This window comes from Citrobacter sp. H12-3-2, assembly GCF_009649895.1.
Taxonomy (GTDB): domain Bacteria; phylum Pseudomonadota; class Gammaproteobacteria; order Enterobacterales; family Enterobacteriaceae; genus Citrobacter; species Citrobacter portucalensis.
Genome location: NZ_CP045837.1, coordinates 1497475 through 1554901, shown reverse-complemented (window position 1 = coordinate 1554901; position 57427 = coordinate 1497475). Strand labels below are relative to the sequence as shown.

Below are 57427 nucleotides of genomic sequence, written 5' to 3'. Positions count from 1 at the left end.
GACGGTCAACATCATGGCCTCCTCATTCACTGAGGGCGCACGAATGATGATTGCCCCTGCCCTGCTGGTTGGTTTTGCCAAAGGCATTTTACTGCTGGTCGGTAATGGAGAGGCGGGTGAAGCCAGCGTGTTAAACACTCTGCTGCACAGCATTGCCAATGGCATCAGCGGGCTGGATAACGCCATCGCGGCGTGGTTTATGCTGTTGTTCCAGGCAGTTTTTAATTTCTTCGTCACTTCCGGCTCTGGTCAGGCTGCGTTAACCATGCCGCTACTGGCACCGCTGGGCGATCTGGTTGGCGTAAACCGTCAGGTCACAGTCCTGGCCTTCCAGTTTGGCGACGGATTCAGTCATATTATCTATCCGACGTCAGCATCTCTGATGGCTACGTTAGGCGTTTGTCGGGTGGATTTTCGTAACTGGCTGAAGGTAGGTGCTACGCTGTTGGGACTGCTGTTTATTATGTCCAGCGTGGTGGTGATTGGCGCGCAGATGATGGGTTACCATTAAAAAGTGTGCGTCCGGCCTACTCGATTTCTCGACGCAGTAGGCCGGATGAACAGAGTTTACTCAGCTTCTTCCTGCTTTTCGGCTTTCGCCCCTTCATTCTTGGCGTTGCGGGTCATCCACAGCGCCAGGGCTTTCAGGGAGTCCGGTGTAAATTCGTCGCAGCGCGCGGTAATTTCTTCCGGCGTCAACCAGCAAACTTCACTGACCTCATCTTCCTGAAGCGCAAACGGTCCGTGGGAAACGCAGCTAAACAACCCACCCCATACGCGACAGTTCTGGTCTTCAAAGTAAAACTGACCATGCTCGGCAAACGGCACGCCCGCAATCCCCAGTTCCTCTTCTGCTTCACGACGCGCTGATTCCAGCATCTGCTCGTCAGCCTGAACCACACCGCCTGCGGTGGCATCCAGCATGCCGGGCAAAAAATCTTTTGTCTCAGTGCGGCGTTGAACCAGAATTTTGCCCATACCATCATGCACAACGATATACGTTGCACGATGGCGTAAGCGTTGCGCCCGCATTTGTTCCCGGCTGGACTGTGCAATGACTTCATTGTCTTCATTCACAATATCCACCCATTCAGTACTTGCCAAACGACGCTGTTCCACCATCAGGAAACCTTCTTTTTTCTGGCGCTCTTACGGCGCGTTTATGTTTGTGGGGTAAATTACGGATTAATCTCGACCTGTGCAATAACACTTTGATCATTGAGTGCCATTACGCTGAGAACATTATCATCCAGAATCCCGTAACTTGCCGCAAAGCCCCCTTTCGGGATGCTTACCGAGCCGGGATTGAAATGATAGATACCCTCGCGCCGCTCAGCAACCGGCAGATGAGTATGCCCATAAACCAGAACATCGCCCGCATTGAGCGCCGGCAAATTTTGCGGGCCAAAAAGATGTCCGTGCGTCAAAAAGAGTCGCTGGTTTTCTGTCAGAATTTGCTGCCACGGCGCAGTCATCGGAAAATGCAGGAGCATCTGATCCACTTCGCTGTCGCAATTACCACGCACCGCAATAATTCGCGATGCCAGCTCATTCAGCCGTTCAGCAACCTGCGCAGGTGCATAGCCTTCTGGAAGCGCATTACGCGGCCCGTGGTTTAAAACATCACCCAATATCACCAGCCATTGCGCGCCGCTTGCAGCAAACCGCTCGAGTACGCGTTCCGTGGCTGGCAACGAACCATGAATGTCCGATGCGAACATCAGTTTCATCACTCACTCCTCGCTGAAAATTACCTTGTAATGATACTGGATTACGGCCCGTTTTTCAGCAGGAACGCTTCGCTGAAAGCGCGATAAAACGCTGTACTGAAGCGCGCTGCCACTGGAAGGTGGCGTATTCCGCAAGCGCTTCTGGAACCTCATCGCCGTTAAGGACCAGGCGATTAAGCATTAGCGCTAAATCACAGTCAGCGATACACCATTCGCCAAATAAATTCTGCTTACCGTGGCTCAGTAAACTGCTCGCAGTAGCGAACAGTTTTTCCGCACTGGCTTTTCCCGCTTCGCTTAACGGTCCTTTCTTCACGCCAGCAAAAACGACATCTGTTGATCGTTCCTCACGGATAGGCATTAAATCGCTGCGGATCCACGCCTGAACCTGGCGCGCCCGAGCGCGCTTTTGTACATCGTGTGGGTAGATACGCTCCCACTGTGGCGGTGCAAAGCTCTCTTCCAGGAATTCTGTAATCGCTGATGATTCGCTCAGTTCAAAACCATCGATCTCAAGAACCGGTACGCGGCGCGTCAAGGCGTAACCTTGCCATGAAGGATGCAAGTGTTCACCACTATTGAGATCAACGGTTTTCAGCGTAAAAGGTAGCCCTTTCTCTTGCAGAGCAACATAAACAGACAGCACGTAAGGGGAGAAAAAATTGGCATCTGACCACAGCGTAATTGCAGATTTGCTCATAATGTCCTCTGAAGTGTATTGGCTTGCTTTCAAAATATAGAGTCTTTCTCTCGCTGTCACTTGATGAAAACTCACGCACGCCAACAGGCTCTATACTTGTAATGACCCGGTTCATGACAAAACGGATGCTGAAAATGATCGATCTCTATTACACGCCATCGCCAAACGGTCACAAAATCACGCTGTTTCTTGAAGAGGCACAGCTGCAATATCGTCTGATTCATGTCGATATCAGCAAAGGTAGCCAGTTTCGCCCCGATTTTCTGCTGATCTCGCCGAACAATAAAATCCCGGCCATTATCGATCATGCGCCGGAAGATGGCGGAAGGCCCATCAGCTTGTTTGAGTCCGGAGAAATTTTACTCTATCTGGCGGAGAAGAGCGGTAAGCTGCTTAGCGGTGAATTACGCGAACGCCACACCACACTGCAGTGGCTGTTCTGGCAGGTCAGCGGTCTGGGTCCCATGCTGGGGCAGAATCATCATTTCAGTCATTACGCTCCGCAAACGATCCCTTACGCTATTGAAAGATACCAGGTTGAAACCCAGCGCCTGTACAACGTGATGAATAAACGTCTGGAAACATCACCCTGGCTGGGAGGCGATCACTACAGCATTGCTGACATTGCCTGCTGGCCGTGGATCCACGCCCATCAGCGTCAGCGCATCGACCTCGACAATTACCCGGCGGTCAATAACTGGCACGAACGCATCCGTACGCGTCCCGCCACGGAACGCGCCATGCAGCAAGCACTGAGTGAGAAGCGGTGACGCAATTCGGTTCTCGTGTATCATGCAGAGGTTCATACATGGAGGAAACCTGCAATGTCACAACCTGACGCCATTATTCGTATAAAAAACCTTCGTCTGCGCACCTTTATCGGCATTAAAGAAGAGGAGATCCTTAACCGACAGGATATCGTCATCAACATTGCCATTCACTATCCGGCAGACAAAGCGCGTACCAGCGAAGATATCAACGACGCGCTGAATTACCGCACTATAACCAAAAGCATCATTGCCCACGTGGAGGGTAACCGCTTCTCATTGTTAGAAAAATTAACTCAAGATGTGCTCGATATCGCACGCGAACATCACTGGGTCACTTATGCTGAAGTCGAGATAGATAAACTTCACGCATTGCGTTACGCCGACTCAGTATCAATGACGCTGAGCTGGCAGCGCTAAAACGTAACCCGGGAGGCGACATGCAGATTCTGATTACCGGCGGTACTGGCCTGATTGGACGTCATCTGATCCCCTGCCTGCTGGAACTGGGGCATCAGATAATCGTAGTGACACGTACCCCTGATAAGGCTCGTCAGATTCTCGACTCTCGGGTCACGTTATGGAAAGGACTGGAAGAGCGGCAACATCTCAATAATATTGATGCCGTGATTAACCTTGCCGGAGAGCCTATTGCAGATAAGCGCTGGAGCGCACAGCAAAAGGAACGCTTGTGCCAGAGCCGTTGGGGCATTACGCAGAAACTGGTCGATTTAATCAATGCGAGCGAGACGCCGCCCTCAGTGTTAATCTCCGGTTCCGCTACCGGTTACTACGGCGATTTGGGCGAAGTTGTGGTTACGGAAGAAGAGCCACCGCATAACGAATTTACCCACAAGCTGTGCGCCCGCTGGGAGCAAATTGCCAGCACTGCGCAAAGCGACAAAACCCGCGTGTGTATGCTGCGTACCGGCGTGGTACTGGCCTCAGCAGGCGGCATTCTGGCAAAAATGGTCCCGCCGTTTCGTCTTGGCTTAGGCGGCCCGATCGGTAACGGACGCCAGTATATGGCCTGGATCCATGTTGATGATATGGTCAACGGAATTATCTGGCTGCTGAATAACGATCTACGTGGTCCCTTCAATATGGTTTCGCCATACCCGGTGCACAATGAGCAGTTTGCCCACGCGCTGGGTCACGCTCTGAACCGCCCTGCAATTCTGCGCGTTCCCGCCACCGCTATGCGACTGCTGATGGGGGAATCGTCAGTACTGGTCCTTGGTGGACAACGCGCATTGCCCAAACGCCTGGAAGCTTCCGGTTTTACGTTTCGCTGGTACGATTTAGAAGAAGCGCTGGCGGATGTCATCCGATAATCCCTATGCACTATTCACAGTCGCCGTTGTGGTGGTAAGGTTATAGACCAGATTTCCGCAATGGCGACGTTATGGCGATAATATCGACTCCCCGACTTACCCTCTCTTTGTTTCAATTTTCTGACTGGTCATTTTTCCAGAAACTCCGTGAATGTCCTGAAGTCATGCGCTATATGGGCAACATCGCCCCGGCGAAAGATACGCGGCTGTTATTCGCCAGACGTCTGGCCGCACAGCACACTTTCGTCATCCGCGAACATAACAGCCCGACGCCACTTGGCGATATTGGTCTGCAAATCAGCCATCTTTACCCGCAGGAAGCCGACCTCGGCTACGCCATCATGCCACAGGCTCAGGGGAAAGGTATTGCCAGCGAAGCCGTGCGCGCGGTGTGCCAGTATGCCTTCGAGCATGCAGGTGTGACGGCGATAAACGCATACGCGCTGGCGGATAACAAGGGTTCAATCCGTATTCTGGAAAAGACAGGCTTTGTACGTACGCAGGTACTGGAAAAGGCGTATGAGATTGACGGCATCGCCTACGACGACTGGGTGTTTCGGCTGGAGCGCGACGCGCTAAAATTGTAAGCCCGGAAAGCGTAACGCCTCCGGGCTGTTGACTTATTTCAGCGATCCTTTAAGAAACTGCTGCAAACGCGGGCTTTGCGGATTACCAAATACCTGCTCCGGGTCACCCTCTTCCTCAATTTTCCCCTGATGCAGGAAAATCACGTGCGTGGAAACATGACGGGCAAACCCCATTTCGTGGGTCACCACCACCATGGTTTTCCCCTCTTCAGCCAGCTGTTGCATAATGCGCAGCACTTCACCCACCAGCTCAGGATCAAGCGCTGACGTAGGTTCATCAAACAATAACACTTCCGGTTCCATCGCCAGTGCACGGGCAATGGAAACACGCTGCTGCTGACCACCGGACAGGTGCACCGGATATTTGCCCTGTGCGCGCTCATCAATGCCCACTTTAGCCAGATACTTCACCGCACGGTCGCGAGCTTCCTGCTTGCTCAGCCCCAACACCTGAATCGGCGCTTCCATGACGTTTTCCAGCACTGTCATGTGGCTCCACAGATTAAAGTGCTGAAAGACCATCGTCAGACGCGTACGCAGCAGGCGTAGCTGATTTTTGTCCGCAACTTTCAACTGGCCGTCTTTGTCGCGCACCAGACCAATGTTCTGACCGCTGACGACAATCGACCCGGCACTCGGTTTCTCAAGAAAGTTAATGCAGCGCAGGAAGGTACTTTTACCGGAACCTGACGAGCCAATAATGCTGATAACATCACCCGCGTTGGCCTGCAGCGATACCCCTTTCAGCACTTCATGTTCGCCGTAGTGCTTATGTAAATCGATAACGTTTAATTTATTTTCAGACATCGTGTTACTCGAATCATTTAGAGGATACATGCTGCAACCAGCGTTTTTCCGCTTTACGGAACAGACTGATCAGGACATACGAAATAATCAAATACAGCACAGCGGCAATACCGAAGGCGGTAAACGGCTGATATGTTGCCGAGTTGATATCGCGAGCGATTTTCAACAAATCAGGTACCGTTGCAGTAAATGCCAGCGCCGTGGAGTGCAGCATTAAAATGACTTCATTGCTGTATGCCGGCAGCGCAATACGCAGCGCGGAAGGTAAAATAATGCAGCGATACAGTTTGAATGACGAGAAACCGTATGCGCGCGCAGCCTCAATCTCACCGTGAGGCACGGAACGAATAGCCCCGGCGAAAATCTCCGTGGTATAGGCGCAGGTATTCAGCGTCAGCGCCAGCACGGTGCAATTCAGCCCGCTGCGGAAAAACGCGTTGAGGAAGTCCGTGCCTTTAACTATCTCCAGCGTATACATCCCGGAATAAAACACCAGTAGCTGAACGTACAGCGGCGTCCCACGAAAAATATAGGTGAACAGCCAGATGGGAAACTGGATAAATTTATTACTGGAAACGCGACCAATCGCCAAAAAGAGTGCCAGTATTCCGCCCATCACTACTGACGAAATCAAAAGCCACAGGGTGATAGCGACGCCAGTATAGCGATATCCGTCGGTCCACAGCAGGGACTTCCAGTATTCCTGAATAATCTCGATCACAGGTCAGCCCTCTTCACACCCACGGAATAGCGGCGCTCAAGGTACAGCAGCACACCATTAGAAACAGTGGTAAACACCAGATAGATGACCCCGCACACGACGGCAAAATAGAACGGCTCCCAGGTACTCTTCCCGGCAAGCTGAGTCGCTTTCACCACGTCTTCAAGTCCAAGCAACGATACCAGCGCCGTAGCCTTAAGAATAACCTGCCAGTTATTGCCGATTCCCGGTAAGGCATAACGCATCATCGCCGGGAACATAATGCGACGAAATATTTGTGAGCTGGTAAAGCCAAACGCCGTCGCGGCTTCAATATGGCCTTTTGGTACAGCCATAAACGCACCGCGAAAAGTTTCGGTAAAGTAGGCGCCGTAGATGAATCCAAGGGTGATAATGCCCGCAACCATCGGATCAATATCAATCTGGCCGATACCGATGGCATCGGTAATGGTATTCAGCGCGATTTGTAATCCGTAGAAGATGAGCAGCATTAAGACCAGATCGGGCACGCCGCGGATTAGCGTTGTGTACCCTTCGAAAATAAGTCCCATTGCCCGGCTTTGCGACAGCTTTGCTGCTGCGCCGACAAGACCTATCAGAACCGCCAGTACCACCGAGCTGAGTGCCAGCTCCAGCGTAACAATTGCGCCCTGTAAAATAACACCTGAAAAGCCATACAACATGCTGCCTGTCCTGTCGTGTGTGGTGGAGTAGTAAGCCTCTTTTGATTTCAGACTAACCGTTAAATGCCGGATGGCGGCCTTGCCTTATCCGGCCTACAAAATCACCGTAGGCCGGATAAGCGCGGTGCCATCGGGCATAAATTCAACGCGTCAAAAATCTACGGGCTTTATCAGCACCTGCGGTAATTAACCGCCGTAAACATCAAAATCGAAGTACTTTTTCGCCAGCTTCTCGTAAGTACCGTCAGCTCGCATTTCGGCAAAGGCTTTATTCAGCGCTTCGCGCAGTTCATTATCGTCTTTGCGCAGCCCCATACCGGTACCCACGCCGAACAACTTCTCGTCTTTCACAGACGGGCCGCCGAATTTGTAATCTTTACCGACTGGCTGTTTCAGGAAGCCTTCGCTGGCCGCAACTTCATCCTGGAACGCGGCGTCAATACGCCCGGCAGTCAGGTCAGAATAGATATTGTCCTGCCCCTGATAAGAGACAATCTCAATACCTTTTGGTGCCCAGTGTTCGTTGCCGAACGTTTCCTGGGTAGTGCCCTGCAGCACACCAACACGTTTGCCTTTCAGCGACTCAATGGTCGGCTGAATAGCAGAATCTTTAGCGACAACCAGACGCGAATCGGCTGCATAAAGCTTGTCAGTAAATGCGATTTCCTGCTGACGTTTTTCAGTAATGGAAAGCGAGGACATGATGGCATCGATTTTCTTCGCTTTTAGCGAAGGGATCAGCGCGTCCAGCGGGTTTTCCACGAAGGTACATTGCGTATTGATACGTTTGCACAGCTCTTTAGCCAGATCGATATCAAAACCGACTAATTCACCCTGCGCATTCTTCGATTCGAACGGCGCATAAGTAGGATCGGTACCGATACGAATTTTTTGCGGAATGGCTGCAAATGCTGCGGTAGCACTGGAGAAAGCCAGAACCAGAGAAAGAGACAACACCAGTTTTTTCATAACTATCCTCAACAGACTGTCTTTTATAGGGGATCTTTACAGGACCAGGTGCAGTTATCGTGCCATTAATCAGGCCGACAAGGCAAAGCATTCTACCCTGTCGGCGGTATTTATTTGCATGAAAAGCGCTTAAGTATGCACTCATGCTTATTAAGTCAGCGATAAAAGCACCAAAACAGTGCACTGAATTTATTATGCACCGAAATGGTTACCCGCAATGGTGCAGTCAATTCCCCACGCCGCTGTATTAATCGCCGTAGACATTAAAATTAAAATATTTGCTCGCCATTTTGTCGTAGGTGCCGTCTTTACGCAGTTCGCCCAGCGCTTTGTCGAAAGCGGCTTTCAGCTCTGCATCATCTTTGCGCAAGCCAATCCCGGTTCCGTCACCAAAGTATTTTTTATCTTTCACCGACGGACCGGCAAAAGCGTAATCCTTACCAGCAGGCTGCTTCAGGAAGCCTTCGCTGGCCGCGACTTCATCTTGCAATGCCGCGTCCAGACGGCCTGCCGTCAGGTCAGAATAGATGAGGTCCTGGTTCGCATAGGCCACCACGTCAACGCCTTTGCTGCGCCAGTTGTCATTGGCATAGGCTTCCTGAGTAGAGCCTTGCAGGACGCCAACGTGTTTACCTTTGAGGGAATCCAGAGTCGGCTGAATTGGGGAGCCTTTCGCGGCGATCAGACGTGAGTCTGCAGCGTAAAGTTTGTCTGAGAACGCAATCTCTTGCTGACGCTTTTCGGTGATAGAAAGCGAGGAGATGATGGCATCAATTTTTTTCGCTTTCAGCGATGGGATCAGCGCATCAAAGTCACTGGCAACCCAGGTGCATTTGATCTGCATGCGCTTACACATCTCATTTCCCAGATCGATATCGAAGCCGACAAAGTCGCCTTTGGCATCTTTAGAGGAAAAAGGAGCGTACGTTGTATCTGTACCAATACGAACCGTCTGCGGAAGTGCTGCGTAGCTGGCCGCGGTGGCGGAGAGTCCTACCAGCAAAGACAAAGCAAGAACCGTCTTCTTCATACATAACCCTCAAGTGGCGTAATTTTATTATGTTTTACGTTGTGTTGTGTGTTTGCAGACTTTTTCATGCATGTCTTATGCCATTTTCACGTCGATGAGGATATTCGACGTTAAATATGTTAATAAAACGTTGCAATAATGTCCTGATTTTGAAGATAGCAGGTCTGGCGGTTGAACCGCAGCGTTTCGTTGAGTTTTAACGAATTAAATGTTGAGGATATGATCGCGGTTACAAAATTGCCCTGAAACAGGGCAACGGATGATTCTTTGCACGCTGATGGAACGGCTTACGCCCCTTGCCAGCGGGTGAACAGGTCCTGCGGAAGGGTAATATCAAACTGGTCAAGCACGCGATTAACCGTTTGATTAATCACATCATCGAGCGTTTGCGGACGATGATAAAACGCCGGGACAGGTGGCATAATTACCGCCCCAATTTCTGCCGCCTGCGTCATCAATCGCAAATGCCCCAGATGCAGCGGCGTTTCGCGTACACACAGCACCAGCGGACGACGTTCTTTCAACACCACATCTGCCGCACGGGTAAGCAACCCATCGGTGTAACTGTGGACGATGCCAGAAAGCGTTTTGATTGAACAAGGCAGAATAACCATTCCGGCGGTCTGAAAAGAGCCGGAGGAGATACTGGCGGCGATATCACGGCTATCATGATTCACATTTGCCAGCGCCTGCACGTCGCGCACAGAGAGGTCCGTTTCCAGCGCCAGCGTCTGCCGGGCAGCGGCACTCATCACCAGGTGGGTTTCCACATCAGTGACGTCACGCAATACCTGCAACAGGCGCACGCCGTAAATTGCCCCGCTTGCACCAGAAATACCAATGATGAGTCGTTTCATGTGTAATCGCCCTTACTTGCTCAGGGCCGACTTTGCAGGAAATTACGGTGAGTTGCAAGCAAGGGCGCAGGTTGCGCCCTTGCTTGCGAGCAAACATTAACCTTCGTTGTGCATCTCAAGGTTTTCCGCTTCGTTCTGACGCAACACCGCTTTGGCATCGTCATTACGCAGGGAGTCGAGGAAATCGAGATATTGCTGGTCGACGTCTTTGGTAACGTACACGCCGTTAAACACTGAACATTCAAACTGCTGAATATCCGGGTTCTCAGCACGGACAGCTTCAATCAGATCGTTCAGATCCTGGAAGATCAGGCCATCTGCGCCGATTATCTGGCGAATCTCGTCCACTTCACGACCATGCGCAATCAGCTCCGTCGCCGTAGGCATATCGATGCCATAAACGTTCGGGAAGCGAATTTCCGGGGCGGCAGAGGCCAGATACACCTTCTTCGCGCCAGCTTCACGCGCCATCTCGATAATCTGCTCAGAAGTGGTGCCACGCACGATGGAGTCATCCACCAGCAGCACGTTTTTATCACGGAATTCCGCACGGTTAGCGTTCAGCTTACGGCGCACAGATTTACGACGCAACTGCTGGCCCGGCATGATAAAGGTACGGCCCACATAGCGGTTTTTCACAAACCCCTGGCGGTACGGCTTACCGAGAATACGAGCAATTTCCAGCGCGATATCACAGGAGGTTTCCGGGATTGGGATTACTACGTCGATGTCCAGATCTTCCCACTCACGGGCAATTTTTTCGCCAAGCTTAGTCCCCATATTCACACGGGCGCTGTAGACGGAAATCTTGTCGATAAAGGAGTCAGGACGTGCGAAGTAAACGTATTCAAACAGACATGGATTGCTCACCGGGTTATCGGCACACTGACGGGTAAACAGCTGGCCTTTTTCGGTGATGTACACCGCTTCGCCAGGTGCTACGTCGCGCAGGAATTCAAAGCCCAGCGTATCCAGCGCTACGCTCTCAGACGCCACCATGTACTCGGTACGGCCATCGCCAATATCGCGTTTGCCCATCACCAGCGGACGGATACCGTTAGGGTCGCGGAAGGCAACCATACCGTGACCGATAATCATCGCCACGCAGGCATAGGCGCCGCGAATCTGGCGGTTGGTTGCCGCAATGGCAGCAAAAATATTGTCGGCTTCCAGCGGGTAATGGCGGAAGTTATCCAGCTCGCTGGCGAAAATATTCAGCAGAATTTCAGAATCTGAAGTGGTATTGATGTGGCGGCGCTTTTCTTCAAACAGCTTTTTACGCAACTCATGCGCGTTGGTCAGGTTGCCATTGTGGGCAAGCGTAATGCCATACGGTGAGTTGACGTAAAAAGGTTGAGCTTCGGAGGCGCTGGAGCTGCCAGCCGTTGGGTAACGCACATGACCGATGCCCATATTGCCCTGCAAACGCTGCATATGGCGCGCTTCAAAAATATCGCTCACCATTCCGTTTGCTTTACGCAAGCGGAAGCAGTTGTTGGCATCAATGGTGATGATGCCCGCAGCATCCTGACCACGATGCTGGAGCACCGTTAACGCGTCATAAATCGACTGGTTTACCGGCATAACACCGGCGATACCGACAATACCGCACATACGTCTTTTCCTCGTTCAGCAACGACCCAAAGTTTATACTTTGGGCAAGAAACTTGACGAGCTTTGCAGATAGTCAAAGAACCATCTGATGATGAAACTGAACTGCGGAATCAGCTGTGACTTACCCCAGTCTTCACTTTTCGACAGACCGGTAAAGGTATCGAGAAAGAACAGTATGGCGGCGACGATCAACGCTCCACGCAAAGCACCGAAGCAGATCCCCAACACCCTATCGGTACCCGACAGTCCTGTTTTCTCTACCAGTTGGCCTATCACAAAGTTAACGATAGCGCCGACGATAAGTGTCGCGATGAACAGTATCGCGATAGCAATCCCATTTCGAACCAGTTCGTCTTCAAAGCCCGTAAACCAGACAGACAGGTAAGTGTAGTAATGGCTGGCGACAAAGAAAGCACAACCCCAAGTCACCAACGATAATGCTTCACGAACAAAGCCACGGATCAGGCTAACCAGACAGGAAAAACCAATCACCGCGATAATGGCGTAATCAATCCAGACCATATGTGTCCCACGATTTTACGCCCTGTCGTCCTGTTCGGGGCGCATTCTAACAGAAAAAGAAAACGTTTGCGTAGGGATTTCCTTTCCACGCGTAAATAAAAATGGCGCTGAAAAAATCTTCAACGCCATACGATTTTATGCCTCTTCGGGCACTGCCGGATGGCGGTGTAAACACCTTGTCCGGCCTACATCAGAGCAACGTAACGCAATCCCTTAGTTAGGGGTATACCCCATCACCACCCCGCTCAAACCAGAGATCTTCTGCAGCTCGCCCAGCGAGTTCTTCAGCTTATCTTTGGAGGCGTCAGGTCCTACGAGAATGCGGGTTATTTTACCCTGCACCGGCGTTGACGGGGAAGTATATACCCGGAAGCCCGCGCCACGAAGTTTACCCACGATCTCATTGACCTTATCCGCGTTTTTCAATGCACCGAGCTGTACAACGTACGCTTTGCCGGTTGGGGCTGGCGCTTCCTCAGCGGCCGGTTTCGGCGCTGGAGTCGGTGCCGGCATTGGCGTCGGGGCGACAGCAACAGGCTGCGGCTTCGGTTTAGGTTTCGGTGGTTCCACAGGCGCAGGGACAGGATCTAACTCCGCACTGTTTGCCGTCGTCAAACGTGATGGATCCAACGATGGCGCGGCAGCATCACCCGCACGCACCTCTTCTGCCGCCCCTTCCGGCGGCTGAGTCGGCAGCGCCTGCGTTGCTGCTGGCATCATGTCTGGTTCATCGCGATCGCCGGGTTTAGGTACCAGTGGGATCGCTGCAAATTCATCCTGATAATGCTTTTTCTGGCCGTCAAGCAGCCCGGGAAGCACAATCACCCCGAGCGCGACCAGCACAATTGTGCCGACTAATCGGTTCTGAAACTTACTCGCCACCGCTTCTCCCCACGTCTATTACTTCCATGACATGTGCGACAGTGTGAAACGATCCACACACCAACACGGTATCTTCTGGCTTCGCCTCAGCAAGTGCCGCAGCCCATGCCTGCGCCACGCTGTCATAAGCGTTGCCTTTGCCCAGGTGCTCCAGCAGCTGTTCTGCCGTTGCACCACGCGGCCCTTCCAGGGGCGCACAGTACCAGTCGTCAACCACACTTTTCAGCCAGGCCAACGTACCTGCAATATCTTTATCATGTAGCATACCGATAACCGCAAGTACACGCCCGCTTTTCACTAACTTTTTCAGACGTCCGGTCAGATACTCCGCCGCATGCGGGTTATGGGCAACATCAAAAATCACCCGCGGTGACTCGCTCACAATCTGGAAGCGTCCCGGTAAAATCGCTTGTTCGATACCGTCACGAATGGCCTGCTCGCTGACGTTAAGGCCGCTTGCGCGCAGTGCGGCCAGTGCGGTTGCAGCATTAGGTTGTGGCACCTGCGGCAACGGCAGGTGCGCCAGCGTTCCATGAGCATCAGTAAACGACCAGTCGTTCTCCGTGACCGCATAGCGCCAGTCCACACCGCAACGTTGCAAAATCGCCCCGCACTCCTGAGCGACATCCGCGATGGTGTAAGGCATTTCCGGTTCGCCGACGATGGCCGGTTTCTCTGCGCGGAAAATCCCTGCCTTCTCACGACCAATACTTTCGCGATCCGGGCCCAGCCAGTCAGTATGGTCAAGCGCAATACTGGTGACTACTGCGACATCGGCATCGACGATATTGGTGGCGTCAAGGCGGCCGCCTAACCCCACTTCCAGAATAACAACATCCAGTTGGGCCTGTTTAAACAGCCAGAGTGCCGATAACGTACCGTATTCAAAGTAAGTCAGGGAAATGTCACCACGTGCGTCTTCAATCTCAGCAAACGAGGCGGTATGAGCTGATTCCGGCAGTTCACGCCCCTGCACACGTACGCGTTCCGTGTAGCGCACCAGATGAGGCGAACTGTACACCCCAACTTTATAGCCTGCCGCAGTCAGCACAGATTCCAGCGTACGACAGGTTGTGCCTTTCCCATTGGTTCCTGCCACCGTAAAAACAAATGGCGCAGGTTTCAACACACCCAGTTTACGCGCCACCTGGCTGACGCGTTCAAGGCCCAGATCGATGGTTTTACTGTGCAGGTTTTCAAGATAAGAAAGCCACGACGCCAGGGGCGACGCGGCTTGAGGGATACGTTTATTGTCCATGATGCCTGTAGATTCTTTACGTTGAGAAAAGCAAAAGGGCAGCGCCAACCGGCCTGCCCTTTTTTACACGTCGTTTTCCACGTTGCAGATGTGTTGGCTGTACTCGCACTCCCGAATCACTTAACGGTGTAAGTTCATCGGGATTAACACTCTTGTCGCCTGCCTGCAACCCGAAACCCATAGCGTAAACTATCAGGCCTCTGGTTCCTGATCGGGAACCGGAGGTACCACTTCGCCTTCACGCGGCTCATCCGGATTCGGCGCGGGAAGATTCATCAGCTTCGCCAGGATGCTTGCCAGTTTCAGGCGCATTTCCGGACGGCGGACGATCATATCGATAGCGCCCTTTTCAATCAGGAACTCGCTGCGCTGGAATCCCGGCGGCAGTTTCTCACGTACGGTTTGCTCGATAACACGCGGACCAGCGAAGCCGATCAGTGCTTTCGGTTCTGCAATGTTGAGATCGCCCAGCATCGCGAAGCTTGCGGAAACACCACCCATTGTTGGGTCGGTCAGTACAGAAATATACGGTAAACCGCGTTCCTGCATTTTCGCCAGCGCAGCAGAGGTTTTCGCCATCTGCATCAAAGACATCAGCGCTTCCTGCATACGCGCCCCGCCAGAAGCGGAGAAGCAGATCAGCGGACAGTTGTCTTCCAGCGCCTGCTCAACGGCACGGACAAAACGCGCGCCGACCACAGAGCCCATGGAGCCGCCCATAAACGCGAACTCGAATGCCGCAGCAACGACCGGCATACCGTGAAGTGTGCCTTTCATCACCACCAGCGCATCTTTCTCGCCAGTTTCTTTCTGCGCAGAAGCCAGTCTGTCTTTGTATTTTTTGGAGTCACGAAACTTCAGCACGTCTTTCGGCTCAAGCTCGCTACCCAGTTCCACAAGAGAACCTTCATCTAACAGGCTATGCAGGCGATTGCGCGCCGACATGCGCATATGATGGTCACACTTCGGACAGACCTCAAGATTACGTTCCAGCTCAGCACGGTATAAAACCTGACCGCAGCTATCACACTTGGTCCACACCCCTTCAGGAATGCTTGCCTTGCGGGTGGGAGTAATGTTGCTTTTAATTCGTTCAATCCAGCTCATTGGTGACCTTTCTGCCTGAACCCTAGTCAGCTTTGTTATAAGGGGCGCATAATGCCATTTTTGCCCCTAACAGACCATGAATGTTGCACATTAAAACATAACAGCCCGAAACTTTGGATAAAAAAGTGGTCGAACCGCTGAGTTACTTTCTATTTTGCAGCCCGTGACGCAGCACGCTTATGGCGAATTACTTCAATCACCCCCGGCAATACGGAAAGGACGATAATCGCCACAATCAATAATTTCAGGTTTTCCTGGACGATCGGCAAATCGCCGAACAGGTAGCCTGCGTAGGTGAACAACAATACCCACAGCAATGCACCTACGACGTTATACATCGCAAAGTGACGGTAGGACATATGTCCCATACCGGCAACAAACGGCGCAAATGTACGCACGATAGGCACGAAACGCGCCAGGATAATCGTCTTACCGCCATGACGCTCGTAGAACGCATGGGTTTTATCCAGGTAGCTGCGGCGGAAAATTTTGGAGTTCGGGTTACTGAAAAGTTTTTCCCCGAACAATCGGCCAATCGTGTAGTTCACCGCATCGCCCACAATCGCCGCCACAATCATCAGTGCCACCATCAGATGAACATTAAGATCGTTGGTTGGCAGCGCAGAAAGCGCACCCGCAACAAACAACAGCGAATCCCCTGGCAGGAATGGTGTCACCACCAGCCCGGTTTCACAGAACAGGATCAGAAACAGAATGGCGTATACCCAGATACCGTATTCCGCAACCAGCTCCGCCAGGTGCACATCAATGTGCAGGATAAAATCGATAAGAAAGTAAATCAGGTCCATAGTTTTGCCTTTATACGACTCAAATTAGTCCGCCAGAAATAGCGGGCCCATAGGCGGTTTTGGCAGGTCGAACCGGTCCGGGTAATCTACCGCAACCAGATACAGTCCTTCCGCTTTCGCCGTTGCCGCTGCCAGCGTTCTGTCCTTTGCCGCTAACAGTTCTGCTATCCAGCTCTCCGGCTGGTTGTTGGCGCCAACTTCCATCAGGCTGCCGACAATATTCCTGACCATATGATGTACAAAGGCATTCGCTTTAATATCCACCACCACATATGCACCGAAACGTTCGACGTTAATGTGCATCACGTTTCGCCACGGCGTGCGCGACTGACACTGCACCGCTCGAAACGAGGTAAAATCATTTTCGCCAATCAGACACTGGGCCGCACGATGCATACGCTCAGCGTCCAGCGGTTCATAGTAATGGGTTACCCCTTTACCCAAAACAGCAGGGCGCAACCGATGATTGTAGATGATGTAGCGATAACGGCGAGCCGTGGCGCTAAATCGGGCATGAAAATCATCGGGTACAGCTTTAACCCAGCGCACGGCGATGTCACCAGGTAAATTCGCATTTACCCCCAGTGTCCAGGCCGCATCTTTACGCTGGGCAGTGGTTTCAAAATGCACGACCTGCCCAGTGCCATGAACGCCCGCATCCGTGCGTCCTGCACAAAAAACATTGATGCGTTCATTCGCCACCTGAGAGAGCGCTTTTTCCAGTTTTTCCTGAACGCTACGCACTTCGTTCTGGCGCTGCCAGCCATAATATTTGCTGCCGTCATACTCAATGCCCAGCGCAATTTTATGGGTTGACGGCTGTTGCTGGTCAGACATTAGTACAGGTACTCCTGCACCAGTTTTTCCGCAATTTTCACCGCCATTAACGCGCCGCCAAAGCGTACGTTGTCCGCCACAGACCAGAACTGAACCTGCTCTGGCATACCGTAATCATTATGCACGCAGCCAATAGAAAGGTGCGGCGTGCCCGATGCATCGCCAACCTGGGTCGGGAAATCGGTCTCTTCCGACAACACCACGTCTTCACCGCGTGAAAACGCATCGCGCGCTTCTTCCGCCGCCAACGGGCGCAGGGCCTCAAAATTAACCATCTGCGCGTGGCCATAAAATACCGGGGACTGCACGATGCTGGCAGAGATGAGCAGACCATCATCCTGCATAATTTTGCGCACTTCATCAACGATACGACGTTCTTCACGCACGCTACCTTCACGATCGGGCAGCAGCGGCAGCATGTTGAATGCCGACTGACGGCCAAAGAAATCATCTTCGTCAATCGGGATGCCGTTAAGCAGTTTTGCACTCTGTCCGGCCAGCGCATCCACCGCTTTTTTGCCATGAGCGGAAGCTGAGATAATATTGGTCACCGTAATACGCGAAAGCCCACCGTCATCAATCAACGGTTTCAGCGCAGACAGCAGTTGGCTGGTCAGACTGTTAGGCACTGCAATCACATTGCGGTTACGGTAATCCGCCAGCACGAACGGGTTAACGTCCGGAACCACCAGCGGAACGTCTGGCTCAAGCGCGAACAGACCGCTGCTGTCGATCACCAGGCAACCCGCATTAGTGGCTTCTTCTACCCATGCGGCGGTGGCTTCAGCGCCCGCAACAAAAAATGCCAACTGTGCCTGCGTCCAGTCAAAGTCTGCAACGTCCTGTACTATGACCGATTTACCGTTAAAACGCAGATGTTCACCGGCGCTTTCATTACGCGCCAGCGCATAAATTTCACCGACCGGGAACTGGCGTTCAGCCAGCGTATCGAGCAGGGCTTCGCCTACGGCGCCCGTTGCGCCCAGAATGGCAATATTCCAGCCTTCAGACATGGTGATTTACTCCAAGAAATACGTAAGCGTCCCTGTCGCATTATTCGACAGGGAGCATTAAGAAGACATTAATGTGCCGGATGATGAACAGCGTTAAAACCCAGCTTACACAATAAGGCAGCAGCCGTTGCGTCGTCACACATCACATATAAAGACGACCATTCACGACGCTCAAGGTAATTTTTACGCAGTTTATCAAACTCACCCGGAATTCCAGCGACTTTACGCAGCGGCGCATCATCGCGGCGCACATCATACACTAAATGCACCAGCCTTTTCAGCGTTGGCTGATCTAACGGGCCGTGCAGGGTGATACGACCAAATTCCGGCGCGGGTAACAGGGTACTGAGCGCAACGTGCTGCTCGTGACCAATAAACTTACTATAGGCCTCAAAGACCTGCGTGGTGCCACGCGCTTTTCCTTCGAGGGTATACCCGGCAATGTGCGCCGTGCCGATATCGGCTTTCTCCAGCAACGCCACATTGAGATCCGGCTCTCCTTCCCAGACATCCAGCACAACGCTCAGCGACTGACCGGCATTCAATCGGTTCAGCAATGCCGTATTGTCGATGACCGGCCCACGGCAGGCGTTGATCAAAATAGTGCCCGGCTTCAACCGGCTAATCAGCGCGTCATCCGCCATGTGCAGCGTTTTGTACGGCCCGTCTTTAAACAGTGGGGTATGGAAAGTCAGCACATCGGCTTGCTCAACCAGTTCATCCAGCGAGCAGAAATTGCCTTCGTCACCGCGATCGGCTCGCGGTGGATCGCACAGCAGCGTGCGGATCCCCAGCGCTTCCAGACGCGTCTGCAAACGCCCGCCCACGTTACCCACACCCACAATGCCTACGGTGCGAGCGCGTAACGCAAACCCGTCGCGCTCCGCCAGCATCAGTAACGCTGAAAAAACATATTCTACGACCGCTATTGCGTTACAACCGGGCGCGGCGGAAAAACCGATCCCCGCCTGCGCAAGCCAGGCGTCATCCACATGGTCTGTGCCAGCGGTTGCCGTACCGACAAATTTAACCGGTTTTCCGCCAAGCAGTGATTCATTTACTTTCGTCACCGAGCGCACCATTAAAGCATCCGCATCATCCAGTTCAGCAACGGGAATCGGACGACCGGGAACCGCTTTGACCTCCCCCAAACGACTGAACAGTTCGCGGGCATAGGGCATATTTTCATCAACGAGGATTTTCACGTCTTTCGCACCTGTTTGAGAACGAGAGTTAACCGGGCAAGTGTGCCATAATCTCGCCGCCAGGCATACTGCGAGACCTGGTCAGCACAGATTTAAGGAACAGAGATGATGCAGCCCATTTCAGGTACGCCCGCACGCCCTCCCGGCGAAGGCCAAAATGCCCCTTCCGCTGCGGGTGAACAACCGTTATCCACGCAACAACGTACTGTGCTGGAACGGCTAATTACCCGTTTGATTTCACTCACCCAGCAGCAAAGCGCTGAGGTGTGGGCCGGAATGAAGCACGATCTGGGCGTCAAAAGTGATACGCCACTGCAGTCACGTCACTTTCCTGCCGCTGAGCAAAACCTTAACCAACGACTGGGGGTTGCTCAGCAAAATCATGTTAATCGTCAGGTGCTTTCGCAGCTCACTGAATTACTGAGCCAGGGAAATAATCGCCAGGCGGTTAGTGATTTTATCCGTCAGCAGTATGGGCAAACGGCGCTCAGCCAGCTCACGCCTGAGCAGTTGAAGAACGTGCTCACGCTACTGCAACAAGGACAGCTGTCGATACCGCAGCCGCAGCAGCGCCCGGCTACCGATCGCCCGTTGCTCCCCGCAGAGCACAATACGCTGAACCAGTTAGTTACCAAACTGGCGGCGGCCACGGGAGAATCCGGGAAGATGATCTGGCAGTCGATGCTGGAGTTGTCTGGCGTAAAAAGCGGTGAGCTGATCCCTGCCAAACAGTTTACGCACCTGGTCACCTGGCTGCAGGCGCGCCAGACGCTCAGCCTGCAAAGCGCACCAACGCTACAAACGCTCCAGGCGGCGCTGAAGCTGCCATTAGAGCCGAATGAGCTGACAGCGATAAAAGAATACGCGCAGCAGACGTATCAGATCCAACCACAATCGATTCTGACCACGGTGCAGGTGCAGGACTTGCTCAATCAAATTTTCCTGCGTCGCGTGGAACGAGAACGTGAGCTCAGCGATCCGCGTCATCTGCAGCCCATTTACAGCCCGTTCGCGCCGATGATTGAAACGGTTAAATCTCTGTCGGCACGACCGGGACTGCTGTTTGTTGCGTTGATGATTGCGTTAGCCATTTTCTGGCTGGTCGCTTAACCTTTACGCAGCGTAAGCAACGTTACAATAATCCCCACCACGGCGGATATCGCCCCGGCAAGGAACACTGAGGGATAACCGTACGCGGTGGCCAGCACCCCGGCTACCGGACCGCTTATACCGTAGGAGATATCCTGAAACGCGGCGTAACCGCCCAGCGCCGTACCACGAACCTGCGCGGGCACTCGCTTCACCACCTCGACGCCCAATGCCGGGAAGATAAGCGAACACCCGGCCCCGGTTAATGCCGCCCCGAGCAGCGCAATCCAGGCCGATGGGGCCTGCCACAGCAGAATCAGCCCCGCAGTTTCCACCAGCAAAGAGACAACGGCGACCTTCACGCCGCCAAAACGGTCCGGCATCCAGCCAAACAGAATGCGCATCAGCACAAATGCCCCGCCAAACGCAGTCAGGGTGAACCCCGCCATCGTCCAGCCGTTGCTGACAAAATAGAGTGAAATAAAGGTACCGATCACCGCAAAGCCAACGCCCTGCAGCGCCAGGCCCAGGCCCGGTTTCCAGATAAGCCCGACTACGCTCCATAACGAAGGACGTTCTCCTGCATGCGCAGGCACTTTGCGCACGGTGCCGTTGAATGCCCATGCCAGCAGCGGTAATACCATCGTCGTTCCCGCCAGCGCCGCGAAGCCAAAGTGGCTGTGGATCAACAGGCCCAACGGTGCACCGGCGGCCAGCGCGCCGTAAATCGCCATTCCGTTCCACGACATCACCTTACCGGAGCGTGTTGGACCGACCAGCCCCAACCCCCAGGTCAGCGTACCGGTGAGCAGTTGGCTTTCGCCAAAACCGAGGATCAAACGCCCGACGATTAACAACGCAAATTTTACAGGGACAGAAACAGGTAATAGCGCGGCTAAAAGCCACGCCGCGCCCGCCAGCCCACAGGCAAACATCCCCTGTAGCGCCGAGCGTTTAGCACCATATTGATCGGCTAAGCGCCCGGCGTAGCCGCGCGTTAATACCGTTGCCAGAAACTGTACGCCTACGGCGATACCGACCATGGTATTGCCATAGCCCAGTTCCTGATGCACAAACAGAGGAATCACGGGCAAAGGGAGACCGACCGTCATATAGGTCAGGAAAACTGCAAAAGCGATACGAAACAGCGAAAAGTTCGCCGAAGGTGTTTTTTCTTGTTGGGTTACAGCTGTCATGCGTTACTCCAAAATGCAGAGTAAGGCGAGGAATGTCCACGCCCCCTCTACCTGACTATCAGGATTAAGGTGCGTTGGATAACGTTAAACGCTTACGCATTATCAAGAGGATAATGTTGAAGCTGGAGTCTGCCTGTAAACCCGATCGATTGTCAACGATATAAAAAAGGGAGCCTGACGGCTCCCTTTACTGTACAGCATGAGCCGGATATAAGATCCGGCACACTGTCTTATGCTTTCAGCTTACGCATAACCAGAGTTGCGTTAGTGCCGCCAAAGCCGAAGCTGTTGGACATCACAGTAGTCAGCGCCTGCTCGGTCGGTTTAGTCACGATGTTCAGACCTGCCGCCTGCTCATCCAGCTCTTCAATGTTGATGCTCGGCGCGATAAAGCCGTGTTCCAGCATCAGCAGAGAGTAGATAGCTTCCTGTACGCCAGCTGCGCCCAGGGAGTGGCCGGTCATGGCTTTAGTCGCAGAGATTGCCGGGCTGTTGTCGCCAAACACTTCACGAATTGCCCCCAGCTCTTTCACGTCGCCTACCGGGGTAGAGGTACCGTGAGAGTTCAGGTAGTCGATCGGGGTGTCTACACCGTGCATCGCCATTTGCATGCAACGTACTGCGCCTTCGCCAGACGGAGCAACCATGTCTGCGCCATCGGACGTTGCGCCGTAACCGACGATTTCCGCGTAGATATGCGCGCCACGTGCCAGCGCGTGTTCCAGCTCTTCAACCACGACCATACCGCCGCCGCCTGCAATAACGAAACCATCGCGGTTTGCGTCATAGGTACGGGAAGCTTTGGACGGATCGTCGTTGTATTTGGTAGACAGCGCGCCCATGGCGTCGAATTCACACGCCATTTCCCAGCACAGCTCTTCGCCGCCGCCTGCAAAAACGATGTCCTGTTTGCCCAGCTGAATTTGTTCTACCGCGTTACCGATACAGTGCGCAGATGTCGCACAGGCAGAGCTGATAGAGTAGTTTACGCCGTGGATTTTGAACGGCGTTGCGAGGCAGGCAGAAACGCCGGACGCCATCGCTTTGGTGACCACATACGGGCCAACCGCTTTCAGACCACGCGGGCTACGCATTGCGTCAGCACCGAACACCTGAAAACGCGGGGAGCCGCCGCCGGAACCTGCAATCAGGCCAACGCGCGGGTTGTTCTGGTAATCTTCTGCTGCAAGGCCGGCATCAGCCACTGCCTGTTCCATAGAAAGGAATGCATAGATGGATGCGTCGCTCATAAAGCGCACTACTTTGCGGTCAATGAGGCCAGTGGTATCCAGTTTTACGTTGCCCCAAACGTGGCTACGCATGCCGGAGTCCTTCAGCTCCTGAGAGAAAGTGATCCCTGAACGTCCTTCACGCAGAGATGCCAGGACTTCCTGCTGGTTATTACCGATGCTGGAAACGATGCCCAAGCCAGTAATCACTGCACGTTTCATTCAATACCTCTGTAAGTCGCACTATTTTAAAGTTTCGAGTGGCACAATAGCGTACACTTGTACGCCGAACAAGTCCGATCAGCCATTTAATGTGGAAATTTGCGCAGCCAGGCACTCATCGCTAAGATCGGGGCACAGCCTGCCAGACGAGTAACTTACGTGAAACAATACGCTATACAACCTGCAAACCTTGAATTCAACGCTGAGGGTACACCTGTTTCCCGAGATTTTGACGATGTCTATTTTTCTAATGATAACGGGCTGGAAGAGACACGTTACGTCTTTCTCGGCGGGAATCATCTCGCCCAGCGATTCCCTGCGCATTCACGTCCCCTCTTCGTGGTGGCAGAAAGCGGGTTTGGCACCGGACTTAACTTCCTGACGCTCTGGCAGGCATTTACCGATTTTCGCGATACCCATCCTGAAGCTACCCTGGAAAGATTACATTTCATCAGTTTTGAAAAATATCCGCTAACGCGTGAAGATCTCACCTTAGCTCATCAGCACTGGCCAGAACTTGCCCCATGGGCCACGGCGCTGCAAGAGCAATGGCCGCTGCCACTGGCGGGATGCCATCGCCTGCTCCTTGATGAAGGACGCGTCACGCTGGATCTGTGGTTTGGCGATATTAACGAACTGACCAGTAAGCTCGATGACTCCCTGAATCAAAAAGTGGACGCCTGGTTTCTGGACGGTTTCGCACCGGCAAAAAATCCGGATATGTGGACGCCAACGCTGTTTAACGCAATGGCCCGTCTGGCTCGTCCGGGCGGTACGCTGGCGACCTTCACCTCAGCGGGCTTTGTGCGTCGGGGATTGCAGGAAGCCGGGTTTACGATGCAAAAATGCAAAGGCTTTGGTCGCAAACGCGAAATGCTCTGTGGCGTAATGGAACAGACGCTGACGCTCCCTTCATCGGCTCCCTGGTTTGCACGTTCCGGAACAGATAAACGCGAAGCCGCCATTATTGGTGGGGGGATTGCCAGCGCATTGCTGTCGTTGGCGTTACTGCGTCGCGGCTGGCAGGTCACACTCTATTGCGCCGACGATAATCCAGCCGGGGGGGCATCCGGCAATCGCCAGGGCGCGCTTTATCCGCTACTCAGCAAGCATGACGCGGCCATTAATCTCTTTTTCCCCACCGCGTTTACCTTCGCTCGTCGACTGTATGACGCCCTCCCCGTTGAGTTCGCGCATGACTGGTGCGGTGTGACGCAACTGGCGTGGGATGAAAAAAGCCAGCAAAAAATCGACCAAATGCTGTCCCTTGAATTGCCTGATGCGCTCGCCGTCAGCGTTAACGCAGAGCAGGTTTTACAAACGACCGGCGTAGAAACCGGATGCGGCGGGATTCAGTACCCTGCCGGAGGATGGCTGTGTCCGGCACAATTAACCGCCGCCGTATTCGACTACGCCGCAACGCTGGGATTACGCACCCGGTATCAACATACGCTGGCCTCGCTGTCTCGGCAGACAGAACACTGGCAATTGACGTTTGCCAGTGGCGAAACCGCCACTCACGCTGCGGTGGTTCTGGCTAACGGGCATCGCATTAACGGCGTTGAGCAGACGCAGTCGCTACCGGTCTACTCCGTAGGCGGTCAGGTGAGTCACATTCCTACCACGCCTTCGCTTTCAGCGCTGCGTCAGGTGCTGTGCTATGACGGCTACCTCACGCCGCACAACCCGCAAAACCAGCAGCACTGCATTGGCGCCAGCTATCATCGCGGAAGTGAAGAAACGGTGTATCGTGCGGACGATCAGCAGCAAAACCGTCAGCGCTTAATAGATTGTTTCCCGAATGCCGCATGGGCAAAAGAAGTAGACGTTAGTGGCAATGCCGCCCGTTGTGGAGTGCGCTGTGCCACGCGCGATCACATGCCAATGGTCGGCAACGTCGCGGATTATGACGCCACGCTCAGCCAGTATGCCACTCTTGCCGAAGACAAAGAGCACGCCGTAAACGCCCCGGTGTATTCCGATTTATTTATGTTAGGTGCACTGGGCTCGCGCGGACTGTGTACTGCCCCGCTGTGTGCAGAAATTCTGGCATCGCAAATGAGCGATGAACCTATACCCATGGATGCCAGCACGCTGGCAGCGCTGAATCCGAATCGTCTGTGGGTGAGGAAGTTATTGAAGGGTAAAGCGGTGAAATAAGATACCATCTCGCCATTGCCTGATGGCGCTACGCTTATCCGGCCTACAACCCCCGTCCGCGTAGGCCGGATAAGACGCCTTCGCGTCGCCATCCGGCACAATCCACTGCAATTATTATTGCGTTGCCTTCTGGAACAGTGTGTCCCACATCTCTTTCACTAACGCCTGGTCACGCGGCGAGAGTTCGCCTGCGCTGATGGCTTTTTCCAGGCTGCTGGTCACATTGGCGTACAATGCCTCAGCGGAATGGTCCTCGCCAGCATCCAGCTCAGCCACAGCCAGCGTCAGGTGCCCACGCAAATAGCCACTGGCAAACAACTCATCATCGCTGGCGTGCTCTACCATATCGTCGATTAATGCCAGAATGCGTGATTCAAACTCCGCGATCATCTTATTTCCTCATTGTAAACGTGGCAGCGGCTTCAGTTGAGCGCTTCGGGCCACGGGAATTGTTCCGCCGTAAGTTCAGGCGTGTGATAATAATTCTGTAACGCGTTAATGAAACGCGCCGGACGTTCAGGGATCCCCTTTTCCAGGTACTCCATCACCTGAGCATGAACACGGCGCTGGAATACCACGCGATCCGGTTCAAAGTCCCCTTCCAGATTGTCGCAACTGACGTTAAACGGGTAGCCCGCCGCCATGCAAAACAACCAGTCAAACGCCTGCGGCTTCACTTCCACATCTTCAAACTGGCATTGTGTCTTCGCGTCGCGTCCGTCCGGGCAGTACCAGTAACCGAAATCGACCAGTTCACGACGGGCTTTACCGGCGATGCACCAGTGTGAAATTTCGTGTAACGCACTGGCGTAATAACCATGCGCAAAAACGATACGGTGATACGGTAATTCCGCATCCGCTGGAAGATAGATCGGTTCGTCGTCGCCTTTAATCAGACGGGTATTAAATTCATCGGCAAAGCAGCCGTTAAAAATCTCAATTAACTGTTCGTAGTGATGCGTATTATTCATTAGTTCATCCCCAGCCAGTGGAGAATCTCCTGTCCATGATTATCATAAAGTAGCTTGGCGCTCATCACGGCGGAGACAATAACGATCATTGGCCGAATGAGTTTTTGTCCTTTGCTGAGTACCAGTCGAGAGCCCATCCGTGCGCCAATAAACTGGCCAATGAGCATCACAAAACCTGTCGCCCAAATCACTTTGCCGCCGAGGGCAAACAGCAACAACCCACCGATATTCGATGTGGCATTTAATACTTTGGCGTGGGCCGTCGATTTCGCCAGGTTGTATCCGCACAGCATGACAAAGGCCAGCGCGTAGAATGACCCTGCCGCCGGACCAAAAAAGCCATCGTAAAAGCCGACGCAGCCCCCGGCCACCAGCGCGAAAGGCAAACCGTGCAGTCGGCGCTGTCGGTCCTCTTCCCCGATTTTCGGCATCAACAGAAAGTAAAGGCCAATACAGATAACCAATACTGGCAGGATCTGGCGCAGAACATCTGACTGCACGTGCTGAACCAACAGCGCACCACTCATTGAGCCGATAAAGGTCATGAAGATATTGAGCTTCTGATCCGCCAGATTAACCACACCCCGACGAATAAAATAGAGGGAGGAAGAGATAGATCCCCCGCAGGCTTGCAGCTTATTGGTTGCCAGCGCTTGCGCAGGTGGCATCCCGGCCGCCATCAATGCCGGGATGGTGAGTAGACCACCACCTCCGGCCAGAGAATCAATAAAACCTGCCAGCATCGCCACAAAAAAAAGCACACCTAACAGCAGTGGCGACACCATAAACAGAGAGGCAAAATGATCCATTAGAGTACATGCTCGTCCAGTAGCGCCTGGCAGGAAGGCGGCAACGGCGGCGGTGTCTTCTTCTCAGGCTTGGTGGTTCCAGGTTTTGGAGGTTCGAACCAGCTTTGCAGCTCTGCGCCACAGCCGTCACCCGGTGGCGGTAACGGTTGATCTTCGCACTCAAGGCTGTCGGCAGGGCAACGTAACCGCACGTGCATATGCGCACGATGCTGGAACCACGGCCGCACTTTACGCAACCAGTCCCTGTCGGTCCCTGCATCCAGACAAAGTTGTTGCTTAATCGCCGGATTCACGAAAATACGCGTTACTTCATTATCTTTTGCAGCCAGCCTGATCAGGCTGAAAATCTCCGGTTTCCACAGTGACGGCACAACACGTTTACCATCCTGTGAGACCAGATCTAACGCCTGCGGCCGCAGCAGTTGCGACTGGGTCCAGCGCGTTTTCGGCAGTTGCAGGAAAATATCCACATCCAGTCCCGTCTGGTGGCTGGCGTGACCGCCATTGAATCGCCCACCGGCCGGCATACCCATATCGCCGATTAACACCGTGCCCAGTCCCTGACTATTGGCCTGATAACTCAGACGCTGGATAAACCTCACCAGATCCGGATGGCCAAAGTAACGACGCTGATCGGTGCGCATCACCTGATAGTGTTCTGACTGGACAGGCAGCGTATCTGCGCCAACAATACAGCCATTGGAAAACGCGCCAATAGACTGCGCGCTGCCCGCAACCGGATGGGTAATTTTCTGCCAGGGCGTCGCCGCCAGACAGGCGGTACTGGCAAACAGAGCCAGCGCCGCAAGTGCCGTTTTTTTCATCTCTTACCAGCGTGGAATATCGGTCTTCACGTCCGCATTTTGCGCCCGCTGACGCAGCAGGTGATCCATCAATACGATCGCCAGCATCGCCTCGGCGATCGGTACGGCGCGGATCCCTACGCACGGATCGTGGCGACCTTTAGTGATCATTTCGACTTCTTCTCCAAAGCGGTTAATAGTGCGTCCAGGAACGGTAATACTGGACGTCGGTTTCAGCGCCATATGAGCAATGATTTGCTGCCCGCTGCTGATCCCGCCCAGAATGCCGCCCGCATGGTTACTCTGGAAACCTTCTTTGGTGATTTCGTCACGGTTCTGACTGCCGCGCAGCGCAACAACGTCAAATCCATCGCCAATCTCAACGCCCTTAACGGCGTTAATGCTCATCAGCGCATGGGCGATGTCGGCATCCAGGCGGTCGAATACAGGTTCGCCGAGACCCGCAGGTACACCGCGTGCAACAACGGTCACCTTCGCTCCGATTGAGTCCCCTTCTTTCTTCAGCCCGCGCATCAGTTCGTCCAGCGCTTCGAGTTTATCCGGGTCCGGGCAAAAGAACGGGTTAAGTTCCACCTGGGACCAGTCTTTGATCTCCAGCGGAATATCACCCATCTGCGTCAGGCAGCCGCGGATCTCAACACCGAATTTTTCCGCCAGATATTTTTTGGCAATCGCTCCGGCCGCCACGCGCATCGCCGTTTCACGTGCGGATGAACGTCCGCCGCCACGGTAGTCGCGCAGGCCATATTTTTGCTCATAGGTATAGTCGGCGTGTCCCGGACGAAAAACGTCCTTAATCGCGCCATAATCCTGTGAACGCTGATCGGTATTTTCGATCAGCAGGCCAATGCTGGTGCCTGTGGTAACGCCCTCGAACACCCCGGAGAGGATTTTCACCTGATCCGGCTCACGACGCTGCGTAGTGTAGCGCGATGTGCCCGGACGGCGTCTGTCGAGATCGTGCTGCAGGTCAGCTTCTGTCAGAGAAATGCCCGGCGGAACACCATCGACAATACAACCGAGCGCCAGCCCGTGTGATTCGCCGAAAGTGGTTACGCGAAAGAGTTGCCCAATTGTGTTTCCTGCCATCACGGCTCCGTTATGCGTGTTGTGTATGTGCGCGTGTAATTAGACTTTATAAATGCTGAAGTGCTCGCGAGCAGCAACTAACTGCTCTTTGGTCAGCATGAATACGCCGTCACCGCCGTTGTCGAACTCAAGCCAGGTGAACGGTACATCCGGATATTGCTCTATCAGATGTACCATGCTGTTTCCGACTTCACAAATCAGAATACCGTTATCTGACAGGTAGTCCGGGGCGTTCCCCAGAATGCGGCGGGTCAGTTTCAGCCCATCGCTGCCGGACGCCAGACCCAGCTCAGGTTCGTGGCGATATTCGTTTGGCAGATCGGACATATCTTCCGCATCGACATACGGCGGGTTGGTCACAATCAGGTCATACTGGACTTTCAGCAGATCGCGGAACAGATCGGAGCGGATCGGCGTTACGTGATGGATCAGGCCGTGCTCTTCAATGTTGTGTTCGGTCACCGCCAGCGCGTCAGTGGAAATATCCACCGCATCGACTTCGGCTTCCGGGAAAGCATACGCGCAGGCAATGGCAATACAGCCGCTGCCAGTACACATATCGAGGATATGCTGCGGTTGCTCATTAATAAGGCCCGCAAAGCGGTTATTGATAAGCTCGCCAATCGGTGAACGTGGAACCAGCACGCGTTCATCAACATAAAATTCATGCCCGCAGAACCAGGCTTTGTTGGTCAGATAAGCAACCGGAATGCGCTCGTTGACGCGGCGAATCACGCGTTCAACAATACGATGACGCTCGCTGGAGGTCAGACGCGCGGTACGCATATCTTCTGGAATATCCAACGGCAAATAAAGTGACGGCAGCACCAGTTGTACGGCCTCGTCCCATGGGTTATCCGTGCCATGGCCATACCAGATGTTCGCCGCGCTAAAACGGCTGACCGCCCAACGCAACATGTCCTGAATGGTATGCAGTTCACTCACTGCTTCATCGACGAAAATTTTATCCACGTATTCCTCCAGGGCATGCTCGTATTAATTTCGGCGGCTAGTTTGCCACGAAGACGGCGATAAATCAGCATTCACACGGGGCCTGAACGCGAAAATTGCGTTTTAAGCGATCGGATGCCCGCCGAGTCGGGTTAAACTAACGGAAAATAAAAGTTGAGACTCTCGAATGAAAAAGAAAACATCGCTCAGCGAGGAGGATCAGACGCTGTTTCGCCAGCTGATGACCGGCACGCGTAAAATTAAACAGGACACCATCGTTCACCGACCTCCACGTAAAAAAATTGCCGAGGTTCCGGTTAAAAGACTGCTACAGGAGCAGGCTGATGCCAGCCACTATTTCTCGGATGAGTTTCAGCCGCTGCTGAATACGGACGGTCCGGTAAGATACCTGCGCGCCGACGTCAGCCATTTCGAACTGAAGAAAATGCGCCGTGGCGATTACTCTCCGGAGCTGTTTCTCGATCTGCATGGGCTGACCCAGCAACAGGCCAAACAAGAGTTAGGCGCGCTGATTGCCGCCTGTCGCCGTGAGCATGTATTTTGCGCCTGCGTGATGCATGGCCACGGAAAACATATTCTGAAACAGCAGACGCCGCTCTGGCTGGCCCAGCATCCGCACGTAATGGCCTTTCATCAGGCACCGAAAGAGTACGGTGGCGACGCCGCGCTGCTGGTGCTGATTGAAGTGGAAGAGTGGCTACCGCCCGAACTTCCGTGATGCAAAAAAACAAAAAGAGCCGCATTTGCGGCTCTTTGATTTTCCGGGTGGCGGCTGCGCCTTATCCGGCCTGTTTAAATCGCTTTTGCCATTTTCAGGTTACACGGGCTCATCTGCCAGTTAAAAGTACCCTTCCCGCTCTCATCAAGCGTAACGCTGGCAATCGCTGATGTGGTAAACATCGGCGGTGTTTCACCTGGGCAAAGCTCAGACACCAGATATCCCACTAAAGGCAAGTGAGAGATAACCAGTGCCGTGGCGATACCTTCATTGGCCAGAGCCTGTAAATAGGCGCTGACCAGACCGACATCGCCGCAGGGAGTCAGCTCCGGCAAAACATCAACACCGGTTGGCAGGTTCATACACTCCCCCACCACATCCAGCGTTTGTTCGGCTCGTAGGAACGGGCTCACCAGAACACGTTCGATATCCACTTTTTGACCTTTCAGCCAGTTCGCCATCAGGCGAGATTCGTCACAACCACAGGAGGTTAAGGGACGAACCGAATCACTGGCGGCATCGAGGGCCGCGTCGCCGTGACGCATGATAAAAACTTGCATATTGCACCGCTTTTGTTAACCAGAATCACCACTACCTTTATTCACAGCCCCTATTGGCTGTGGTAACGATATGGTGGCCGGCATTGTGCCTTATCCATTCACCGAATGAAACGCTGTTTTTTACCTTAACGGCGTAAGTATAGTCAATCTCTGTTTACATTTTGAGCGCGACCCATACATTCAGTGCGGATTCATCCTACCTTTGACCTCATGAATTCAGGTCAGTTTCCCCAATATTCCAGAATCTTTCACTGCGTTCCGCCATCTGCAATAACTGCTCACACGGTGTAAACCGCGAGCCGTACTGCGTGGTCAGCCGTTGCAGAACCGCAACCACTTCACCCGCGCCGAGAGAATCCATATACCGGAACGGGCCGCCGAGGAATGGCGGAAAACCAATACCAAATACAGCGCCGATGTCGCCATCACGTACGCTGCGGACTATCTTCTCGTCGAAACAACGGGCTGCTTCATTGAGCATTAACATAACGCACCGCTCTGCTATCTGCGCGGCGGTAAGTCGGCCCTGACCCTGGACGCCAATAAGCGTATAAATTGCAGGGTCGACCTGTTTTTTGCTTTTACGCCCTTTCGCAGCATAAAGATAGAAACCCCGACCATTTTTTCTACCTTTGCGATCGTCATTCAAAATTGAAGCAACAACATTTGCAGGCGCGCTAAAACGTTCTCCATATGCAGCCTCAAGCACTGGTATAATTTTAGTGCCCGTATCAATTCCGACCTCATCCAAAAGTTGGATTGGCCCAACTGGAAAACCAAACTTAACCAGCGCGGCGTCTATGGTTTCGACCCGCTCACCTTCGGTCAACATGCGAATCGCTTCGTTAATATAAGGCGCTAAAATGCGGTTAACGTAAAAGCCGGCCTTATCTCTCACCACTATCGGCGTTTTGCCCTGTTTTTTCGCTAACTTAACGGTAGTTGCAATTGTCTGCTCAGAGGTCGTGGCATGCGGGATCACTTCGACCAACGGCATTTTTTCCACCGGACTAAAAAAGTGTAAACCAATCACTTGTTCGGGCCTTGCAGCGTTCGCAGCAATATCGCCAATGGGCAAAGATGAGGTGTTAGAAGCAAAAATGGTATGAGGTGCGCAATTTTGCTCAACTTCTGCCACCATCCGTTGTTTTAGCGACAGATCTTCAAACACGGCTTCAATAATTAGATCGCGATGCGCAAAGCCACGGTAGTCGATTGATCCCGAAATCAGCGCCAGCTGTTTATCGCGTTCGCTGGCTTTGATATGACGGCGGCGAACCTTCGTTTCAAGCTGATCCCAGCTGTACTTCAGCGCGTGGTTGATTCCCTTAGCGTTTATATCTTTGATGCGCACAGGCAAGCCGCCTTTACAGGCCGTCACGTAGGCAATACCGCCGCCCATCAGACCGCCGCCCAAAATACCTACGCTGTTTAGCGGGCCAGGTTTCGCATCACTTCCGGGATCTTTTTTCACATCGGTGTTGGCAAAAAAGATGTGCCGTAGCGCCTGAGACTGGGATGTCATCACCAGTTCACCAAACGCGCGGGCCTCAGCGTCGTAACCGCTACTGCTGCCTTGCGCTAGCCCGGTTTCGATGACCTCAAGGATACGTTCTGTTGCAGGGTAGTTACCTTGCGTTTTTTGCGCCGTCTTTTTACTGGCCATGCGGAACAACAGCGCCCGCCCCAGCGGCCCCGCCAGCACTCGCTCTCTCACGGGCAGTGTTCGATGCGCAGAACTGTCCTTTTTAGCCAGTTCAACGGCTGCTTCCAGCAAAATGGAATGCGGTACAACTTCATCCACTAAACCAACTTTCAGCGCCTGTTTTGCGCGTAATTGTTTTCCGGTGAGGATCATATCCAGTGCGGTACTTACGCCAATCAAGCGCGGCAGCCGCTGCGTACCACCGGAGCCGGGCAACAAGCCAAGTTGTACTTCCGGTAAACCCAGTACGGTTTTAACATCATCGGTACAAATACGGTTGTGGCACGCCAGCGCCATCTCCAGGCCACCGCCGAGGCATGCGCCATGAATCGCGGCGATAACCGGGATCGGCAAGGCATTGATTTCAGCCATCATCTGCTGCCCCTGACGGGCCAACGTTTCGGCTTCCTGCGCGCTGCGACAGCTACCAATCATGTTGATATCCGCCCCGGCAATGAAGTTATCGGGTTTAGCCGAAATAAACACCACGCCGCGCAATGCTTTGTTATCGCGGATTTGTTTCAGAATGGCCCGTACCTGAGAAGCAAACTCCGCTTTCAGGGTGTTCATTTTCTCTCCGGGCACATCAATGGTGACAACAGCAACGTTATCCAGACGTACGTTTAGTGTAAAAGCCGATGCCATTTCCATTATTCCGCCTCCAGAACCATGGCTGCACCCAAACCACCAGCTGCACAGGCGGTCACTAAACCAAAACCACCGCCACGACGTCGTAACTCATGGAGGGTTTGGGTAATCATGCGCGCACCGGTGGCGGCGAAGGGGTGTCCATAGGCAATCGATCCACCCAGCACGTTAAATTTACTGTCATCAACTTCGCCAGTGGCATGTGCTCTGCCCAGCACGTCGCGGGCAAAACGTTCGCTACCCAGCAACTGAATATTCGCCAGCGTTTGAGCGGCAAAAGCTTCATGCATGTCGATCAGGGTTAAATCTGCCATCGTCAGACCCGCTCTCTCCAGGGCAAGCGGCGTTGACCACGCAGGTCCCAGCAGCATGTCCTGCCAGACATCGATGGCGGTAAAAGCAAAACTACGCAGGTATCCCAGCGGCACCAGCCCCAACTCTTTCGCACGCGACTCCGTCATCATGATCACGGCGGCTGCACCGTCCGTCAGCGGGGTACTGTTTGCTGCAGTGACAGTGCCGTGCTTGCGGTCAAACGCCGGACGTAGTTTGGCGTAATCGGCCAGCGTAGAGTTACCGCGAATATTGTTATCTTCTGAAAAAGGATCTTTAAACGGTGGCGCGTAGGTAGTCATTACCTCATCTGCCAGCTTTCCTTCAGCCCACGCCTGAGCGGCACGCTGATGAGAGCGGTGCGCCAGAGCGTCCTGCTGTTCTCGGGTAATACCATAGGTTTTGGCCATTTGCTCAGCCGTATCCCCCATACGCAAACCGGTGGAATACTCAGCGACGGCTGGCGGCACAGGCATCAGGTCACGTAAACGCAGTCGGGAAAAGAGTTTAAGGCGTTGACCGGTAGTCCGGGCCTTATTGACATCCACCAGCACCCGCGCCAGCTTTTTACTAACGCCAATAGGCAAGACTGACGAGGAGTCCGCACCACCCGCAATTCCCGCACGAATAGACCCCGCCATCAGGCTTTCCGCGACATTCGCCACTGCCTGAAAACTGGTCGCGCAGGCTCGGCTTACGCTATAGGCATCCGTATGCACATTCATGCCGGTTCCCAGCACGATTTCACGAGCAATATTTGGCGCTTCAGGCATTTGCACTACCTGACCAAAAACCAGTTGCTCAATCACATCAGCAGGTATTTCGCTGCGCGCCAGCAGCTCACCGACGACCATTTTTCCTAAATCAACGGCGGGAATGCCATGAAACGCGGTAGCCTGACGAGCAAATGGCGTACGCAACCCACTTACAATGGCAATACGGTCGCCCTGGCGGGTAACCAGCGGTAAAGCCTGACTCATAACACTCCCCTGTAAAAAAATAAAATAAGTGGTCTGACCTGATCATAGTCTTAACCAATTTTTTACATTTAGCCAAGCGGAGAGAAAAGAAAGTGGGAGCTAAGACACAGTGAATAATCACTGACAGTTACGAAAAAGCCCTTGCTATCTGATAGCAAGGGCTTTTACAGAGGGGGATTAACGCAGGCCCAGCTGGAAGATCAACGTTTCAGCTTCACAGGCAAAAACAAAGTCGATATCCAGACGCACACCTTCTGACTCTTCAGTAAAGGTCGAGGTGATTTGGCAAGGCTCAGATTCCACGCCACGCGCCTTTTCGGTCAGAGCGGCCAGCGTTTCTTCTGCCTCTGCGCGGTTCGCGAACACACGGCTGTAGGACGCGGTGCAATCGGAGTTGTCCATGATGGTGCCAACATCCATACAGCAGCAAACCGGGGTTTCATCAGCACTGCATTTACTCATTGTAGATTTCCTCTGTATTCGCACCTGAGGTGCCAGATAAACGATAGGGATATTTTACGCTCCCATTATTCGCCTCTCCAGTCGTTAATTGTATGAAATGCGATAAGTGACCGAAATCACACTTAAAAATGATCTAAAACAAAAATCGCCCAAACAGGTGAGTGCGCACCCCCGCAATTTTGCCAGCTGGATCGCGTTTCTCTGATCAAATTTGAAAATATTTATAAACATACTTGCAACATTCCAGCTGGTCCGACCTATACTCACGCCACTGGTCTGATTTCTAAGTCGTACCTCAGACCCTACACTTCGCGCTCCTGTTACGGCATGTAACATTGTTTGTATAAAAATAAATCTATGAGGTTATGGTCATGAGCCAGAAAACCCTGTTTACAAAGTCTGCTCTCGCAGTCGCAGTGGCAATTATCTCCACACAGGCCTGGTCTGCAGGCTTTCAGTTAAACGAATTTTCTTCCTCTGGCCTTGGCCGGGCATATTCGGGTGAAGGCGCAATTGCAGATGATGCAGGTAACGCCAGTCGTAACCCGGCATTGATTATGATGTTTGATCGCCCTACTTTCTCAGCAGGTGCGGTGTATATCGATCCAGACGTTAATATTTCCGGTAAATCGCCGTTCACCGGACGTAGCACCGACGCAGATAACATCGCCCCTACGGCGTGGGTTCCCAACGCTCACTTCGTGATGCCTATCAACGAACAGTTTGGCTGGGGTGCTTCTGTCACCTCAAACTATGGTTTGGCGACCGAATTTAATGACAGTTATATCGTTGGTGAATATGGTGGGAAGACTGACCTTAAAACGGTCAACCTCAACCTGAGCGGTGCCTACCGTCTGAATGACAGCTGGAGCTTCGGTCTCGGTTTTAACGCCGTTTATGCTGATGCAAAAATTGAACGTTATTCTGGTGAGATGACCGCTGCATTACCGAAAGTCAGCCCTAAAATTGCTAGCATGGAAGGCGATGAATGGGGTTACGGCTGGAATGCGGGTATTTTGTATGAGCTGGATAAAAATAACCGCTGGGGCTTTACGTACCGTTCCGAAGTTAAAATTGACTTCGATGGCGATTATAAGAGCGGCCTGAGTAGCCTGGTCAATGGAGCTCCGGGTGCTGGCGTGACATTCCCATGGGGAACCAATAACAACACAGTTCCTGGTGCACTGACGCTTAACTTGCCAGAAATGTGGGAACTGTCGGGTTACAACCGCGTAGCTCCGCAGTGGGCTATTCACTACAGCATCGCTTATACCAGTTGGAGCCAGTTCCAGGAGTTAAAAGCGACCGGTACTAACGGACAAACCCTGTTCTATAAAGAAGAAGGTTTCCGGGATTCTTACCGTCTGGCGTTGGGTACAACCTACTATATGGATAAAAACTGGACGTTCCGTACCGGTATCGCCTATGACGATAGCCCGGTTCCAGCGGACAAACGCTCCATTTCCATACCAGATCAGGACCGCTTGTGGCTGAGCGCGGGTACCACTTATGCCTTTAACGAAGATGCGTCTATTGACGTTGGCGTATCTTACATGCACGGGCAGAACGTGACCGTCAAAGAAGGCCCGTATTATACTTTCGAGTCTGAAGGTAAAGCCTGGCTGTTTGGTACCAACTTCAACTACGCATTCTGATTTTCTTCAGACGTAAAAAAGGTGAGCTTTTTAGCTCACCTTTTTATTTGCCCAATTCCTTACTCAGAATCGATCTCTTTTAAATCATCCTGAATATCTTTCGCGTTCGGGTTTTCTTCTGGTTTGAGTTTCCCGCCGTTCGCAATAAAGTCATGACGCTGGAAGTAAGCTTCACGCACCATGATGTAAGGATCGGAAGACTGACGCAGCAGACCATCAGAGTCGAGCAATTGCGCACGAGTTTCAATCCCTTCAACCGTCCATTTGCCTATCGACAACGGCCAGGTCAGCCAGGACAGTACCGGATACAGCGTATCGACCATATCGCCGCCGTCATCACGCAGCGTGAAACTACCGTAGAACGGAAGCTGCATATACGGCCCGTAACCAACATCATAGTGGCCTAACGTACTGCCAAAGCGGTGTGGTTCAACGCGCTGCAACTTCGGATTAGCCATACCTGCCACATCGATAAAGCCGCCCATACCTAACAGGGTATTCAGGAAGAAACGGGTAAAGTGCACCATCCCCTGATAAGGATCGCCTTGCAGGAAATAGTTGACCATGACGGCCGGCTCTTCAAGGTTCCCCGTAAAGTTGCTTAAACCATTACGCGCCGGCTGCGGAACATAGTCACGCCAGGCAACAGCTACGGGTCTAACAACGTATGGATCTAAAACATTAAAGTTGAAGTTGTACATGGTGCGGTTGAACCCTTCAAATGGGTCCGAACGCCCCTGCTGTTCAGTACCGGAGCTCGCACACCCCACCAAAAGTGTGGTTCCCAGCGCAAGCGCCGACAGGCGAAGCTTCATAAGTGTCTCCCTGTGTTTTATGGCTATCGCTGATTGCCATCCATGACGGAACGATGACGTATCCGCCTGTTTAGATGTGAGCGATTGTAACAGCACGTCAAATGATGTCTATATACCCTGTCTTACTGATTTGATCATAGCCTGGTAATGCGCACTCCGCGGCGGTTCTATTCTAACTAACCCGATAAAAACAAACGTTACTATTTTTGCTATCTCAGACTTTCTCCCGCTGATTTTCAGACAAAAGCCGCTACGCTTTAGCAATACGTGCTTATTCAGGATTCGGCCATGAATGACATCAAGAAAGATAAGATTGATCGACACAGCGACGAACTCGAGGTGGAAAGCGATGAAAAGCTAACAGGAAAAAAGATAGAGCTTGATGAGGACAGACTCCCCTCCCGCGCCATGGCAATCCATGAACATATTCGCCAGGATGGGGAGAAAGAGATGGAGCGTGACGCGATGGCGCTACTGTGGTCAGCCATCGCAGCAGGACTGTCGATGGGCGCCTCGCTACTGGCAAAAGGGATTTTTCACGTACAGCTGGAAGGTGTGCCAGGGGGATTTTTACTCGAGAACCTCGGTTATACCTTCGGCTTTATTATTGTCATTATGGCCCGCCAGCAACTCTTTACCGAAAATACCGTCACCGCTGTACTGCCGGTGATGCAAAACCCTACCCTCGGCAATTTTGGCCTGTTGATGCGCCTGTGGAGCGTGGTTCTGCTGGGTAATATTATTGGCACCGGGGTTGCAGCATGGGCGTTTGAACATATGCCGATTTTTGATGAAGAGACCCGCGATGCTTTTGTCAAAATCGGCATGGATGTGATGAAAAACACTCCTGTGGAGATGTTTTCCAACGCCATCATTTCCGGCTGGTTAATTGCCACCATGGTGTGGATGTTTCCCGCCGCCGGAGCGGCAAAAATTGTGGTCATTATTCTGATGACCTGGCTGATTGCCCTCGGTGATACCACACATATCGTCGTCGGCTCGGTGGAAATTCTCTATTTGGTCTTTAATGGCACGCTGCACTGGAGTGATTTTTTCTGGCCCTTTGCGCTACCAACGCTCGCCGGGAATATCTGTGGCGGAACGTTTATTTTCGCACTGATGAGCCATGCGCAGATCCGCAATGATATGAGCAACAAACGCAAGGAAGAAGCCCGGTTGCAAGCAAAGCGTGATGAGCAAACACAGAAAAACCAGAAAAAACAGGCCTGAATGGTGACTGTTTGAGCAGTCGGGCGGCTTGAGACTTACCGTTGTGAGTAAAAAACGCTATACTCGTGCCGCTTCGTCCCCTTAGTTAAATGGATATAACGAGCCCCTCCTAAGGGCTAGTTGCAGGTTCGATTCCTGCAGGGGACACCATTTCTTCGTTACCCGCCATTTCCTCCCATTACCAAAACCCTTGATATCACAGTCACACAAACATTCTGACGTTACCGCACATTACTCAACATGAATTGACTACGCCAAACTTTTGCGGGCATATTGAAAAATGACCATGGATTTATGCCCACATGCTTACGGTAAAGCAAATAGACGCAGCAAAGCCTGCGGAAAAATCATATCGCCTGGCAGATGCAGGAGGTCTATTCCTGTTCGTTCCCCCTTCCGGGAAAAAGGTGTGGCGCATGCGGTACCGGTTAGATGGTAAAGAAAAGACTCTTGTTATCGGGCCATACCCTCAAATATCTCTTACAGAGGCCCGTTCAAAACAGTCAGAAGCAAAAATGAAGTTGCTGACCGGTGTTGATCCGGCAGAGCAAAAGCAAGCCATTAAGAAGAAAGAGAAAGAGGCTGTAGCCGATTCGTTCGGTGACATTTTCCATGAATGGCATGCCCATAAATCAAAAGTGTGGTCGAAAGGATATGCTGACGAGATGATGAGCATGTTCACGGATGACATACTCCCGATCATCGGCCATTTACGCATGGAAGAAGTCGAGCCAATGACTCTGCTGAAGGTCATCCGGCTGTTCGAGGATAGGGGAGCAATGGAACGCGCAGATAAAGCGAGACGCAGATGTGGTGAGGTATTCAGTTATGCGATAGTAACCGGCAGGGCTAAATACAATCCATCTCCAGACCTTGCTGGAGCCATGAAAGGATACCGTAAGAACAACTACCCTTTCCTTCCCATGCATCGCATACATGAATTCCAGCGGGCTCTGAACGCGTACGGCGGCTGGATAGTAATGAAGATAGCAACTCAGGTATTGCATTATACAGTTATGAGAACCGTCGAAATGAGATCGCTGGTATGGTCAGGAATAGATTATGAAAACAGGATTATCAGTATCGACCCGTCGGTAATGAAAGGCAGGAAGCTTCACATCGTCCCTATGTCAGATCAGGTCGTTGAGCTATTCAAAGTATTGCAGCACATAACTGGCCAGTATTCGCTTTGCTTTCCTGGAAGAAACGACAGGAAGAAGCCAATCAGCGAGAACGCTGTTCTTGAGGTGATTCGTAGCATTGGCTATGAAGGACAGACAAGCGGTCACGGATTCAGGCACCAGTTCAGTACCGTACTGAACGAGAAGCACTGGAACAGTGATGCCATAGAAATGCAACTGGCACACGTCAGCGGAGGAACCCGGTCCGTATACAACCACGCCGCCTATCTCGATACTCGCCGGGAGATGATGCAGTGGTGGGCTGACTGGCTTGATGAAAAGGTATCATAGGAAAGCAGCGCAAAGTCTTGCAAACCGATGCAAAGCTTTGTGTGTCCCGTTTTTGTCTCACCTACCAACATCACAGGTCGATCGATCCACTTTCAAATGCTAAACTTTCGGCCTCTAAGAATTCACTGATTTTTATAATGTTAAAGCTATTCGCCAGGTACACATCAATAGGCGTTATCAACACACTCATTCATTGGGTAGTGTTCGCCGTTTGCATTTACGCACTTCATACGGGGCAGGCTCTCGGTAACTTTGCAGGATTCGTTGTAGCTGTGTCGTTCAGTTTCTTTGCTAATGCAAAATTCACCTTCAAGGCATCAACAACAACTATGCGCTACATGCTGTATGTTGGCTTTATGGGAACACTGAGCGCAATTGTTGGCTGGGCTGCTGATAAATCAGGAATGGCACCCATCGTCACGCTAATCGCATTCTCTGCCATCAGTCTGATATGCGGATTTATCTATTCAAAATTCATTGTCTTTAGGGATGCGAAATGAAAATTTCTTTAGTCGTTCCGGTCTTTAATGAAGAGGCCACGATACCTATATTCTATAAAAAGGTACGCGAGTTTGAGGAATTAAAAGAGCACGACGTTGAGATAGTATTCATTAATGACGGAAGCAGCGACTCAACTGAAGCTATAATCAATGCTTTGGCTGTGTCCGATAAGTTGGTCGTTCCGCTATCATTCACGAGAAACTTCGGCAAGGAACCGGCTCTGTTTGCTGGTCTCGACAACGCTACCGGCGAAGCGATTATTCCAATCGATGTTGATCTGCAAGACCCTATCGAGGTCATCCCTAACCTCATCGCCAAGTGGAAAGCTGGCGCGGATATGGTACTGGCGAAAAGAACAGACCGCTCCACTGATGGAAGACTGAAACGCAAAACGGCAGAGTGGTTCTATAAGCTGCATAACAAAATTAGCAACCCCAAAATAGAAGAAAACGTTGGCGACTTTCGGCTCATGTCTCGCGAGGTTGTTGAAAACATCAAACTCATGCCTGAGCGCAACCTGTTCATGAAGGGCGTGCTGAGCTGGGTTGGTGGTCGCACTGACGTAGTTGAATATGCCCGTGCCGAACGTGTAGCCGGTGACACTAAATTTAATGGGTGGAAACTCTGGAATCTAGCACTTGAAGGCATTACGAGTTTTTCTACATTCCCTCTACGAGTATGGACTTATGTTGGCATTTTAGTTGCTGGTTGCGCATTCCTTTACGGTACATGGATGATTTTCAACACGATTGTATTCGGTAATGCTGTTCGCGGGTATCCATCACTTCTTGTTTCTATTCTGTTCCTTGGCGGTATTCAGTTGATTGGGATTGGTGTACTTGGTGAATATATAGGTAGAATTTATATAGAGACAAAAAAAAGGCCTCGGTATATTATTAAGGGTAAAAAATGAAGTTTTCACAAAAGGTATTTAATTACTCTGCTGTTATAGTTTTTTTTATATTTTTTATAACATTCATAAATTCCCCATTACAAGGTGAAGATTTCGGTTTATCTAAACACTTCACCAACCAAGGTATAATTGAAAGATTGGCATGGGCTTTTTCCAAATCAGCCAATCAGATAACGACATGGAATGCCAGGCTGGGGGAGCAGTTTGCAATATACGCCTTGAGCATGCCTGATGTATTTTTCATTTTCGTGGCTTCATTATCATTTTTAGGTCTTCCTTATATCATATTGAAGCTATTTAGTGATGATGTTGATTTTTATAAATTCTCAGTTGCTTTGTTATGCATGTTTTCTTTATGGCCCGGTATGGAGCTTTTTTTTTGGAGAACCGTTGTAGCTGGGTATACAATACCAATGATAATTACTCTTTTTGTTTGTAATTACTTCATGAATACAAACAGGCTGCTTAAACTAAGAGACAGTAAATATTTTTTTGTGGCTCCAGTTCTTGGTTTTTTAACTGGTTTATCGTTTGAAAATGTTCCAGTCGCCACTATATTTTTTATGATATCAGTACTTATTTTAATGCGTAAGTTATTTTCTAGACTATCTTTAATACCTTTATTTACGTTTTTTGGGTGGGCTACTCTTATGCTTGCTCCATCGACTCGATACAGGTCACACATGTATAATCAGTGGTATCACCACGGAGAAAGTTTTATTTATAGATTGCCAGAAAGGGCGCTTGATGTTATCAATGTGTTTTTTAGTACATCTTGGATGTTATTTTACTTTAGCATTGCAGCAGTTATTTATCTTATAAAAAACAGATTAATTAAACCAGAGCACTGGTTGATGATTATATCCTCCATACTAGTTTCTGGCTCGATGTTAGCATCGCCATATACCGAAGCCAGATCTTTCATGTTCTCCTGGTGTGTAATGGTTTCTTTTATCGCATGTGCAATATGCAATATTAAAAATCATAAAGTTTCGGTATTTATTTGCATTGTTATAGCGATCATGTCACTGTCTGTTGGATATGAAACGTATAATGAAAATAAATTATATAATGAGCAAATATCAAAAAGATCTGAATACATCAACTCGTTGTTAAATACAAATGATTGCAAAACCGGGATTAAAATAAATTTAATTAAAAACAACTCAGACTACCGTTACGTGAATAACAGAGATGAGTGGTTTTACAGGAACACCACTCATCTAAAAGAGTATTACGGATGCGAATTTATAGGAGTTAAAGCCCCATAAGGGGCTATAAAACATACCATTTACCATCCCCTTTCCCCCATATTGTAGCCACTGATCCAGCAGGTACAACTACGGCTGATGAGATGTTTATATTACCTCCTGGCTCAAGAATTAGATTGTTAGTTTGATCTGCTATTAATTTTACAATTCTATCTCTTACATATGCCCCGCCATTCTTGATAAAAACATTATTAACATCTGCGGCACCACTTATCTGGATACTTTCCCCTGTGGATGGGATATTTAATGCAGCCCCACTTGACGATACCCTAGCATCGTTAAGTGGATCCCATCTCGTTACATTATTTCTAATTATGACTTTTCTTGATTTTGTGAATATATCATCATCTATCCCAACATTAGCACAACTAACGCCAGTAACAACAACATCATAACTATTCTCATCAATTTCTATGGCATATTTTTGCCCGCCACCACCTCCTTTTATAGTTCCACTAGATACGACTATCCCCTTACTTAACCCAGCAAATGGATATCCACCATTACCTTTGTGTATTAATATTTCAGCCTGCATATCTGCTGGTGATTTGTCTTTCAAATTAGAATATGAAGAGAAACCTGAAAGAGAAAAATCCTCACAAGCATTTATTTCAAAACCAAGCCATCCATTATTATGCGATATATCACCTATACTCACAGAATTTCTACAATCACCAAAATCAAAACCGTAACCTGAGTTTTTATATGAAATATTACTTGACGATGTTATATACTCACCATTGAATAACATTCCCTGATGTGAAGTTGTCGAACCATTTCTATAACTTTGATTGCCAGAAACTATTGAGTGAGATGTCTGGCATACAATACCGTTCTGACCATTATCATGAGATCTACATCTAGTAATCTTTACTTGATCCCCGGAAGGCGTTGTTGATGTTGTTATAAACTGTGTCGTTATGCCATTCCCACCATTATCAAATGATTCTACGCCAACAATTTCAACAGGAGATTCAGTAAATGATGAATTTGATAACACAAGACCATCACAAGCACATTTTGTTATCTTTGTATTTTTAATTAATTCACCACGCGCATTCCTAAGATAAATACCATATCCAACACGCGTTCCTGAAATATAACAATCTTTAATTGTATTTCCTCCATTTTCAGGAGTGTCTCTAATTGTTATGTTATGCCCACCGGCATTAATTGATTTTATATTCTTAAATCAAACAGAAATTAACCCTTGGCAAACAATATTTCCAACAGTATCATTTCCTGATGTTATCATTCCATCTATAGTTACATCTTTTAATCCACCTCCACTAATCATATTTATCAATATTTCTGATGTTCCTTCAATCCTTTCAATGAAAGAGAATCCACGCAACATGCAAGAAACATTGACAGATCTAACTCTATATACTTTATCAGTTTCAAAAAATACTGACCATCCTTTAGACGTTGCATAATCAATAGCATTCTGAAGTGTTGACTGGTCATCACTAGATATTGTTCGAAAATATTCTGCTGGTATTTCTGATTTTATTTTTTTGAGACTTGGTATGTATTTATAGCCATCATCTCCTTCTATTAGAATCTTGAACTGATCAGGGTCATACTTCAGCACATTGGGAAAATAGAACTGCTGATTGCCATACGCATCATAAACAGACATAGAATGACCTTGCACAGTTACGAACTTGGCAATCTGTCCGTTGTGAACCGGATACCCGCCAGCGTTAATGATAAGTGGCTGCGATACAGGAACATGGGTACCATCTTCATTTTCAAGGTAGGCCTGAATCTGATTCGCAGGATTTACCGGATCGGTATCAATCTGACCGATATAAATTTTACCATTTGCCACTGCCTTGAATGATCGCGGCATAGTGAACAACTGAGATGGCATGCTTACTACGACATTGGCTGTGATGTCTGACATTTACTATGCTCCGGGCGAAGCAAAGCCGCACAAGCTAAAACTTACGCAGCGTTGCGTTATAGTTGGGTTATGATTAATTAAAAATCAGGAGGATTTATGGAACGTGACTTGCTTAACTTCGCTTTGTTACTTTGCGGAATTGTCGTCGGTAAGCTGTTATTCGCTTAATGATTCAGACTTAGAACCCTGAGCAACAGAGTTAACAGCCCGCTCAACTTCAGCTAACGCTTTCTCAAACGCGGTAGAACCACGTGGCGTGTTAGCCAGACGAAGCATCGCATTCCGCGCCGGTTCACTCTCATACATTCTCGCCAGTAATCCATAACCACCACCGACCCCAACGAGCGCCGGGTTTGTTGCAGAACCGATACCTAAGATGAATGGGATTGTCTGCTGACCTGTTGGTGTTGTTACGCCTGCTTGCCCTGCCCGTTTTGTTGACTCAAGATAGTTCTTTAGTCCTTTCAGATAAGCAGCATCACGTCCTTTAAAAGCGATTCCAGTCTGGTTTGACATCATATTTACCTGGCGCAGGAACTGATCAGGAGAGCCGCCTGATTTCTCCATAGCCTTTCCGATGATGCCGTTACGCATTTGGGCTCGTCCAACCTGGCCGACTGACCGGTACAGATTTTGTACCTCTGATTTATTCTTGCTGAAAAGCATGTTGTTGACCACTTCAGGCGTTAAATCACCTTTCATGATCACATTCTTGAGGCGTGTATTCTGCAGTTTGCTGGCTTCATCTGCGTAGACTGCATTAGCTTGCTTATATCTTCGCAGAGTGTCATTCCCAAGGTTTTGTCCTATTGAATTATCAATATCACCCGTCATAGCTCTGTATACGCGCTGAATAGCAGCATCAGAGCGATTTGGCATAAAAACTCGTTCCCCTTTTACATCCTGTCTGAATTGACTGCGCAGATTGCTTAATTGTTTCAAATCAACATTACCCGTAGCCAATTCATCGCGATAATGTTACCAACGGTGCAAAACTGATCCACCCCAGCGGTTGAAAACTGATCCAGGGGCTAATCTGCTCCTCTGAATACAGGGGAGCTTATGATCACTTTTGAGATTCGTATGGAAATTAAAGTCCTGCACAAGCGGGGAATGAGCATCCGGGCCATTGCCAGGGAGCTGGGTATTTCGCGCAATACTGTCCGTCGCCACCTGAAAGCCAAATCTGAAAAGCCGCAGTATTCACCACGTCCGGCATCACCATCACTGCACGATGAATACCGTGATTACATCTCTAAGCGGATCGGCGATGCGCATCCCTACAAAATTCCGGCGACCGTTATTGCTCGGGAAATCATGGAGCTAGGCTATAGTGGAGGGCTTACTATCCTGCGGGAGTCCATCCGCTCGCAGATCGTCCCCGTACAGGCAGAACCGGTCGTTCGCTTCGAAACTGAGCCCGGGCGGCAAATGCAGGTTGACTGGGGAACTATGCGAAACGGCAAGTCGCCTCTGCATGTGTTCGTCGCTGTTCTGGGGTACAGCAGAATGCTTTACATCGAGTTCACTGACAACATGCGCTACGACACGCTGGAAGCCTGTCACCGCAATGCGTTCAGCTTCTTCGGCGGTGTACCGCAGGAAGTCCTGTACGACAATATGAAAACGGTGGTACTGCAGCGTGATGCATATCAGACCGGGCAGCACCGGTTCCATCCTTCCCTGTGGCAGTTCGGCAAAGAGATGGGCTTCTCTCCCCGCCTATGCCGCCCCTTCAGGGCGCAGACTAAAGGCAAGGTGGAGCGGATGGTGCAGTACACCCGAAACAGCTTCTACATCCCGTTAATGACGCGCCTGCGTCCGATGGAGATCACCGTCGATGTTGAAACCGCAAACCGTTACGGCCTGCGCTGGCTGTACGATGTGGCCAATCAACGTAAGCATGAAACTATCCAGACCCGCCCCTGTGATCGCTGGGTGGAGGAACAGCAATCCATGCTGGCACTGCCTCCGGAGAAAAAACAGTATGACGTGCAGGTTGATGAAAGCCTGATGACCTTCGACAGGCAGCCGTTGCATCATCCGCTCTCCATCTATGACACGTTCTGCAGAGGAGCCGCATGATGGTCGAACTACAACATCAACGGCTGATGGTGCTTGCCGAACAGCTGCAGCTGGACAGTCTTATCGGCGCTGCGCCGGCGCTGTCACAACAGGCGGTGGATCAGGAATGGAGCTACATGGACTTCCTGGAGCACCTGTTACATGAGGAGAAACTGGCCCGACATCAGCGTAAACAGGCGATGTACACACGGATGGCAGCCTTCCCGGCGGTGAAGACGTTCGAGGAGTACGACTTCACCTTCGCCACCGGCGCGCCCCAGAAGCAAATCCAGTCGCTGCGATCCCTGAGCTTCATCGAGCGTAACGAGAACATCGTGTTACTGGGTCCATCGGGCGTGGGAAAAACGCATCTGGCGATAGCCATGGGGTACGAAGCAGTACGGGCAGGCATCAAGGTTCGCTTCACAACAGCAGCGGACCTGCTGCTACAGCTATCCACTTCGCAGCGGCAGGGTCGTTACAAAGCGACACTCAATCGCGGTGTAATGGCCCCAAAGCTACTTATCATCGATGAAATAGGCTATCTGCCGTTCAGTCAGGAGGAAGCCAAGCTGTTCTTCCAGGTCATCGCCAAACGTTATGAAAAGAGCGCGATGATCCTGACCTCCAACCTGCCGTTCGGGCAGTGGGACCAGACGTTCGCAGGTGATGCGGCCCTGACATCGGCGATGCTGGATCGGATCTTACATCACTCACACGTAGTTCAGATAAAAGGAGAGAGCTATCGACTGAAGCAGAAACGAAAGGCCGGGGTTATAGCGGAAGCTAATCCTGAGTAAACAAGGTGGATCAATATTAAACCGTTGGTGGTGACGGTAAGTGGATCACTTTTTACCCGTTGTTGACAGCAATACGCAGACGTTCTTGGGGCCCCGCCTTCATTTCCCGGCATTCAGCAATAACATCAGCCCACTGGCCGGTAAGACGGGAACACTCTCTCGCCTCAGTAAAACTGTATTTTTCAGCCTGATAATCAATACGCTCGGTCACACTGAATTCCCTTCTGGCCACATCTAGGTATCGGTTGCTCACTTTACCAGCGACAGGCTGCAACCGGAAGTCTGCAGGTATTGTCAGTGGAATGAGAGAAGCTTCTGCGGAAACGCTTCATTATTTGGTAAATCAATCATTAAAAATATTTTATGACTAAAATCAATTCACATGAATTATGACTATTGAAATATAGCTATGATTAATTTTTAGCCAGCTCATCAGGGAAACTTCTCCCAAGCAGGCTGATTAATACCGGTAATAATAAAAATTACCGGTGATATTGTCCGAAATGATTCATCGCCTAGAAAAAAGGAATTTATTCATATGATCAGAATCAAGACCTGTATCTCTACCTTGACCCTATGTACCTTACTAACTACTCCCGCATGGGGAGACACGCAATCGCCGATACGGCTGGTGATCCATGGTGGTGCCGGTACTATTACAAAAGATACCATCACACCAGAACAAGAAAAGCAGTATACAGAAAAACTCACTGAAGCTCTGAATGCTGGCTATGCCGTTCTGAATAAAGGCGGTAGCAGCCTGGAAGCCGTTCAGAAAGCGATTAATGTTATGGAGGATTCCCCTCTCTTCAACGCAGGTAAAGGCGCCGTTTTTACCCACGATGGCCGCAATGAACTGGATGCGTCCATTATGGACGGGAAAAGCCGAAAAGCCGGTGCCGTTGCCGGTGTAACCACTGTTAAAAACCCAATTAATGCGGCGTATGCCGTTATGACGCAAAGTCCACATGTTCTCATGGTCTCGACAGGCGCGGATACCTTTGCAAAAGAACAGGGACTCGCAATCGTTGATCCGGCTTATTTCAAAACTGATTTTCGCTGGCAGCAATTACAGAATGCAATCAAAAAAGAAAAAGTGCTCCTGGATCACGACGGAAAGAGCGCAGCTCTGTTTGCTGATCCGATGATGTATGACTATAAATATGGCACTGTCGGTGCTGTTGCACTGGATAAAGAAGGTAATCTGGCTGCCGGAACGTCTACAGGCGGAATGACCAACAAACGTTACGGACGAGTAGGAGATTCACCTATCATTGGCGCAGGTAATTATGCCGACAATGAAACCGTGGCGGTATCCGCAACCGGTTCAGGAGAAATGTTTATCCGCACGCTTACCGCTTATAACATTGCAGCCCAAGTGAAATACCGCAATATCCCTTTAAAGGACGCAGCACAGAATGCCCTGGATGAAGTTAAGGCGCTGAATGGCAGCGGTGGGGTTATTGTGCTTGATAAAGCAGGTAATTACACCATGTCCTTCAACTCTGAAGGGATGTACCGGGGAACCATAGGTAATGACGGAAAACCTGTTGTAGCCATTTATCGTTAATGATGTTTCCCCGCCATAAAGGCGGGGATGCTCTGTGACTCACGTCAGTCCCTTTCTCTTTTCAACAACCTCCCCTCTAATACCTGCAGGAAGAAATTACCAGGATGACCGACGCTATAAGTTGCACTCCCTCCGGGCAACATAATAAATATTGATTGAACTCATATACTTGAGTGTATCCACACTGATAATCTCGCGAGATTCATTTGTTGGCAGAAAGGGTCACTGTGTTAGAAATCTTTTCTTAACCCACTGAAAAATATTTAAAAATATTTTTCTCACATAAAAACGATGGTTCGTTCAAAACGGATCCGAATTTATTTGGGTTAAAAAAGGTACGGTATGAAAGTCACATGGACTGTCACCCCTGTCGGGTACCAGCGCATAGCTAAGCGTTGTCCATCATGTAATGTAAAACGCGAATTCGCACCTTCCGGAGCATTCAGAGTCAATTCGCAAAAGAAAGTGCTCGATATCTGGAGCATTTATAAATGCATCCACTGCGAATACACATGGAACATCTCGCTGTTTTCACGGCTTCACGTCAGCAAAATCAATCGCGAGCTGTATCATCGATTTATCACTAACGATGCCAGTACAGTTCACTATTTTGCCAATGATAAAGCGACCCTGAACCGGAATAATGCTGAGCTTGCAGGTAAACCTGATTTTCGTATTCAGGAACAGTGGCAGGTCAGCATCAATAGCGGCCAGAACGTCACCGTCAGCATCAGACTTTCCCATTCTTTTCAGATTAATGTGCTATCGATATTGAAGCGACAGCTTTTACTCAGCACTGCGGAGATAAAGAAACTGATAGATGAAGGTCATATTCGCGGTGTTACGATGAAAGAACTTAAATCCCGAAAACTCATGACAAGACAATTGGATTTTAAGCTGTCAGTAGTCATATTATGTGCTCAGCGAAAAGTTGTTCTGAGCCAGCGTTAACAGTATGCAACTTACAATAAGGCGATGAGACTTAACCGACCCGGTATGTTGTCCGGGTCGGTTAAAGGGCGTCACGTCAGACAACAAAACGGTTAACCAGATCCTTCATGGTTGCCGACAGATTGTCCAGCCGCTGGCTGTCGCTCGCAGCCTGTGATACCAACGCCGCATTTTGCTGTGTAACCTGCTCCATCGGTCGCAATGCCAGGTTTATCTGGGTTACCCCTTGCGACTGCTCCGTCGCCACATGAGCGATATCCGCAATATATTGCTTCATACTGGTGGTATTATCCGCCGCGGCTTCCAGCGCGGTAGCAGATGCAGTAACCCGCTCAACACCCTCACTAATTTTGACCATATTCTGCGCGACCAACTCACGGATTTGGTTAGCCTCTTTGGCGCAACGCTGCGAAAGATTTCTCACTTCACTGGCTACGACAGCAAACCCCCTGCCCATCTCTCCAGCACGTGCAGCTTCCACTGCCGCATTCAGCGCCAGTAAGTTAGTCTGAAACGAAATATCATCAATCGAGGTCACAATATTCGAGATTTTCTCACTGGAAGCGCGAATATCCCCCATGCTCTGGTTCGCCGCACTGGCAACGTTACTGGCCTGTCGGACCTCTTTTTCCAGTCTGATTGTCAGATGCTCAGCTTCGCGGGCATTATCCGCCGTTTGCGTAATCGCAGTTGATAGCTGCTCCATGCTGGCCACAGCTTCTACTATTGATGCAGCCTGTTCATCTGTACGTTGAGCCAGATCCTGATTTCCCGCCGTAATACTGCTACTGGCATCGGACAAAACCACGGAGCCTTGCTTAATCTCCTGTACGATATGCTGAATACTTTCCAGCATCGTGTTATAGGCACGATTAAGTGAGGAAAGCTCATCTTTGCCCGGGGTCGCCAGACGTTGAGTCAGATCGCCATTCATACCCGCAATCTTGCGTAGCGTGTCACTAAACTGACGGTGCATATTGATTGCGATGGCCCCAGCGAACGTCAATGATGCCAGGAGCGCTAACAGGCTAACAGCCATATATATTTGCCAGTTTTTTCGTGCATCCTGCGCGAGTTTTTCTGCATTCGCCAAGAGACGATTCGCCGTCACATTTTCTATCTGCCGCATCACTTCAATACGCTGGGTTTGTACTTTAAACCAGACCGTAGGATCGACACCAAATCCACCGTTCTCGACATGGTTAAACGCGATCTCGCGAAATGAGAGGGCTTTTGACGCTTCTGCTGACTGTAAGCGGCTTTTCAACATGGCCGCCTGTTCCGGTGAACTCAGGCGTAACGATTCTGCCAACCAAACGTTCTGTTTACTGACGACATCACTGAGTTGATGTAACTGTCCGTCGGCGAAATGACCGGAGGAAAAGATATTTGATAACAGCGCCCGTTCAATACCCGCCTGTTCTTTCAAATTCAGCAGGTTGTAGTAGGCGGCGAATGCGTTTGCCATCTCACCAGAATCCGTCAACTGCCCCAATCTACCCACAAAATTCAGCACATCAGCAATGACGTTGGTATAAAACTTAACCACATCTGAAGCCGGAAGCCCCAACTGCGTGACGTTTTCGCGGATGGTAGCGAGCGAAAGAATATTTTTCTTAAACGCAGCGACAGAAGTGGCGACATCCCCTTCCGGTAAGGCAGTATCGGACAGTGACCGCACAAATATCTCGATCTCGCGATCGGTCAAAGTCCGCTGTGCGTTTAACTCATCTTTGAACGTCTTCCCTTCAGCCCCCAGAAACCCGACACTCATGCCGCGTTCTTTTTGCAATTCATGCACTACATTTCCGGCACTGCGTGCGAGCGCTGTCAGTTGGGCAATATTCTCCATCTGCCGTTCTGTCTCAATGCGCGTTAATATTCCTGAACCAGCAAACCAACATAACGCCAGTAATAATGGTTGTAGCGCAATTATTAACTTCATTTTCATCGGCATTCGATAAACCCACCACATGCCACTTCCCTCCATTATCCATATATTCATTATGGTTATCGGCGTAAAGAAGCGGCTCTTTAAATTTGAACAATGGGCAACTGTTTGTTTTTTAGATTAAATTTTTGCCAAGATAACTCTATTTAATTACTTCAATTAGAATAAAACTCTAAATAATTAACACATGCGAATCTATGCTCCATTTTGCTAACTTATTTGGCATATTATTTTTTATTAAAGAATCAGGTAATCATCAACTGATTCAGATAGAGAGAGAAGCACATGACAGTGACAGCAGCCCGAGATAACAGCCATGGCGCGGCCATCATTCTGGCGTCCCGCCGAACGTTAAGGTTATAATCCTTACAACGATTTTTTGGATTAGAAGCGACAATGACAAAACTTACCCTACAAGAACAGATGCTTAAAGCGGGTCTGGTCAGCAGCAAAAAAATGGCGAAAGTGCAGAGAACGGCGAAAAAATCGCGCGTTCAGGCTCGTGAAGCCAGAGAAGCGGTTGAAGAAAATAAAAAAGCACAGATCGAGCGTGATAAGCAGCTCAGCGAACAGCAGAAGCAGGCCGCATTGTCTAAAGAATACAAAGCGCAGATCAAGCAACTGATTGAAATGAACAAAATCACCATTTCCCGTGGCGATATTGGTTACAACTTTACCGACAATAACCTGATCAAAAAAGTTTATGTTGATAAAGTAACCCAGTCTCAGTTGATCAAGGGCCGTCTGGCCATTGCCCGCCTGACGGCTGAAAGCAGCAGCGAGAGCGAATACGCCATTATCCCGGCTATTGTCGCCGACAAGATTGCCCAGCGCGATGTAAGCTATATTGTTCTCAATTGCGAACTGAGCCAGGAAGCGAAGGACGAAGACGATCCGTATGCTGATTTTGTCATTCCTGACGATTTGATGTGGTAAGAAAAACACCCCGATAATCACCCAGAGTTCCGTCGCGTATTTCGGTGAACGCTAGCGCCGTCACCGAAATACCGTCAACCGCTCTTCTTCCCCCACGCCATCTGCTAAAACTTATAGTGTTCCTTGCTCAGTCCGTATTTTCTCATGCGCAAATACAGTTTCTTACGCGGAATTTGTAAATACTCCGCCACTTCATTAATACGTCCCTGATGAATATTAAGCGCTTCGGTAATGATCTGTCGCTCGTACTCGTCGACACGACGATCGAGCGGTGTCGGTTCGGGCAAATGTAGCTGTGGATTCGCGGTTTCAGCCAGTGGCAATAACCCAACGGCAAAAAGCTCGGCGGCATTGGCCAGCTCTCGAACATTGCTTAGCCACACGCGACGCCGCATTCCTTTTAGTAATTCCCCGTCAACCTCGGGCACCGGATGGTTCAGGCGCAGACAGGCTTTCTGCAGATAATGGCGAAACAGCGGCTCAATATCATCCGGGCGCTGAGACAACGGCTGACAAGCGATTTGCGTCATCGCAAAACAGTAATAAAGTTCAGCCACAATCTGGTTGGTTGCCGCCAGTTCCACCAACGAAGTGGCGCCAATGCCAATTAAGCGAAACGGACGCCGCTCCTGGCTTTGCAAATGCACCAGCTGGTGCTGCTGTTCGCGCGTCAGGCACTCAATATGGCTCAGGACCAGCGTTCCCCCTTGCGCCTGGGCAATAAGGTCATTGAGTTGCCCCGCATTCTCTAACGTCAATTCCCCGCGGATAAAAGGTCCTTCAGCGCTGCGCCCAAGCTGATGCAAATAACGGGCTCCGGTCATACGCCCCGTTCCCGGCTCGCCATAAAACCAGACGGCAATATCCGTTTCAGCCAGTTGCCGTAAGCGCTGGCGGTACTGATTAACCCAGCCACTGTAGCCGACCAGTTCAACCTGGAGCTTTTGCTGGCAATAGTGACGACGTGCAATCACAGATTTTCTCTGACGCAACGCATCCTCTACCAACACCAGCAGTTTGCCTGGATCAACCGGTTTTTGCAGAAAATCCCACGCACCTTTCTTCACCGCGTCCACCGCCATCGGGACATCGCCATGTCCGGTGATCAACAGGATCGGAAGCTGATTGTCATCCTGATGAAACAACGTCATCAGGTCGATTCCATTACAGCCAGGCATACACACGTCGCTCAGGACAATCCCTGGCCAGTCGGCCTGCAGCCAATTTCGGGCATCAAAAGGGTTACTGCATGCGAATACATGATATCCCTCCTGTTCAAGCAACAAGGTGTAAGCGTCAAGAACATCGGCATCATCATCAATAAGCAGAACAGAATATTCATCACTCAACATCGTTTACATCCGTCAGATTAAATTGCAGAACGACGCAGGCATTGCGCCCCGGGGTCGACGCCAGGCGCAGTTCGCCGTTCATTTGCATCATTAACGATACACAAATCGATAAGCCAATACCGAGGCCAACATCCTTACTGGTGGTAAACGGTTTTAACAGTGATGGTAATAATGCTCCAGGCCAACCGGGGCCGTTATCGCTGATAAATACGCACAACCGGCTGCCTTCGGTTTGCCAGTGAGCCTCTATTTTCGCCGCAACCGGACAGGCATCCAGCGCATTTGCCAGGACGTTTACCAGCACCTGCTGGATACGCACTTCATCACCAGCCACCCACACGCCCCGGTCTGGGAGCGTCAGCGTACCCTGCTGTGGCTTGTGTCGCATGGCCAACAGTTCCCAGGCAGCGTTGAACATTTGTCGGAGATCGACCGGATGCAGAGGCGTGCCAGGTTCGGCCCGGCGAGCAAACTGACGCAGTGAACGGATAATGGCATCGATGCGAGTAATCAGCCCTTCCGCTTTGGTTAATGTGCTTCTGGCCTGAGCGGGTTGCCCCTGTTCGATTGCCCTCCCTGCCGTAAACAGGTACATCGACAGCGCATTCAGCGGTTGATTAATCTCGTGCGCCAGCGTGGTCATAGTCTGGCCGACCACCGCCAGTTTTGCCGTCTGGATCAGCTCATCTTGCGTTGCACGAAGATCGGATTCAATCTCCTTGCGCTCGGTCACTTCCTGCTCCAGCTGATTTTTTTGCGCGCTCAACTGGCCCAGGGTATGACGCAGTAAGCCTGCGATACGCCCCAGTTCATCGCGTCCATATACCGGGATAGAGGCATCCGTTCTGCCAAGACCAATTTGCACCACGGCCTGGTTGAGCGCAGTAAAACGCTTCACCAGACGCGAGCGAATGAAGTAGTGGTTAAGCCCCCAGGCGAGAAGTAGCGCCAGCAGCGTCGCCAGCAGGATAAGTCCACCGCTGACGCGAACAATTTGTTCCAGCCGCTGGTTAAACGTCTGCATTTGCTGATGGCTACTCCCCAGTTGCGCTTCCAGTAGTGTTCGAAAGCGCCCAAGCGTAGCCTCTCTGGCATGGCTGGCATCAACCAGAGCTTTTTGCGCTGCGACATAATCGCGCATCGTATCGGGCATTTTATTTTTCATCATCCCGATTTCCAGCAGCTCATCGATAGTTTGTCGCAGTGTGATAGTGCTGGGCCAGTCATCGAGGGTGCGGATATTTTCATCCGCCGTTTTCTTCAGATTTTCCAGGTAGCGGATGTGATTCTCCACCAGCATGCCATCGTCGCTACCCGATTTCAGTTCATTGAGCCTGTCGCGTAAATCATCAACGATCTGGTTTTCAATTCTTGCCAGGGTGTAGACCTGCTGCTGCTCGTTTTGCACCTCTCGGGCACGTTTGAGATACAGCGCCGCATCACCATTTTTGGCCTCGATTTGATCCAGCAACGTCCCCTGCTGCCAGGTAAAATCCTGCACCAGTGAATTCAGCTCAGTAGTAAAATCATCATGTAGCCAATCAATGCGCGCGGAAAGCTCGCTCACTTTTTCGCGTACAAGGAACATGTTGTAGAGCACCCGGTCCAGTTCCGCCATCAGCGCCCGGCTATCCTGCAAAATCACCGCCAGCTGCTGCTGTTCTGCTGGTTGCAACCCCCTGCTCAGCACTTCGATTTTATCCAGATGCGAGATTATCTGATTGCGCAGTTGCAGCCTAACCGTCGTATTGGGAGCCAGCAGGAATTCATTTAGCTGGTCCACAACCAGGTTAAGATTTCCTTCAATCAAGAAAGCGGAATGCACGCGCGGGAAGTAATCATCAAGCGAATAGCGTATCTGCGAGCTCTGCTCATGCCAGGAGTACAAACTGACGCAGCTTACGCTCAACGTCAGTAATGCGCCCGTTAGAAAGGCTCCCCGCAGGCTGCTGCTGATGCTGAGTTGGCGAAGGCGTTGCAGTATCGATCCACCTTTCATTTTAATTCTTCCAGTTTTGATATCGCCTGACGCTGGTTTTTAAGAAACCAGAGCTGCCACTCCATCATCTGCTGTTCGGCAACGCTTTTATTATCAAACTGCGCAAGCCAGGCTTCATCTTCACTACTTTTGGCATCTATCGGAACGCTGGTCAGTAAGGCTCTGATTTCGGGTAGCGGGCGTTTCAGGCGTGCTTCCGCACTGTATAGTGCCCGCCATGCATCCTTCAGTTGCGCAAGACGGAAACTGATGGCGGTATCAAACATCCGCTGGACTAACTGTTGTCGCTTAAGGATCAGCCGATAATTAAGCGGAGGCTGGTTCAGTAAAATAGCCTGCTGAGCAGCGCGGGGATTATCAGATGCGAGCTGCGTTACCGGATATTTCCCCGTATTCGCATCAGCAAGGATCCGCTGTCCCTCCGGGCTTAACAAATAGCGGATAAAACGACGCGCTTCATTGGGGTGCTGGCTGTTCTTGAGAACAGCAACATAGGTTGGCGATACCGCCGAGCGCGGAAAATAGGTAAAAGCCAGGTGAGGATCGTTAAGCAACAGGTTGGCATAATTATCAATGACCGGCCCCGCCACGCCCAGGCCACTCTTAATTTTGTCGGCTACGCCAAAACTGCGTGATGAA

At 50.9% G+C, this 57427-nt stretch carries 55 protein-coding genes, 1 tRNA gene and 3 pseudogenes (2 of these 59 running past the window's edge); 20 read left to right on the top strand and 39 right to left on the bottom strand.

Translation table 11 applies throughout. The features are described from left to right. Positions 1–511 carry the final stretch of a putative basic amino acid antiporter YfcC gene (gene yfcC / locus GHC22_RS07380; RefSeq protein WP_063940562.1) on the top strand. The gene continues 1010 nt to the left of window position 1, outside the view, so only the last 511 of its 1521 coding nucleotides appear in the window; its start codon lies beyond the left edge, outside the window; the stop codon is at positions 509–511. Between the two features lie 56 nt (positions 512–567). On the opposite strand, the gene yfcD is transcribed toward yfcC, so the two are convergent. The 3 genes from yfcD to yfcF are packed head-to-tail and all read right to left on the bottom strand — an operon-like array spanning position 568 to position 2430. After that, on the bottom strand, positions 568–1122 hold the full coding sequence (yfcD, locus tag GHC22_RS07375) for an NUDIX hydrolase YfcD (protein WP_003834775.1): 555 nt from the start codon (positions 1120–1122) through the stop codon (positions 568–570). Positions 1123–1178: 56 nt separating this feature from the next. Continuing rightward, positions 1179–1730, bottom strand: coding sequence for a phosphodiesterase (gene yfcE / locus GHC22_RS07370; protein ID WP_048215855.1), 552 nt, complete (start codon positions 1728–1730; stop codon positions 1179–1181). A gap of 55 nt (positions 1731–1785) precedes the next feature. After that, on the bottom strand, positions 1786–2430 hold the full coding sequence (yfcF, locus tag GHC22_RS07365; RefSeq protein ID WP_003834778.1) for a glutathione transferase: 645 nt from the start codon (positions 2428–2430) through the stop codon (positions 1786–1788). A 134-nt stretch (positions 2431–2564) separates the two neighbouring features. On the opposite strand from yfcF, the gene yfcG reads away from it, so the two are divergent. The 4 genes from yfcG to GHC22_RS07345 all read left to right on the top strand — a co-directional run bounded on the left by yfcG (position 2565) and on the right by GHC22_RS07345 (position 5118). Beyond that, positions 2565–3200 carry a GSH-dependent disulfide bond oxidoreductase gene (gene yfcG / locus GHC22_RS07360; protein ID WP_020996685.1) on the top strand — a complete coding sequence of 212 codons (636 nt, stop codon included), beginning with the start codon at positions 2565–2567 and terminating at the stop codon, positions 3198–3200. Positions 3201–3254: 54 nt separating this feature from the next. Continuing rightward, positions 3255–3617 (top strand): dihydroneopterin triphosphate 2'-epimerase, encoded by a 363-nt coding sequence (folX, locus tag GHC22_RS07355; RefSeq protein WP_003028107.1) that lies wholly within the window; start codon positions 3255–3257, stop codon positions 3615–3617. A gap of 20 nt (positions 3618–3637) precedes the next feature. Then, positions 3638–4531, top strand: a complete 894-nt coding sequence (locus GHC22_RS07350) for a TIGR01777 family oxidoreductase (RefSeq protein ID WP_003834782.1) — start codon at positions 3638–3640, stop codon at positions 4529–4531. Positions 4532–4602: 71 nt separating this feature from the next. Further along, a complete protein-coding gene (locus GHC22_RS07345; protein WP_071845290.1) occupies positions 4603–5118 on the top strand; it encodes a GNAT family N-acetyltransferase in 516 nt (171 codons plus the stop codon). Positions 5119–5151: 33 nt separating this feature from the next. Here GHC22_RS07345 and hisP read toward each other — a convergent pair whose 3' ends face one another. The 15 genes from hisP to pdxB form a co-directional block, all read right to left on the bottom strand. Then, on the bottom strand, positions 5152–5925 hold the full coding sequence (gene hisP / locus GHC22_RS07340) for a histidine ABC transporter ATP-binding protein HisP (RefSeq protein ID WP_003028114.1): 774 nt from the start codon (positions 5923–5925) through the stop codon (positions 5152–5154). Positions 5926–5938: 13 nt separating this feature from the next. Beyond that, entirely contained in the window at positions 5939–6646 is a 708-nt protein-coding gene (gene hisM, locus GHC22_RS07335) for a histidine ABC transporter permease HisM (RefSeq protein ID WP_003028116.1), read from the bottom strand. Then, positions 6643–7329 carry a histidine ABC transporter permease HisQ gene (locus GHC22_RS07330; protein ID WP_003028118.1) on the bottom strand — a complete coding sequence of 229 codons (687 nt, stop codon included), beginning with the start codon at positions 7327–7329 and terminating at the stop codon, positions 6643–6645. Before GHC22_RS07330 ends, hisM begins: the two co-directional genes overlap by 4 nt. Positions 7330–7515: 186 nt before the next feature. After that, positions 7516–8298 carry a histidine ABC transporter substrate-binding protein HisJ gene (hisJ, locus tag GHC22_RS07325; protein WP_003028120.1) on the bottom strand — a complete coding sequence of 261 codons (783 nt, stop codon included), beginning with the start codon at positions 8296–8298 and terminating at the stop codon, positions 7516–7518. A gap of 247 nt (positions 8299–8545) precedes the next feature. Then, the gene (argT, locus tag GHC22_RS07320; protein WP_006683634.1) at positions 8546–9328 is read right to left on the bottom strand and encodes a lysine/arginine/ornithine ABC transporter substrate-binding protein ArgT; all 783 of its coding nucleotides are present in this window, start codon (positions 9326–9328) and stop codon (positions 8546–8548) included. A gap of 287 nt (positions 9329–9615) precedes the next feature. Then, positions 9616–10185 (bottom strand): UbiX family flavin prenyltransferase, encoded by a 570-nt coding sequence (locus GHC22_RS07315; RefSeq protein ID WP_060683492.1) that lies wholly within the window; start codon positions 10183–10185, stop codon positions 9616–9618. A gap of 96 nt (positions 10186–10281) precedes the next feature. Further along, positions 10282–11799 carry an amidophosphoribosyltransferase gene (gene purF / locus GHC22_RS07310; RefSeq protein WP_003028127.1) on the bottom strand — a complete coding sequence of 506 codons (1518 nt, stop codon included), beginning with the start codon at positions 11797–11799 and terminating at the stop codon, positions 10282–10284. Between the two features lie 33 nt (positions 11800–11832). Next, positions 11833–12321, bottom strand: coding sequence for a colicin V production protein (gene cvpA, locus GHC22_RS07305; protein WP_003028129.1), 489 nt, complete (start codon positions 12319–12321; stop codon positions 11833–11835). Between the two features lie 213 nt (positions 12322–12534). Next, entirely contained in the window at positions 12535–13203 is a 669-nt protein-coding gene (gene dedD / locus GHC22_RS07300; RefSeq protein ID WP_153752573.1) for a cell division protein DedD, read from the bottom strand. Beyond that, on the bottom strand, positions 13193–14461 hold the full coding sequence (gene folC / locus GHC22_RS07295) for a bifunctional tetrahydrofolate synthase/dihydrofolate synthase (RefSeq protein ID WP_071445209.1): 1269 nt from the start codon (positions 14459–14461) through the stop codon (positions 13193–13195). The genes dedD and folC overlap by 11 nt, the downstream gene beginning before the upstream one ends. Before the next feature lie 192 nt (positions 14462–14653). Then, on the bottom strand, positions 14654–15568 hold the full coding sequence (accD, locus tag GHC22_RS07290) for an acetyl-CoA carboxylase, carboxyltransferase subunit beta (protein ID WP_003834797.1): 915 nt from the start codon (positions 15566–15568) through the stop codon (positions 14654–14656). Between the two features lie 149 nt (positions 15569–15717). Next, positions 15718–16377 (bottom strand): DedA family protein, encoded by a 660-nt coding sequence (locus GHC22_RS07285; RefSeq protein WP_003028140.1) that lies wholly within the window; start codon positions 16375–16377, stop codon positions 15718–15720. A gap of 24 nt (positions 16378–16401) precedes the next feature. Next, entirely contained in the window at positions 16402–17214 is an 813-nt protein-coding gene (truA, locus tag GHC22_RS07280; protein WP_003028142.1) for a tRNA pseudouridine(38-40) synthase TruA, read from the bottom strand. Further along, positions 17214–18227 (bottom strand): aspartate-semialdehyde dehydrogenase, encoded by a 1014-nt coding sequence (locus GHC22_RS07275; RefSeq protein WP_153752572.1) that lies wholly within the window; start codon positions 18225–18227, stop codon positions 17214–17216. The genes truA and GHC22_RS07275 overlap by 1 nt, the downstream gene beginning before the upstream one ends. A 68-nt stretch (positions 18228–18295) precedes the next feature. Next, positions 18296–19432: a 4-phosphoerythronate dehydrogenase PdxB gene (gene pdxB / locus GHC22_RS07270; protein ID WP_153752571.1), complete on the bottom strand. Its 1137-nt coding sequence runs from the start codon at positions 19430–19432 to the stop codon at positions 18296–18298. Positions 19433–19540: 108 nt separating this feature from the next. Here pdxB and flk point away from each other — a divergent pair, with 108 nt between their 5' ends. Continuing rightward, on the top strand, positions 19541–20542 hold the full coding sequence (gene flk / locus GHC22_RS07265) for a flagella biosynthesis regulator Flk (protein ID WP_003845068.1): 1002 nt from the start codon (positions 19541–19543) through the stop codon (positions 20540–20542). Here flk and GHC22_RS07260 read toward each other — a convergent pair. Both GHC22_RS07260 and fabB read right to left on the bottom strand, forming a co-directional pair. After that, entirely contained in the window at positions 20539–21717 is a 1179-nt protein-coding gene (locus GHC22_RS07260; RefSeq protein ID WP_003834805.1) for an MFS transporter, read from the bottom strand. The two genes, flk and GHC22_RS07260, sit on opposite strands and share 4 nt — an antisense overlap. A 230-nt stretch (positions 21718–21947) precedes the next feature. Continuing rightward, the gene (gene fabB, locus GHC22_RS07255; protein WP_038642358.1) at positions 21948–23168 is read right to left on the bottom strand and encodes a beta-ketoacyl-ACP synthase I; all 1221 of its coding nucleotides are present in this window, start codon (positions 23166–23168) and stop codon (positions 21948–21950) included. Between the two features lie 159 nt (positions 23169–23327). Here fabB and mnmC point away from each other — a divergent pair, with 159 nt between their 5' ends. Continuing rightward, on the top strand, positions 23328–25328 hold the full coding sequence (gene mnmC / locus GHC22_RS07250) for a bifunctional tRNA (5-methylaminomethyl-2-thiouridine)(34)-methyltransferase MnmD/FAD-dependent 5-carboxymethylaminomethyl-2-thiouridine(34) oxidoreductase MnmC (RefSeq protein ID WP_194841958.1): 2001 nt from the start codon (positions 23328–23330) through the stop codon (positions 25326–25328). Between the two features lie 114 nt (positions 25329–25442). Here the strand turns inward: mnmC and GHC22_RS07245 are convergent, their stop codons facing one another. Genes GHC22_RS07245 through prmB form a run of 6 tightly spaced genes read right to left on the bottom strand, consistent with a single transcriptional unit; the run spans position 25443 to position 29993 of the window. Beyond that, entirely contained in the window at positions 25443–25718 is a 276-nt protein-coding gene (locus GHC22_RS07245) for a YfcL family protein (RefSeq protein ID WP_003028163.1), read from the bottom strand. 32 nt (positions 25719–25750) lie between these two features. Next, the gene (locus GHC22_RS07240) at positions 25751–26299 is read right to left on the bottom strand and encodes an elongation factor P hydroxylase (RefSeq protein ID WP_003834819.1); all 549 of its coding nucleotides are present in this window, start codon (positions 26297–26299) and stop codon (positions 25751–25753) included. Continuing rightward, positions 26299–27108 (bottom strand): sulfite exporter TauE/SafE family protein, encoded by an 810-nt coding sequence (locus GHC22_RS07235; protein ID WP_003834821.1) that lies wholly within the window; start codon positions 27106–27108, stop codon positions 26299–26301. The genes GHC22_RS07240 and GHC22_RS07235 overlap by 1 nt, the downstream gene beginning before the upstream one ends. Continuing rightward, positions 27108–27932, bottom strand: a complete 825-nt coding sequence (gene mepA / locus GHC22_RS07230; protein WP_032944099.1) for a penicillin-insensitive murein endopeptidase — start codon at positions 27930–27932, stop codon at positions 27108–27110. Before mepA ends, GHC22_RS07235 begins: the two co-directional genes overlap by 1 nt. A gap of 3 nt (positions 27933–27935) precedes the next feature. Then, positions 27936–29021: a chorismate synthase gene (aroC, locus tag GHC22_RS07225; protein ID WP_003834825.1), complete on the bottom strand. Its 1086-nt coding sequence runs from the start codon at positions 29019–29021 to the stop codon at positions 27936–27938. A 39-nt stretch (positions 29022–29060) separates the two neighbouring features. Further along, the gene (prmB, locus tag GHC22_RS07220; RefSeq protein ID WP_153752569.1) at positions 29061–29993 is read right to left on the bottom strand and encodes a 50S ribosomal protein L3 N(5)-glutamine methyltransferase; all 933 of its coding nucleotides are present in this window, start codon (positions 29991–29993) and stop codon (positions 29061–29063) included. Positions 29994–30159: 166 nt separating this feature from the next. Here prmB and smrB point away from each other — a divergent pair, with 166 nt between their 5' ends. Further along, entirely contained in the window at positions 30160–30711 is a 552-nt protein-coding gene (smrB, locus tag GHC22_RS07215; protein ID WP_003839296.1) for an endonuclease SmrB, read from the top strand. 74 nt (positions 30712–30785) lie between these two features. On the opposite strand, the gene sixA is transcribed toward smrB, so the two are convergent. The 4 genes from sixA to GHC22_RS07195 form a co-directional block, all read right to left on the bottom strand. Next, positions 30786–31271 (bottom strand): phosphohistidine phosphatase SixA, encoded by a 486-nt coding sequence (gene sixA, locus GHC22_RS07210; protein WP_003028179.1) that lies wholly within the window; start codon positions 31269–31271, stop codon positions 30786–30788. 208 nt (positions 31272–31479) lie between these two features. Further along, positions 31480–33627 carry a fatty acid oxidation complex subunit alpha FadJ gene (gene fadJ / locus GHC22_RS07205; RefSeq protein ID WP_153752568.1) on the bottom strand — a complete coding sequence of 716 codons (2148 nt, stop codon included), beginning with the start codon at positions 33625–33627 and terminating at the stop codon, positions 31480–31482. Next, the gene (fadI, locus tag GHC22_RS07200) at positions 33627–34937 is read right to left on the bottom strand and encodes an acetyl-CoA C-acyltransferase FadI (RefSeq protein ID WP_008785369.1); all 1311 of its coding nucleotides are present in this window, start codon (positions 34935–34937) and stop codon (positions 33627–33629) included. Before fadI ends, fadJ begins: the two co-directional genes overlap by 1 nt. Positions 34938–35114: 177 nt before the next feature. Continuing rightward, on the bottom strand, positions 35115–35399 hold the full coding sequence (locus GHC22_RS07195; RefSeq protein WP_003834838.1) for a YfcZ/YiiS family protein: 285 nt from the start codon (positions 35397–35399) through the stop codon (positions 35115–35117). A gap of 371 nt (positions 35400–35770) precedes the next feature. On the opposite strand from GHC22_RS07195, the gene fadL reads away from it, so the two are divergent. After that, positions 35771–37054: a long-chain fatty acid transporter FadL gene (gene fadL, locus GHC22_RS07190; protein ID WP_153752566.1), complete on the top strand. Its 1284-nt coding sequence runs from the start codon at positions 35771–35773 to the stop codon at positions 37052–37054. 59 nt (positions 37055–37113) lie between these two features. On the opposite strand, the gene mlaA is transcribed toward fadL, so the two are convergent. Beyond that, on the bottom strand, positions 37114–37869 hold the full coding sequence (mlaA, locus tag GHC22_RS07185; RefSeq protein ID WP_003028190.1) for a phospholipid-binding lipoprotein MlaA: 756 nt from the start codon (positions 37867–37869) through the stop codon (positions 37114–37116). Positions 37870–38157: 288 nt separating this feature from the next. Between mlaA and GHC22_RS07180 the strand changes: the two genes are divergently transcribed. From GHC22_RS07180 to GHC22_RS07155, 6 genes are all read left to right on the top strand, one after another. Beyond that, positions 38158–39099, top strand: coding sequence for a formate/nitrite transporter family protein (locus GHC22_RS07180; RefSeq protein ID WP_046670109.1), 942 nt, complete (start codon positions 38158–38160; stop codon positions 39097–39099). 75 nt (positions 39100–39174) lie between these two features. Then, positions 39175–39249, top strand: a tRNA-Arg gene (locus GHC22_RS07175). 152 nt (positions 39250–39401) lie between these two features. Next, the gene (locus GHC22_RS07170; protein ID WP_153752564.1) at positions 39402–40571 is read left to right on the top strand and encodes a tyrosine-type recombinase/integrase; all 1170 of its coding nucleotides are present in this window, start codon (positions 39402–39404) and stop codon (positions 40569–40571) included. Between the two features lie 137 nt (positions 40572–40708). Next, entirely contained in the window at positions 40709–41071 is a 363-nt protein-coding gene (locus tag GHC22_RS07165; RefSeq protein ID WP_153752561.1) for a GtrA family protein, read from the top strand. Next, positions 41068–41985 (top strand): glycosyltransferase family 2 protein, encoded by a 918-nt coding sequence (locus tag GHC22_RS07160; protein WP_153752559.1) that lies wholly within the window; start codon positions 41068–41070, stop codon positions 41983–41985. Before GHC22_RS07165 ends, GHC22_RS07160 begins: the two co-directional genes overlap by 4 nt. After that, positions 41982–43256 carry a DUF6056 family protein gene (locus GHC22_RS07155; RefSeq protein WP_153752557.1) on the top strand — a complete coding sequence of 425 codons (1275 nt, stop codon included), beginning with the start codon at positions 41982–41984 and terminating at the stop codon, positions 43254–43256. The genes GHC22_RS07160 and GHC22_RS07155 overlap by 4 nt, the downstream gene beginning before the upstream one ends. A 4-nt stretch (positions 43257–43260) precedes the next feature. On the opposite strand, the gene GHC22_RS07150 is transcribed toward GHC22_RS07155, so the two are convergent. The 3 genes and pseudogenes from GHC22_RS07150 to GHC22_RS07140 form a co-directional block, all read right to left on the bottom strand. After that, positions 43261–44370 carry a right-handed parallel beta-helix repeat-containing protein gene (locus GHC22_RS07150; protein WP_370458818.1) on the bottom strand — a complete coding sequence of 370 codons (1110 nt, stop codon included), beginning with the start codon at positions 44368–44370 and terminating at the stop codon, positions 43261–43263. Positions 44371–44784: 414 nt separating this feature from the next. Then, a pseudogene (locus GHC22_RS07145) lies at positions 44785–45165 on the bottom strand (phage head-binding domain-containing protein); the annotation flags it as partial. Positions 45166–45321: 156 nt separating this feature from the next. Further along, positions 45322–46140, bottom strand: a pseudogene (locus tag GHC22_RS07140) (lytic transglycosylase domain-containing protein); the annotation flags it as partial. Positions 46141–46227: 87 nt separating this feature from the next. On the opposite strand from GHC22_RS07140, the gene istA reads away from it, so the two are divergent. Further along, positions 46228–47250: an IS21 family transposase gene (istA, locus tag GHC22_RS07135; RefSeq protein WP_153752554.1), complete on the top strand. Its 1023-nt coding sequence runs from the start codon at positions 46228–46230 to the stop codon at positions 47248–47250. Further along, a complete protein-coding gene (gene istB, locus GHC22_RS07130; RefSeq protein ID WP_153752552.1) occupies positions 47247–48029 on the top strand; it encodes an IS21-like element ISSen3 family helper ATPase IstB in 783 nt (260 codons plus the stop codon). The genes istA and istB overlap by 4 nt, the downstream gene beginning before the upstream one ends. A 58-nt stretch (positions 48030–48087) precedes the next feature. On the opposite strand, the pseudogene GHC22_RS07125 reads toward istB, so the two are convergent. Beyond that, positions 48088–48240: pseudogene (locus tag GHC22_RS07125) on the bottom strand (DNA-binding protein); the annotation flags it as partial. 327 nt (positions 48241–48567) lie between these two features. Here GHC22_RS07125 and GHC22_RS07120 point away from each other — a divergent pair. Continuing rightward, entirely contained in the window at positions 48568–49599 is a 1032-nt protein-coding gene (locus tag GHC22_RS07120; RefSeq protein ID WP_153752550.1) for an isoaspartyl peptidase/L-asparaginase family protein, read from the top strand. A gap of 342 nt (positions 49600–49941) precedes the next feature. After that, positions 49942–50550 carry a DUF1062 domain-containing protein gene (locus GHC22_RS07115; RefSeq protein WP_100272067.1) on the top strand — a complete coding sequence of 203 codons (609 nt, stop codon included), beginning with the start codon at positions 49942–49944 and terminating at the stop codon, positions 50548–50550. A 76-nt stretch (positions 50551–50626) separates the two neighbouring features. Here GHC22_RS07115 and GHC22_RS07110 read toward each other — a convergent pair whose 3' ends face one another. Continuing rightward, a complete protein-coding gene (locus GHC22_RS07110; protein WP_153752549.1) occupies positions 50627–52525 on the bottom strand; it encodes a methyl-accepting chemotaxis protein in 1899 nt (632 codons plus the stop codon). A 372-nt stretch (positions 52526–52897) separates the two neighbouring features. Here GHC22_RS07110 and GHC22_RS07105 point away from each other — a divergent pair, with 372 nt between their 5' ends. Continuing rightward, complete coding sequence (locus GHC22_RS07105; RefSeq protein ID WP_153752547.1) at positions 52898–53437, top strand: DUF2058 domain-containing protein; 540 nt, start codon at positions 52898–52900, stop codon at positions 53435–53437. 104 nt (positions 53438–53541) lie between these two features. On the opposite strand, the gene pgtA is transcribed toward GHC22_RS07105, so the two are convergent. The 3 genes in view from pgtA to pgtC are tightly spaced (at most 11 nt apart) and all read right to left on the bottom strand, a layout consistent with a single transcriptional unit that may run on beyond the window. Next, complete coding sequence (pgtA, locus tag GHC22_RS07100) at positions 53542–54789, bottom strand: two-component system response regulator PgtA (protein WP_153752545.1); 1248 nt, start codon at positions 54787–54789, stop codon at positions 53542–53544. Beyond that, entirely contained in the window at positions 54779–56773 is a 1995-nt protein-coding gene (gene pgtB, locus GHC22_RS07095; RefSeq protein ID WP_194841968.1) for a two-component system sensor histidine kinase PgtB, read from the bottom strand. Before pgtB ends, pgtA begins: the two co-directional genes overlap by 11 nt. 11 nt (positions 56774–56784) lie before the next feature. Beyond that, positions 56785–57427, bottom strand: partial view of a phosphoglycerate transport regulator PgtC gene (gene pgtC, locus GHC22_RS07090; RefSeq protein ID WP_153753963.1) — the 3' portion only. Its footprint extends 557 nt past the window's final position; 643 of the gene's 1200 nt are visible here — the last part of the coding sequence; the start codon falls outside the window, past its right edge; its stop codon occupies positions 56785–56787.

What these genes read in the sequence shown, in the direction of transcription:
- aroC (WP_003834825.1), bottom strand. Translation starts at nt 29,021, where the DNA reads ATGGCAGGAAACACAATTGGGCAACTCTTTCGCGTAACCACTTTCGGC.
- folX (WP_003028107.1), top strand. Translation starts at nt 3,255, where the DNA reads ATGTCACAACCTGACGCCATTATTCGTATAAAAAACCTTCGTCTGCGC.
- folC (WP_071445209.1), bottom strand. Translation starts at nt 14,461, where the DNA reads ATGGACAATAAACGTATCCCTCAAGCCGCGTCGCCCCTGGCGTCGTGG.
- GHC22_RS07235 (WP_003834821.1), bottom strand. Translation starts at nt 27,108, where the DNA reads ATGGATCATTTTGCCTCTCTGTTTATGGTGTCGCCACTGCTGTTAGGT.
- fadI (WP_008785369.1), bottom strand. Translation starts at nt 34,937, where the DNA reads ATGAGTCAGGCTTTACCGCTGGTTACCCGCCAGGGCGACCGTATTGCC.
- fabB (WP_038642358.1), bottom strand. Translation starts at nt 23,168, where the DNA reads ATGAAACGTGCAGTGATTACTGGCTTGGGCATCGTTTCCAGCATCGGT.
- GHC22_RS07160 (WP_153752559.1), top strand. Translation starts at nt 41,068, where the DNA reads ATGAAAATTTCTTTAGTCGTTCCGGTCTTTAATGAAGAGGCCACGATA.
- yfcE (WP_048215855.1), bottom strand. Translation starts at nt 1,730, where the DNA reads ATGAAACTGATGTTCGCATCGGACATTCATGGTTCGTTGCCAGCCACG.
- truA (WP_003028142.1), bottom strand. Translation starts at nt 17,214, where the DNA reads ATGTCTGACCAGCAACAGCCGTCAACCCATAAAATTGCGCTGGGCATT.
- GHC22_RS07165 (WP_153752561.1), top strand. Translation starts at nt 40,709, where the DNA reads ATGTTAAAGCTATTCGCCAGGTACACATCAATAGGCGTTATCAACACA.
- fadJ (WP_153752568.1), bottom strand. Translation starts at nt 33,627, where the DNA reads ATGGAAATGGCATCGGCTTTTACACTAAACGTACGTCTGGATAACGTT.
- yfcG (WP_020996685.1), top strand. Translation starts at nt 2,565, where the DNA reads ATGATCGATCTCTATTACACGCCATCGCCAAACGGTCACAAAATCACG.
- GHC22_RS07350 (WP_003834782.1), top strand. Translation starts at nt 3,638, where the DNA reads ATGCAGATTCTGATTACCGGCGGTACTGGCCTGATTGGACGTCATCTG.
- fadL (WP_153752566.1), top strand. Translation starts at nt 35,771, where the DNA reads ATGAGCCAGAAAACCCTGTTTACAAAGTCTGCTCTCGCAGTCGCAGTG.
- flk (WP_003845068.1), top strand. Translation starts at nt 19,541, where the DNA reads ATGCAGCCCATTTCAGGTACGCCCGCACGCCCTCCCGGCGAAGGCCAA.
- GHC22_RS07155 (WP_153752557.1), top strand. Translation starts at nt 41,982, where the DNA reads ATGAAGTTTTCACAAAAGGTATTTAATTACTCTGCTGTTATAGTTTTT.
- GHC22_RS07195 (WP_003834838.1), bottom strand. Translation starts at nt 35,399, where the DNA reads ATGAGTAAATGCAGTGCTGATGAAACCCCGGTTTGCTGCTGTATGGAT.
- GHC22_RS07245 (WP_003028163.1), bottom strand. Translation starts at nt 25,718, where the DNA reads ATGATCGCGGAGTTTGAATCACGCATTCTGGCATTAATCGACGATATG.
- GHC22_RS07110 (WP_153752549.1), bottom strand. Translation starts at nt 52,525, where the DNA reads ATGTGGTGGGTTTATCGAATGCCGATGAAAATGAAGTTAATAATTGCG.
- purF (WP_003028127.1), bottom strand. Translation starts at nt 11,799, where the DNA reads ATGTGCGGTATTGTCGGTATCGCCGGTGTTATGCCGGTAAACCAGTCG.
- yfcD (WP_003834775.1), bottom strand. Translation starts at nt 1,122, where the DNA reads ATGGTGGAACAGCGTCGTTTGGCAAGTACTGAATGGGTGGATATTGTG.
- GHC22_RS07285 (WP_003028140.1), bottom strand. Translation starts at nt 16,377, where the DNA reads ATGGACCTGATTTACTTTCTTATCGATTTTATCCTGCACATTGATGTG.
- istA (WP_153752554.1), top strand. Translation starts at nt 46,228, where the DNA reads ATGATCACTTTTGAGATTCGTATGGAAATTAAAGTCCTGCACAAGCGG.
- hisP (WP_003028114.1), bottom strand. Translation starts at nt 5,925, where the DNA reads ATGTCTGAAAATAAATTAAACGTTATCGATTTACATAAGCACTACGGC.
- smrB (WP_003839296.1), top strand. Translation starts at nt 30,160, where the DNA reads ATGAAAAAGAAAACATCGCTCAGCGAGGAGGATCAGACGCTGTTTCGC.
- GHC22_RS07315 (WP_060683492.1), bottom strand. Translation starts at nt 10,185, where the DNA reads ATGAAACGACTCATCATTGGTATTTCTGGTGCAAGCGGGGCAATTTAC.
- sixA (WP_003028179.1), bottom strand. Translation starts at nt 31,271, where the DNA reads ATGCAAGTTTTTATCATGCGTCACGGCGACGCGGCCCTCGATGCCGCC.
- GHC22_RS07180 (WP_046670109.1), top strand. Translation starts at nt 38,158, where the DNA reads ATGAATGACATCAAGAAAGATAAGATTGATCGACACAGCGACGAACTC.
- GHC22_RS07260 (WP_003834805.1), bottom strand. Translation starts at nt 21,717, where the DNA reads ATGACAGCTGTAACCCAACAAGAAAAAACACCTTCGGCGAACTTTTCG.
- GHC22_RS07240 (WP_003834819.1), bottom strand. Translation starts at nt 26,299, where the DNA reads ATGAATAATACGCATCACTACGAACAGTTAATTGAGATTTTTAACGGC.
- yfcF (WP_003834778.1), bottom strand. Translation starts at nt 2,430, where the DNA reads ATGAGCAAATCTGCAATTACGCTGTGGTCAGATGCCAATTTTTTCTCC.
- GHC22_RS07170 (WP_153752564.1), top strand. Translation starts at nt 39,402, where the DNA reads ATGCTTACGGTAAAGCAAATAGACGCAGCAAAGCCTGCGGAAAAATCA.
- istB (WP_153752552.1), top strand. Translation starts at nt 47,247, where the DNA reads ATGATGGTCGAACTACAACATCAACGGCTGATGGTGCTTGCCGAACAG.
- hisJ (WP_003028120.1), bottom strand. Translation starts at nt 8,298, where the DNA reads ATGAAAAAACTGGTGTTGTCTCTTTCTCTGGTTCTGGCTTTCTCCAGT.
- cvpA (WP_003028129.1), bottom strand. Translation starts at nt 12,321, where the DNA reads ATGGTCTGGATTGATTACGCCATTATCGCGGTGATTGGTTTTTCCTGT.
- GHC22_RS07115 (WP_100272067.1), top strand. Translation starts at nt 49,942, where the DNA reads ATGAAAGTCACATGGACTGTCACCCCTGTCGGGTACCAGCGCATAGCT.
- pgtA (WP_153752545.1), bottom strand. Translation starts at nt 54,789, where the DNA reads ATGTTGAGTGATGAATATTCTGTTCTGCTTATTGATGATGATGCCGAT.
- mlaA (WP_003028190.1), bottom strand. Translation starts at nt 37,869, where the DNA reads ATGAAGCTTCGCCTGTCGGCGCTTGCGCTGGGAACCACACTTTTGGTG.
- GHC22_RS07330 (WP_003028118.1), bottom strand. Translation starts at nt 7,329, where the DNA reads ATGTTGTATGGCTTTTCAGGTGTTATTTTACAGGGCGCAATTGTTACG.
- GHC22_RS07345 (WP_071845290.1), top strand. Translation starts at nt 4,603, where the DNA reads ATGGCGATAATATCGACTCCCCGACTTACCCTCTCTTTGTTTCAATTT.
- accD (WP_003834797.1), bottom strand. Translation starts at nt 15,568, where the DNA reads ATGAGCTGGATTGAACGAATTAAAAGCAACATTACTCCCACCCGCAAG.
- GHC22_RS07105 (WP_153752547.1), top strand. Translation starts at nt 52,898, where the DNA reads ATGACAAAACTTACCCTACAAGAACAGATGCTTAAAGCGGGTCTGGTC.
- argT (WP_006683634.1), bottom strand. Translation starts at nt 9,328, where the DNA reads ATGAAGAAGACGGTTCTTGCTTTGTCTTTGCTGGTAGGACTCTCCGCC.
- mepA (WP_032944099.1), bottom strand. Translation starts at nt 27,932, where the DNA reads ATGAAAAAAACGGCACTTGCGGCGCTGGCTCTGTTTGCCAGTACCGCC.
- GHC22_RS07275 (WP_153752572.1), bottom strand. Translation starts at nt 18,227, where the DNA reads ATGTCTGAAGGCTGGAATATTGCCATTCTGGGCGCAACGGGCGCCGTA.
- GHC22_RS07120 (WP_153752550.1), top strand. Translation starts at nt 48,568, where the DNA reads ATGATCAGAATCAAGACCTGTATCTCTACCTTGACCCTATGTACCTTA.